This is a genomic window from Amycolatopsis sp. NPDC114503, from assembly GCF_055633655.1.
The window spans coordinates 711607-768022 of sequence record NZ_JBVKDT010000005.1; the positions used below are offsets into that span (position 1 = coordinate 711607).

Consider the following 56416-nt stretch of genomic DNA (forward strand, 5'->3'; position numbering starts at 1 on the left):
GCGCGGACCATCGAGACAAAAGCGGGGGCGCGGGGGGGGTTGGGGGGGAGAGGTTTACCCCCCCCCCGGGCTGCGACACTCCCCTCCCCCCCACGCCGACTTAAGGCGATCCCGCCCGCGACGGCGGAGCCGGCGCCATCAAACACAGTTCTGCCGCGCCATCAAACACAGCCGTCACCAATCAAGCAGCAACCACACCCTGTCAAGCCGCAACCACACCCTGCGGCCCCCGAGCCACCTGACTCACGTGCGCCCCCCGATCAGCGATCCACGACAGCGCCGCGTCAGCTCGTTCGCCCCGCACCCCGAGCCGGAAGCGAGCGATCGGAGTGTCCCCGATCCGAGTGAGGCCACCACCAATGGTGGCGAGTTCCACGTCGAACCGGCTGGCCGCCTCAGGCAGCAACGCGCCCACCGACGCAAACCCGATCAGCACAACGTCGACCGCGCGGTCGTACTTCGCGGCCTGGGTGCGCGAGGTCTCGATCGACGGCAGCACCGCCTGCGCGGTCCAGCTGTCCGGCGTCGAGATCAGGTCGAGCACCGTGCCGCGTTCGACGATCGCGCCGTTGTCGAGGACCGCGACGTCGTCGCAGACCCGGCGGACGACGTCGGCGTCCGGCGTGGTGACGACGACCGTCACGCCCAGTTCGGCGCGCGCCCGGTCGAGCACGGCCAGCACCGCGCCGGCGTCCTCGGCCGAGACCCCGGCGGTCGGGTCGTCGGCGAGCAGCACGGCCGGTCCGGCGGCGAGCGCCTTCGCGACCGCGACCCGGCGGAGCTGGCCTTCGGTGAGCTCTTCCGGCTTCTGCGCGGCGCGCGGGGTGAGGCCGACCAGGTCGAGCAGCGAGCCGACCCGGCTGCGCCGCTGCGGGCCGTCGACGCCGAGCTGTTCCAGCGGGCTGGCGATGTTGCCCGCGATGGTGCGCTCGGCGAGCAGCTCCGGCTTGGTCCCGACGACACCGAGTTGGCGGCGGATCTCCCGCAGCCGCTTGCCGTCGAGCGTCGCGGTGTTGAGGCCGTCGAGCCGCACGACACCGCGGTCGGGGCGCTCCTGCAGCGCGATGCAACGGGCGAGGGTCGACTTGCCGGAACCGGACGGACCCACGATTCCGAACAGCGAGCCGGCTTGCACGTCAACGCTCACGTCGCGCAGCGCGGCGACGCGATTTCCGTGGAAGGGAAAGGACTTGGACACGTTTTCGACAGTGATCACGAAAGGGCTCCAGGCAAAACGAGGCGCAGCGCCGCTTCCGGGCGCGCCAGGCGTCATCGAATTACCGTCCACAGTGGACGGCGCAAGAAACTACAGAGAAAAGATCAGGCGATGACCATGGAGCGTTGACACGCACATACCGAGCGGCGACCTTCGTCGACTACGCGCCGGCGGGTCAGCAGGAGCGGGCGGGTGACCCTCTTCATCGAAAACAGCCTCCATCGGTCCTGGCGGTAGCACCTGCCCTGCGGAGGGTGGTTGCTGCGACTTCGGCGAGCCAGGTCTCTCAGTCGCTCGGGATGGACGCTTTCGAGTAAAGCCGATCCCATTGGCTGAACGCAAGCGCGTTGGTGCAGATCACACGTCTGGTGGTGCCCGCATACCGGAACACCGCGTCCAAGACCCGGAAACCCGGAACCTCGGTCGCCGAACAGTGCTTCGACCTGGGAAACCCTCGCCCCAGTGGCCGGTCGCGAACCAGTTCGTTCCACTGTGGACGATCAAGGATCTTTGTGGAACAACAGTTTTCTCGTTGTCAAGTGACCGGCGCCCGCGGACTGCAACGCCGGATTCGCGAGGTCCGCGACCGAGTCGAGATAGGTCAGTGAAGCGAAGCACCTCGAACCGGCGTCCCTGAACAATCCGGCCCAGGGAGCAATCAGACTCCCCCGAATGCCAAGGCTCTGACGAGCCGACCGTCACAGGTAACCGGCCATCTCGGCCGCAATCGCACGATCACCGAAAGTAGCTGGCTGCCCCGGAATGCCCACGATCAGCGACGACGCAAGGTCATCAGGCCACCCAGCGAAATCAAGGCCCGCATCCGGAATACCCGCCGCGCCGCCGCAGTTGGACGTCACAAGCGAGCGACGTGGGAGGGGGTCAGTTTGCGGCAGCCGCAATCCGCGCGAACGCGTGCACGTCGAGCTGTTCCCCGCGCGTCTTCGGGTCGATCCCCGCTTGGACTAGCAACTCACCGGCCCGCTCGGCGGAACCGGCCCATCCGGCCAGCGCGGCCCGCAAAGTCTTGCGCCGCTGCGAAAACGCCGCGTCGACCACCGCGAACAACCGCGCGCGATCCACTCCGGAAACCGGGTCGGTCCGGGTGAACGACACCAGTGCGGAATCGACGTTCGGCACCGGCCAGAACACCGCTCGCGGCACCGCGGCGACCTTGCGCGCCGGTCCGTACCAAGCGAGCTTCACGCTCGGCACGCCGTAAGTCCGGCTGCCCGGCCCGGCCGCCATCCGATCGGCGACCTCGGTCTGGACCATCACGAGCCCGCTGCGCAGCGACGGCAGTTCGGCCAGCAGATGCAGCACCACCGGCACCGCGACGTTGTAGGGCAGGTTCGCCACGATCGACACCGGCTCAGCCGGCAGATCGGCAGCCCGCACCCGCAGCGCGTCGGCTCCGACGACGGTCAGCCGCTCCGCTGCCTCCGGGGCGCGCTCGGCGACAGTGCGAGGCAGGCGGGCGGCCAGCACCGGATCGATCTCCACGGCGACGACCTGAGCGCCAGCGGCGAGCAGGCCGAGCGTCAGCGACCCGAGACCGGGCCCGACCTCCAGCACGACGTCCCCCGGCCGCACGCCGCCGAGTTCGACGATGCGGCGGACCGTGTTGGGGTCGTGCACGAAGTTCTGCCCGAGCTTCTTCGTGGGCCGGACGTCGAGTTCGTCGGCCAGCCCGCGGATTTCGACAGGCCCCAGCAGTTCCACCACCGGACGAGCCTACCCAGCGCCGCGGGGCGCACGAAAAACAGGCGGCCGGGAGCGCGAAGCTCCCGGCCGCCTGCTGGAAATTCCGATGCCGCTCAGGCCTTGTAGCCGCAGCCCCAGGCGCTGTAGCCGCCGCGAGCGTCGCGCACCTTCTCGGCGGTCGCGATCTGCTGCTCACGGGTGGCCTTGTCGGCCGTCGGGGCGTACTGCGTGCCGCCGTAAGCCGCCCAGGTCTGCTTGTCGAACTGGAGGCCGCCGTAGTAGCCGTTGCCGGTGTTGATGGACCAGTTGCCGCCCGACTCGCACTGCGCGATCCGGTCCCACACGCCGGTGTCGCCGATGGCCGGGGCCGGCGGCTTCTTGGTGCCGACCTTGATGATCTTGGCCTTGGCCTCGACCAGGGTCTTCTCCGAGACCTGCTCGCGCGAGATCTCTTCGCCGTTCTTCTTCGTGACCTTGTAGGTCACCAGCTTCTTGCCCGGCGTGCCCGGGTCCTCGACGCTCTGCTGGCCCTGCAGCTGCGTCGGGTCGTCGACCTTCTGCACCTCGGGGTCGATGGTCTCTTCCTGGTTGACCATCGACACGCCCATGCGGCTGACGTGGACCTCGGCGCCGTTCTTCAGGCTGACGTCGAGGCCGCCGTCGATCGCGTCGTCCGGGCCGAGGTTCAGCTTCAGGTCGGAGGCGAGCTCCTTGGTGGTCACCGCGTTGGTGCTCACCTGGCGGGGCGCGTTGGTGCCGTCGAAAAGCGTGATGTGCTTGAGGGTCTTGACCTGGACGGTCGACCCCTCGAGCGGAAGGTCGCCGGTCTGCGGCATCGACGTCCACGCGCCCTGGGAGAGCATGCTGCCCATGCCGAGCTGGTTCATCGCCTCGCCGAGCGTGGTCGCCCGGACCCAGGAGGGCCGCGACACGCCGTCCACGACGAGGTTCAGCTGACGGCCGCGCTCGAGCTTGATGACGCCGCCGTCGCCGACCGCCGCCTGCGGCGAGGGCGAAAGCGCGTCGTGCTCGCCGACCGACAGGCCCGCGTCCTTGAGGACGTCGCCGACGGTGCCGCCGTAGCTGTGCACGGTCTGCTGGTGGCCGTCGACGTCGACGGTGATGCTCTTGTTCATCGCGAGCGCCGCCGCGCCGCCACCGCCGACGGTGACCAGCAGCGAAAGCACCGCGCCCTTGAGGAAGCGGCGCTTCCAGGTCTTGGTCGCCTCGCGCAGCCCTTCCTCGACCGCGGCCTTCTTGGCCTGCGGGGAGGCGGTGCGGTCTTCCTCGACCTCGTCCGGGAGGACGAGCGGCGGAAGCATCGTGGTTTCCGCGTTGATGAGGCGGATCAGCTCGTCGACGTCGACGTCGATTTCCGACATCAGCATGTCGGCGTCCGGGCCCAGCGCGGCGAGCACGTCCTGCTCGGTCACGCGGAGCTCGTCGGAGAAGTCAAGCTGCCCGTACGCGGTGTCTTCGAGCTCGCGGTCGAGCACGGCCACCGAGGACGCGGAGGAGGAAAAATACGCCGAACCCGCGTCAAGACGCGTGTCATCCTGCCGACTACCAGTCACCGGGTCGTTCCCTTTCCCAAGACATCGCGCGTGTTTCGCGCGTCGCCCTTCGTTCGCGACGCACCCTCAGGCGCGCCTCTCAAGTCCGACACCCCCAGCCAGCGCCATCGTCACGGTCCCAGGTCGTACCAACCCCGGTTCCGCTTCCCCGACGTGCACTGACGTGACTGGTGGGCGTATCAGCCGGCTCCGCTGCGCAGAACCGACCGGCACGATCACGGGACAGTAACGGGTGTTGGCAGGTTGCGCAAACACCCCCCGGAGTGTCGTGACTTGCGTCACTCATCAGGTGGACGAATGCGCGGTCTCGAATGTCGCAATCCGTGCAAGCCGTTGTGACACTGAGGAATCAGACGGGCAGCCGGTATGCGCGTTCGGCAGTGGTCCGGACCGCTTCGGCCACCTCGTGGACCGCCTCGCCGCGCAGTTGGGCGAGGAAGCGGACGGTGTAAGCGGTGCAATACGGCTCGTTCGGCCGCCCACGGTAGGGATGAGGCGTCAGAAACGGCGCGTCCGTCTCGGCGAGGAACTGCCCGCGCGGCACGATGCGCGCGGCCTCGTGCAGCCCGCGCGCGTTCTTAAAGGTGACCGTGCCGGCGAAGGACAGGATGTAGCCCTTGTCGATACAACGGCGCGCGATGTGCTCGTCGCCAGAGAAGCAGTGGAAGACGACCGTCTCGGGCGCGCCTTCCTCGTCGAGGATGCGAAGCACGTCCTCGTGCGCGTCGCGGTCGTGGATCATCAGCGCCTTGCCGAGCCGCTTCGCGAGGTCGATGTGCCAGCGGAAGGCAACCTGCTGCGCATCGTGCGGCGAGTAGTCCCAGTAGTAATCGAGACCGGTCTCGCCGACCGCGACCACCCGGTCCCCCTGCGCCAGACGCTCCACTTCGGACTGTTCGGCAGGCCCGAATTCCTTGGTGCGCGTGGGATGGATGGCCACAGCCGCGAAGACCCGCGAGTCCCAGGTGGACGCTTCGGTGGCCCAACGAGCGGCCGCAAGATCGTCCGCGACCGTGACAACACGCGCGACGCCAGCCCGCTCCGCCCGGTCAACCATCTCCGCGACATCAGCCGCGGTCTTGGCTCCGCATGCGTCGAGATGAGTGTGCGCGTCGACCACCGTCACCGGCAGCCGGTCGGGGATCGGGGGAAGTTCGCGCTTTTCGTCACTCATAACCCCAAAGCTACTGCGCCCCCTCCCCCGGACGCTGTGAGGGGAACCCTGACGGACTCAGATTCCCCCAGGGTTCCCCTCACAGCCCTAAACCGCCACCGGCGCACCCAACCCACCAGCGCACCCACACCACCCCCGCACCCCGATACGAAGCCAAAAACGCGGACGGCGGGTGCTTGTCAAGGCATCTTTCCCGCCTTGACAAGCACCCGCCGTCCGTCATCACAATGGGCTTCGGGGTGCCCCTACTAAACAGGGCGCAATGTCGCCGCCAGGCGACGAGCAGACCTCAGTCAGTCACAATCGGGGCCCACTCCGGCCCGGTCTCGCCGAGCTTCGGGTCCAGCTTCGTGAACAGCGGCGTCGGCTTCTCCAACGGCCGCCCGACCTCGATCGGCTTCGACTCCCACTTCGCCTGCTCGCTCTTGTAGTCGCCGGTGAGGATCGGGTTGATCCGGTCCGGCACGTCGAGGTCCTCGACCTCCTGCAACTCAGGCTGCGCAGCCCAAACCCCGGTCCCGCCCAGCGCCTCGTGCACCTTCTGCGCCGAATGCGGCAAGAACGGCGTCAGCAAGGTATTGGCATCACTGACCACCTGCAACGCCGTGTGCAACACCGCATCCCGCCGATCCGGATCCTCCTTGAGCTTCCAAGGCTCCTGATCCGACAGATACCGGTTAGCCGCCGTGACCACCCGCATCGCCTCAGCCGCGGCCAGCTTGAACCGCGACCGAGCAAGATGCCCGCCCGCCGTATCGAACGCCTGCCGCGACAGCGCCTTCAACTCCTCGTCCGCGGGCGCAGGCGCGGTCGGAGCAGGAATCGCCCCATTGTTCTTGTGCGCCATCGAAATCGACCGGTTGACGAGGTTCCCCCACTCGTTGGCCAGCTCGAAGTTGGTCCGCCGGACGAACTCGTCCCACGTGAAGTCCGTGTCCTGAGTCTCCGGACCGGCCACCGAGATGAAGTACCGCAGCGCGTCCGGCCCGAACTCCCGCAGGAAGTCGTGCACGTAAATGACCGTGCCCCGGGAAGTGGAGAACTTCGACCCGCTCATCGTGAGGAACTCGCTGGACACGATCTCGTCCGGCAGGTGCAGCTTGCCGTACTTGCCGGCCTCGCCGCCGCGATCGCCGTCGCCGTTCTGGCCGAGCAGCAGCGCGGGCCAGATCTGGGCGTGGAAGGTGATGTTGTCCTTGCCCATGAAGTAGTAAGCGCGCGCGTCGGCGTTGGCCCACCACTCCTGCCACGCGTCCGGGGTGCCGTTGCGGCGGGCCCATTCGACGCTCGCCGAGAAGTACCCGATGACCGCGTCGAACCAGACGTAGAACCGCTTGAGCGGCTGGTCGCGCCAGCCGTCCAGCGGGATCTTCACGCCCCAGTCGAGGTCGCGGGTGATCGGCCGCGGCCGCATGTCGTCGATCAGGTTGCGGGTGAAGTTGAGGACGTTCGGCCGCCAGTCGGTCTTGGTGCCGAGCCAGTCGCCGAGGGTTTTGGTGAACGCGGGCAGGTCGAGGAAGTAGTGCTCGGTCTCGACGAACTTCGGCGTCTCGCCGTTGATCCGCGACTTCGGGTTGATCAGCTCGGCGGCGTCGAGCTGATTGCCGCAGTTGTCGCACTGGTCGCCGCGCGCGCCGTCGTAGCCGCAGATCGGGCAGGTGCCCTCGATGTAGCGGTCGGGCAGCGTGCGTCCGGTTGACGGGCTGATCGCGCCGCGGGTGGTCTTCGGGACCACGTAGCCGTTGCGGTTGAGCGCGAGGAAGATTTCCTGCGTCACCGCGGCGTGGTTGCCGGTGGTGGTGCGGGTGAACAGGTCGTAGGAGAGGCCGAGGCCCCGCAGGTCCTCGTCGATCTGGCGGGTGTACTTGTCCGCGGTCTGCTGCGGGGTCATCCCCTCTTTGTCCGCCTGGACGGTGATCGGCGTGCCGTGTTCGTCGGTCCCGGACACCATGAGCACCCGGTTGCCGGCCATTCGCTGGTAGCGGGAGAAGACGTCGGACGGGACGCCGAATCCGGACACGTGGCCGATGTGGCGGGGGCCGTTGGCGTAGGGCCAGGCCACCGCGGTCAACACAGGGGTGCTCATACCTGTTTAGCCTACGGATGCGCTCCAGAGCTTTTCGTGGTGGTCGGAGAAGGGAGAGCCGGTTGTCGGCGACGCGTCTGCTGGTGCTCGGGGTCGTGCGGATGTTCGGCCGCGCGCACGGCTATCAGGTGCGCCGCGAACTGCTGTCGTGGTCGGCGGACCAGTGGGCGAACGTCCAGCCCGGTTCGATCTACCACGCGCTCAAGAAAATGGCCGCCGAGGACCTGCTGGAGAAGATCGACGTCGAACCGGGCGACGGCGGTCCGGACCGGGTCGCCTACCGGCTTTCGCCCGCGGGCGAGCAGGAATTCCAGGTGCTCATCGCGAAAGGGCTGTCCAATCCGGACGCGAGCAACGCGGAGCTGTGCGCGGCGGTGAGCCTGATGCCCGCGCTCCCCCGGAAGTACGTGATCAGCCTGCTCAGGCAGAACCTGATCCACTTCGAGGCGGAAGAACGCCGGTCTCGGCTGAGCCTCGAGGGCGACACCTGGGGCAAGCCTTCGCACGTGTCCGAGCTGTTCCGCCTGTGGGGCGGGATCGCCAGCGCGAGCCGGGAATGGCTCGCCGGATTGATCGAGCGGCTGGAAGCGGGCGAGTACGTGATGGCCGACGACCCCGGCTCGGCGTTCGAGCCGCCCGCTCCCAAGTAATCAAATTTGACTAACCCTGTCTCCCTCGGGCACAGTGTGCGCGTCAGCTAGTCAAGATTGATTAGTTGAGCTCTGGGAGGAGAGGGGTTTCCATGATCACGGCACGCGGACTCGAGCGGCGGTTCCGCCGCAAGGGCCGAGCCGGTGGCGAGGTGCACGCGGTGAAGGGGGTCGATCTCGACGTCGAGGCGGGCGAGCTGGTCGGGTTCCTCGGCCCGAACGGGGCGGGCAAGACCACCACGCTGCGCATGCTCACCACCCTGCTGAAACCGACCGCGGGCACGGCGACCGTCGGCGGGCACGACCTGCTGACCGACGCGGCGGGGGTGCGCCGCAACATCGGGTACGTCGCACAGGGCGGCGGGACCGCGCCCGAATCGCGCGTCGGGGAAGAGCTGGAGCTGCAGGGCAGGCTGTACCGGATGAGCAAGGCCGACGCGATCGCGCGCGGCAAGGTGCTCGCCGACCAGCTCGACCTGAACGGGCTCGAGCACCGGGCCACTAAGACGCTGTCCGGGGGTCAGCGGCGCAGGCTCGACATCGCGATGGGGCTGATCCATTCGCCGGGGCTGGTCTTTCTCGACGAGCCGTCCACCGGGCTCGACCCGCAGAGCCGGGCGAACCTGTGGGAACACATCCGGCGATTGCGCGCCGAACAGGGCGTGACGATCTTCCTGACCACGCATTACCTCGACGAGGCGGACGCGCTGGCCGACCGGCTGATCGTGATCGACGACGGCCGGATCGTCGCCGAAGGCCAGCCGGACGCGCTGAAAGCGCAGGTCTCCGGCGACGGCGTGGCGATCGAGGTGGATCCCGAATCCGCCGCGGCCGCCGCGGACCTGGCCCGGCAGCTGCCCGGCGCGCACGAGTTCGCGGTGTCCGAGGGGTCGATCCGGTTCCGGGTGCCGCGCGGCGACACCGCGATGCCGGAGCTGCTGCGCGCGCTCGACGCCAAGGACATCGCGACGACCGCCATGCAGGTCACGCGGCCGACCCTGGACGACGTATTCCTTACTCTCACCGGCCGGTCGCTGCGCGAAGCCGAGCAGCCCGCGCCGGCGGAACCGGAGGTGTCCGGTGTTGCATGACACCTGGCTGATTTTCCGCCGCGACATGGCGGGCGCCCTGCGAAATCCGGCGTGGCTGCTGATCGGGCTCGCCCAGCCGCTGCTGTACCTGTTCTTCTTCGGCCCACTGCTGGTGAAGTCGCTCGGCGCGCAGGGGATGTCTGAGGTCGACGGCTGGATGGTGCTCACGCCCGCGCTGATCGCGCAGCTGGCGCTGTTCGGCAGTTCGTTCGTGGGCTTCGGGCTGCTTGCCGAATTCCGGTCCGGCGTGGTCGAGCGGCTGCGCGTCACCCCGGTGCACCGGGCCGCGCTGCTGCTCGGGAAGGTGCTGGCGAACGCGTTGCAGGCGGTCGTGCAGGCGATGCTGATCATCCTGCTCGCCTACCTGGTGTTCGACCTGAACGCGCCGTTCGGCGGAGTGTTGCTGAGCCTCGCGATCGTGTTCCTGCTCGCGCTCACGCTGGCGTCGTGCTCCTACGCGCTGGCGCTCACGCTCAAGAGCGAGGAGGCGTTCCCGGCACTGCTCAACGCGGTGCTCATGCCGTTGCTGCTGCTGTCCGGGATCCTCATCCCGATCACGTCCGGGCTGGCTCCGAAGTGGCTGTACACGATCTCGCAGATCAACCCGTTCCGGCACGTGGTCGACGTGGAGCGCAACAGCTTCCGCGGCGACTTCTCGATGGACGCGCTGTTCACCGGCAGCGTGGTCGTGCTGGTCATGGCCGTTGTGGCCGTGTGGTGGGGAACGCGCACCTTCCAACGGGAAAACGCCTGATCAAAGCGTATCGACACGCCGGGAAAGGTCACCCCGCTCCGGAACTCCGGACGTAGGGTGGCCTTTCACCCGTCGTGGGGCTTGTCAGGGGTGCGTGGTGGCGGAACCGGAGAGTGGGCGCGGACTCACGCTCACTCATCGCGAGCAAGTGCTCGATTGGGCGGCGGTGCGCGGCGCCGACGTGCGCTTCGCTTCGGTGACGATCAGCGAGAACGTCAACTGGAGCGATCCCGGCGCGGAGCGGACGCTGGCCGCGGCCCAGCACGCGGGCATTCACACCGGGGCCCGGCATTACGCCCGGCCCGGCGCGGTGCACGACCAGGCCGACCATTTCGTCCGGACGGCGAGCAGGCTCGGGGCGTTCGCGCCCGGTTCGCTCGCCCCCGCGCTCGAGGTGGACGCGCAAAGCGTCGACGACCGGTTCGTGAAGGCGTGGATCAAGCACGTGCGGCACGCCGCGAAGATCCGCCGGGTGCTCGTGTACGCCGGGCACGACTGCTGGGCGCACCGGCTGCACCCGGACCGCTGGGCCGATTCCGAAGTGGTGCTGTGGCTCGTGCGGCACAACGGCATTCCCGGGCGGCCCGGCTGGTTCCATTCGCGGCTCGGGCTGCACCAGCACGCCTTCGCGCCGGACGTTCCCGGGGTCGACGGGCCGGTGGCGCAGGACGCGGTGGTGTACCCCTTCGCGCTGTCCGATGTGCTGCTCTGATCACCTTTTCCGCTGGTCACCGTCGGTTTCCGGCACAATGGCGCGATGCGTTTCCAGCGGCTGCGGACCGACCTGTCACCTTCGCGGGTGCTCGTCGCGCTGTCCGCGTACGCCCGGGCGCACGGCCTGCCCGAACCGGCTGCGGTCTGTGGGGACTGGTTCGAGTCGCGGGCGGTGGTGGCTCCGTTCCTCGCGGTGACTCCGCGGCCGTTCCCTTCGCTCCCGGGCCCTTCGGGTCCTTCGGATCGGGTCGGCGGCGGATGGTTCGGGTTTCTTGCTTACGACCAGGCGGATCCGTCCGGACGCTCGACCGGGGTTCCGGCGTCGGCCTGGGGCTGGGCGGATCACGTGCTGCGCTGGGACGCGGCGGGAGTGTGCTGGTTCGAGTCGCTCGAAGGTGACGCTGACGCGCAGCTTGCGCTGGTGGAGCGGGCGCTGGCTGGGTCCGCGGACTTGTCGTGGTCGGCAAGTGCGTTGCAGCGACCGTCCGGGCACGAGCAGGCGGTGAAAGCGTGCGTGCACGAGATCGAGGCGGGTGAGCTGTTCCAGGCGAACGTCTGCTCGCGGTTCACCGGGACGTTCGAGGGTTCAGCGGCCGCGCTGTTCGCCGAGGGGGTGCGACGGCTGGCTCCGAGGCGGGCGGCTTACGTCGCCGGTGCATGGGGTTCGGTGGTTTCGCTGTCGCCGGAGCTGTTTCTGGCCCGGCACGGCCGCCGCGTGCGGTCGTCGCCGATCAAGGGGACGCTGCCCCGGCGCGGTCCGGCGGACGACGGCAACGCGCTCCGGTTGCGGCAGTCGGCGAAGGACGTCGCGGAGAACGTGATGATCACCGACCTGGTGCGCAACGATCTCGGCCGGGTGTGCGAGGTCGGCAGCGTCGTGGTGCCGGAACTGCTCGCGGTGCATCCGGCGCCGGGGGTGTGGCATCTGGCGTCCACTGTGGAGGGTGTGCTGGCGGACGGGGTGACCGACGCCGGACTGCTGGCCGCGACGTTCCCGCCCGGTTCGGTCACCGGCGCGCCGAAGATCCGGGCGCTGGACCTGATCGCCGAACTGGAACCGGTCGCGCGCGGGGTGTACACCGGCGCGGTCGGGATGGTGTCGCCGCTGGCCGGACTGGAGCTGAACGTGGCGATCCGGACGTTCGAGATCGCCGGGGACCGGATCGCGCTGGGAGTCGGCGGCGGGATCACGGCGGACTCGGACAGCGCCGCGGAATGGCAAGAGTGCCTGCACAAAGCGGCGCCGTTGGAGTCTTTGCTGGCCAGCCCTCGTGAGTGCTAAAGCCGGTTCTCACCGGTTTTAGCACTCACGAGACTTACCGGCGCGGGTCGAGCAGCAACTTGCCCGTCGTGCCACGGGAACGCAGTGCTTCGTGGGCCTTCCGGGCGTCCTCCAGCGCGTACTCGCCGCCCGCGATCGCGCGGAGCTTCCCGTCCAGGACCATCGTGAACAGGTCGGACAGCGCGGTGCCGAAAACGTTGCCCGGCAAGCGGAACACGTGCGGCAGCCACATCCCGGCCACGGTCGTGCTGTGGCCGAGCAGGTTGCGCAATTCGATCGGCTTCGGCGAACGGCGGCCGGCCATGCCGTAGAACACCAGGCGGCCGAACGGGGCCAGCGCGACGATGCTCTGATCGGTCGTCGGACCGCCGACCATGTCGAGAACGACGTCGACCCGCTTGCCGCCGTTGGCTTCCCGGAGGACCTCGGTCATGTTCTCCGCGCGGGAATCGACCGCGACGTCCGCGCCGAGCTCGATCGCCAGCGCGCGCTTTTCCTCGCTGCTCGCGGTCGCGATGACGCGCCCCGCGCCCCAGGCGTTGGCCAGCTGCACCGCGATCGACCCGACGCCGCCCGCCGCGGCGTGCACGACGACGGACTCGCCGGGCTCGAGGTGAGCGTTCTTGCGCAGCATGATCCACGCGGTCGCGCCCTGGACCAGCATCGACAGCGCGTTCAGGTCGTCGACGCCGTCCGGCACCGGGAACGTCATCGCCTCGTCGGCCACGGCGCGCTCGGCGTAACCGCCGCCGTCGTTGAGCAGCGCGACCACGCGCTTGCCGTCCGCCGTGCGCCCGACGACCTCGCCGCCCGGCACGAGCGGCAGCTTGCTCGGGGCGAGGTACGAGTTCTCCGCCTGGTGCGTGTCCGCGTAGTTCAGCCCGACGCGATCGACCTCGATCAGCACCTGCCCCGGTCCGGCCACCGGGTCCGGCAGCTCGACCGGCTTCAGCACCTCGGGACCGCCGAATTCGGTCACCTGCACAGCACGCATCTTCGCGGCTCCTCTCGTCGTGAGACATTTTGCCACATGTCTCATTCATGGGACACTCTCTGCTAACGTCTCACCTATCGACACGCCACTGTCCACCCGCACCTCGCGACCCGACGCCGTCGCGGCCTTCCGCCTCGCCCGCGCCCGGTTCCTCGCCGGAGACCGCGTCGACATGCGCGACCTGGCCGCCGACCTCGGCGTCAGCCGCGCGACCCTGCACCGCTGGGTAGGCAGCCGCGACCACCTGCTGAGCGAAATCCTGTGGGCGGAGACGTCGTCGGTGCTGGATAACGTCAGTTATGCAGGCCGCGGCGGAGACGGCGTCGCGGAGGCAATCGGGGCGTTCGTGCGGACGGTCAACGCGTCCTCGCCCTTTCGCGCTTTCCTTCGCCGAGAGCCGGAGCGCGCGTTGCGGTTGTTGACGACCAAGGCGAGTCTGGTGCAGTCGCGGACCATCGAGAAGGTGTGCGGTTTGCTGTCGGATGAAGTGGCGGCGGGACGGCTGGAGTCACCGTTGCCGGTGGCGGATCTGGCGTATCTGCTCGTGCGGGTCGGTGAGTCGTTCATCTACACCGACGCGATCACCGGGGAGGAGCCGGACGCGGAGAAGGCCTTAATAGCGGCGAAAATGCTGTTGCGCAGTCGCTAAAGTCTTCTGGTGACTGCTGTCCAGGCCATCGCCCGGATCCCCGCCGCTTCGCTCGGCGCGTTGGTGTGCCATCCGAAACTGCCGCTCGTCGCCGGGATCGATCAGGAGCGGCCCGCGGTGCATCTCTACTACGCCGAGCGAGTGCTGCGCGAAATCGGCGCGGTGGGCGCGGATTCCGCGGAGTACGGGAAGTTCGACCACTGGCCTATCGTCGCCTGGCATCCGGAACGGCCGGAACTGGTCGTGTCCCACGGCGGGGAAACGGTGCGCTGGACCCGGTCCGGCACCTCCGTGCTGGACATCGCCGTCTCCGAAGACGTGGCCTACAGCCCGGACGGCCGGTCGCTGTGGACGTCGCCGACCCCACCCGAGCGCTACGACCGTTCGGACGTCATCGATCTCAGCACCGGCGTCGTCGAACCCGCTCCGCTCTGGGACACCGGCATCGCCGCGCATCCGGCGGGCGGGCTGATCGCCACGAACCAGAGCGATCAAGGCGCGTCCTTGGTTCTCTTCTCGCGCCCGGGCGAGAAGCTGCGGTTCGTCGACCGGGCGCTGATTCTGGAGTCCAACTGCTGGGGGCTTCCGGTCTTCAGCTCCGACGGACGGTACCTGGCGATTCATGGCAACACCTACGAACACCAGGTCCTGGTGTTCGAGTTCCCTTCGCTGCGCCGAATCCTGAAGATCCCGCTCAAAAAGTTTTCCATCTCGTCTCAGCTCACCATCGCCTTCGGTGCGCGGCCCGGCGCGCTGTGGATCGGGACGCCGTCCGGCACCTTGCTGGAGGTGGACGTCGCGCGCGACCGAACCACGAAGCACAAACTGCTCCGCTCGGCAGTGACCGCGCTGGCCGCGACGTCGAACGGTGACCTCGTGGTCGCCGGAGACAGCGAACTCGCACTGGTGCCCGTTCCCGGTCCGCGCACTGTCGCGGATCCAGCCGCCGTCGCCGAGTTCCTCGTCGGCACCAAGGAAATTCCTGACGACGTCTTTCCGGAAGACCACGCCGTGCTCACCGACGGCGTCCATACCTGGCGGCCGGAGGAACTGGCCACGATCACCAAAACCGCACCTAGCGACCCGAGGTGGCTGCAGTTCCTAGCCGAAGCCAACGCCCGCAGGAACTGACTCACTTCCGAGCCGCGAGCACCGCCGCGTAAAGCTCCTTCGTAGAAACCCCTGCCGCACTCGCCACCTCGGCCGCGACGGTCTTCAGCCGCTCCCCTGAGGCAACCCGGTCGGCCACCTCCGGCACCAGGTCCGACACCGATGCCTGCCGAGGCGTCGCCCCCTCCAGCACCACCGAGATCTCCCCGCGAACCCCGTCCGCCGCCCACTCGGCCAACTCCGCGAGCGTGCCCCGTTTGACCTCTTCGTACGTCTTCGTCAGCTCCCGGCACACTGCGGCTCGGCGCGTGCCGCCCAACGCCGCAGCGGCGTCCGACAGCAGCGAAGCGATCCGGTGCGGCGATTCGAAGAACACGACAGTCCGACGCTCGCTCACCAACTCCGCGAACCACTTCGACCGCTCACCAGGCTTGCGCGGCGCGAAGCCCTCGAAGCAGAACCGGTCGCAAGGCAGCCCGGACAACGCGAGCGCGGTCGTCACCGCCGAGGGGCCGGGGAGGCAGGTGATCGGCAGATCTTCCTCGACACAAGCGGCCACGAGACGGAACCCGGGATCGGACACGCTCGGCATCCCGGCATCGGTCACGACCAGCACCGTCTCGCCGCCGTGCAGCGCTTCCAGCAGCTTCGGCAGCCGGGCGGTCTCGACGTCCTCGTAGAAGCTGACCACCCGTCCGGAAGGCGACACGCCGAGCGCGGAAGCGAGGCCGCGCAGGCGTCTGGTGTCCTCGGCGGCGATCACGTCCGCCGAGCCCAGCGCCTCGATCAGCCGGGCGGACGCGTCGCCGGGATCGCCCAGCGGGGTGGCGGCGAGCACGAGCCGTCCGGAGGCAGAAGTCATGGCAGTCAGCCTAACCAGACACCATCAGTGGATCAGGCCGTACTATCGGGCCCCGTGACCGCGCTGCTGACCCGTGCCGACGACGAGAGCGTGCGGCCGGACCCGGTCGACGCGCGCCGCCCTCCGACCGACCGCGAAGCCACCCTGCTCGGCCGGGCCATGCCCGCCGACTGGCTGCGCGGCTGGATCGTCACGATCGTGCTGACCGTGATCGGCGGCGTCGTCCGGATGCAGAATCTGGGCTTTCCCACTGACCACAACAGTCCCGTCTTCGACGAGAAGCACTACGTGCCCCAGGCCGCGCAGATGCTGCGCAACGGCGGGTACGAGGACAACGCCGGGTACGAGCTGATCGTGCACCCGCCGCTGGCCAAGGACTTCATCGCGTTCGGCGAGTGGCTCTTCCACTACAACGGCTGGGGCTGGCGGTTCATGTCCGCCGTGGCCGGCACGCTGATCGTGCTGCTCACCGTGCGCATCGCGCGCCGGCTCACCCGCTCGACGCTGCTCGGCGGCATCGCGGGCGTGCTGGTGATCTGCGACGGCGTGCTGCACCTGCAGTCGCGGATGGGGATGCTCGACATCTTCATCGCGTTCTTCGTGCTCGCCGCGTTCGCCTGCGTGCTCTGCGACCGCGACCAGGTGCGGCAGCGGCTGGCCGTCGCGGTGCGCGAAGGCTGGATCGGCGAATCGCAGTGGGGACCGAAGCTCGGCTTCCGCTGGTGGCGGTTCGCGGCCGGGCTGATGATCGGCCTGACCTTCGGCGTCAAATGGTCGGCGCTGTACTATATCGCGGCGTTCGGCCTGCTCACCGTGTTCTTCGATGTCGCGGCCCGGCGCGCGGCGGGCGTTCAGCGGCCGTGGGTCGGCACGATCCGCCGCGACGTCGCGCCCGCACTGTGGGCGATTCTCGTCGTGCCGGTGCTGATGTACCTGGCGGCGTACTGGGCGTGGTTCGCCAGCGAAACCGCGACCGACCGGCACTACACCGAGATCAAGAACCTCGACCCGGGCATGTTCGGCTGGATCCCGCCCGCGCTGCGTTCGCTCGGCAGCTACACCGCCAACGTGCTGCATTTCCACGAGACTCTGGTGACGCCCAAGGACAATCCGCATCCGTGGGAGTCGAAGCCGTGGACGTGGCCGATGGGCCTGCGGCCGATGCTCTACTACTACGACGGCAACGTCACCGGCTGCGGCGAATCGCGCTGCCTCGGCGCGACGATGCTGATCGGCACGCCCGCGATGTGGTGGCTGGCCGTCCCGATGCTCGGCTGGGGCCTGTGGCGCTGGTTCTTCCGCGCGGACTGGCGCTACGCCGCCGTGCTGACCGGCTACTTCGCCGGTTACCTGCCCTGGTTCACCAACATCGACCGGCAGATGTACTTCTTCTACGCCACGCCGATGGCCCCGTTCCTGGTGCTCGGCCTGGTGCTGGCGCTCGGGCAGATCCTCGGCAGCGCCAAACGCGGATTCGAACGCAGGGGCACCGGTCTGCTCGTCGTGTCGCTCTACGTCGGGCTGGTGGTCGCGAACTTCGCCTGGCTGTGGCCGATTCTCAACGGAATCCCGATCACGAACGACCATTGGCAGGCGGAGATGTGGCTGCCTTCGTGGCGCTGAAGTAAGCACCCGGCGGCACCCCGACCGCCCGGCGGAAGGCGGCGACGAACGCGCTGGCCGTCGCGTACCCGACCCGGTGCGCGACGGTCGTCATCGGCAAACCCTGTGCCAGCAACGGCAATGCCGCGCGCAACCGTGCTTGCGTGCGCCAGGTGCCGAACGTCATCCGGCAGTCGCGGGCAAACGCGCGGGCCAGCGTCCGTTCGCTCGCACCGACGTCCCGGCCCAGCTCGGCCAGGCTGCGCGAGTCGGCGGGGTCGGTGAGCACCGCGTCAGCGACGTCTTGCGCTCGGGGATCGGCGGGCGCGGGCACGACGATCGGTGCCACGTCCATCGGCTCCAGCAGATCGAACGCGACCGCCTCGGCGCGACGGCGGGCGTCGTCGCTGATGCCATCCGCGGACAGGTGCTCCAGCAGCTCCCGCAGCAACGGCCGGACGATGACGATTCGCGGAGCGGGCCAGTCGACCGGGCACTGCTCCGGATCGGCGTAGATGCCGCGCAGTTCGGCGTCCCCGACCGCGCCCGTGCGATGCCAGACGCCGACCGGGATCCAGAGCGCGCGCGTGGACGGCAGGACCCATTGCGCGTCGCCGACCATCACCGCGGCGACCCCGCGCGCGGCCCAGACGAGCTGGTGCGCCGGATGGTCGTGCCAGGGGAACCAGGCTCCGGCCGCGATCGGAAGGTCGCCGAGCAGCATCGCGCCGGTTTGACCGTACTGCGACATGAAGTGACAGCCTATCGTCTTCCGGTCAGCGCGGCTCGTCCCTAGCGTCGAGGCCATGCCGATGAACCTGATGCACCGCAAGCTCTGCAGCTCGGAAAGGTGGGCCGCCGCGGTGGCCGGGGTGCTGCCGGACTGGCTCGCCCGCTTCGAACTCGGCGACGACGTGCTGGAAATCGGACCGGGTTTCGGGGCGACCACGCGGGTGCTGGTCGACGCTTTGCCGCGGCTGACCGCGCTCGAAATCGACCCGGCGTCGACCCGGTTGTTGCGGCAGAAATACGGCGACCGGGTCGAGGTCGTCGAGGGCAGCGGCGCGGAAATGCCGTTCGAGGACGGCCGGTTCTCCGGGGTCGTGTGCTTCACGATGCTGCACCACGTGCCGACGACCGCGCTGCAGGACCGGATCTTCGCGGAGGCGTTCCGGGTGCTGCGGCCCGGCGGCGCCTACTGCGGCGTGGACAGCCAGCTCAGCTTCGGCTTCCGGCTGCTGCATCTCGGGGACACGATGAACGTCCTCGACGCGGACACCCTGCCCGCCCGGCTGACAGCGGCCGGGTTCGAGCAGGTGCGCGTGGAGTGCGAGCCGAAGAAGCGGCTGGAGTTTTCCGCAGTGAAGCCGTCGTGAGCGCTAATGCCGGTTCTAACCGGTATTAGCACTCACGAGGCTCAGCGGGGTGAGCGGCGCGGAACGATCTGCGTAACCGGCCCGTCCAGCGCCTTGCCCTGGCGGCTCAGCCAGCCGTCGACCTCGCGTCGCACCGAGTTCAGCGTCGGACGACGGCGCGGTTCCGGATCCAGCGACGCCGCCAGTATCCGCGCGTGCACCGAACGCTGCGGCATGTGCGTGACCGGATCGGCCCGCGCCGCGGCCATCAGCGCGGCCATCGGCGTCTCGCGGGTGCCGCGCGGCGGCTGGCCGGTCAGCGCGTAGCTGACCGTGGCGGCGAGCTGCCACGCGTCTGAGGCCGGGCTCGCCGGGGAGCCCATCGCCTGTTCCGGCGCGACGAAGTCGGGCGTGCCGATCATCATCCCGGTGGCGGTCATCTTGGAATCGCCCTGGCTGCGGGCGATGCCGAAGTCGATGAGGTGCGCGATGCCCGCCGGGTCGAGGATGACGTTGGACGGCTTCACGTCGCGGTGCAGCACGCCCCGCTCGTGCGCCGCGACCAGCGCGCCCGCCATCGTCGACCACAGCCGTCCGGCGGCGACGTCGTCGATCGGGCCCTGTCCGTCGACCACCTCGGCGAGCGGGCGGCCCTGCAGGTACTCCATGACGAGCGCGAGCCCGTCCGGTTCCTCGGCCAGGTCGTACACGCGGACGCAGTTGGGGTGGTTCACCACGGCCAGCGCTCGCGCCTCGCGCTGCATCCGCTCCTCGGTGTCGTGGTCGGGCGCGTGCGCGATCTTCAGCGCGACAGTGCGGTTGAGCTGCGTGTCGACGGCTTCCCAGACCGTGCCGAACCCGCCGGTCCCGAGCTGGCGGACGCGCCGGTACCGGCTGCTGCCCGCGTTGCGCGAGCCAGGAGGCGGCGGAATCATGCCGGGCGCGGCGGCCAGCGCCCCGGCCGGCGGCGGCTCCGGAGCGGACGCCAGCGCGGTGGCCGGGTACGGCTTGTTCTGCGGCGGCGGAGGCGGCGGCAGCTGCTCCCGGCGGGGTGGCGGCTGCGCGGCGGGCGGTTCGTCGCGGCGCGGCTCCGGCCGGTTGATCACCGACCACGGCGGCGGGCCGACCAGCGCGACCGGGATCAGTCCCAGGATGCTGAACGGCAGGAACCCGAGCCAGAAGTGCACCGCGGTGTTGGCCGACATGCCCGCCGACGCGATCGCCATGACCACGAAGGGAATCCAGAAAAACCGCGACGGCCACTTCGGCCCGCGACGGAACGCGGTGCGCGCCTGCAGCATCACGAACAGCAGCGAACCGACCGGCAGCACCGTGAAGGCGAGCAGGTACAGCACGTAGGAAAGCTTGAGGCCGCGCGGGTAGAAGAGCGTCTCGAAGACGTTCGACCCGCCGCCCAGGTAGGTCTTCTGCGGGCCGATGAACGAGCAGTAGTTCGTGCTCAGCTTGGCCATTTCGGAGGCCGACAGACCGCTCGCGCCGCCCGCGTTGGCCGCGCGGAAGGTTTCCGAGATGCCCGACGCCATCAGCCACGGCAGCACCAGCACGCTGACGACGCCGATGAGCCCGAACACGGTGAGCGTGGTCGCGTCGTACCGGTTGCCGGTCCCCTTGCGGACGATCGCCACGATCAGCGCCCCCGCCGCCGGGAAGAGCGCGACGAGCGCACCCGCTGTGGTCGTCGCCCACACCCAGTCGCCGGGGCAGAACCCCGGGCCGAACAAGGTGTGCGCGAACGAGAGCAGCGCGCTCGCGATTCCGCTCACCGGCTGGTTCCCCTCACTGTCAGTGTTGCCCTCGTGCCGCTGCGCGGCCGTTCCCCACGGTCCAGCTTAGGACGCACACGGCCTCCGCGGGGTTGCCGGGTCGCGCCCGGATCGTGATCCACCGCATCCATCCCGGCGGACCGCGCTGACCTGCGACCCGCCGCGGGAAAGGCCATCATGAGGGCAGATTCGGCCGTCTGAAGTCAAAGGAGACCTCGTGGGCGCGTACACCGAGACGTATCGACGCAGTCTGGACGACCCGGAACAGTTCTGGCTCGAAGCCGCCCGGGCGATCGACTGGACGCAGCGGCCCACCCGCGCGCTCGATTCGTCCGCCGCGCCGTTCTACCGCTGGTATCCCGACGGGGAGCTGAACACCTCCTACAACGCCCTCGACCGACACGCCGACGGCGGTCGCGGCGCGCAGGACGCGCTGATCTGGGATTCGCCGGTCAGCGGGCGCAAACGCCGCTACACCTACGCCGAGCTGCGGGACGAGGTCGCGACCTTCGCCGGCGCGCTCGCGTCGCTCGGCGTCGCCCGCGGCGATCGCGTGATCCTTTATCTGCCGATGATCCCGCAGGCGGTCATCGCGATGCTCGCCTGCGCGCGGATCGGCGCGGTGCACTCCGTGGTGTTCGGCGGGTTCGCGCCGAAGGAACTGGCCGCGCGGATCGAGGACGCCAAGCCGAAGCTGATCCTGGCCGCGTCGTGCGGGATCGAGCCGACGCGGGTCGTCGAGTACAAGCCGATCATCGACGCCGCCCTCGAGACCACCGAGCACCAGCCGGACCACGTCGTGGTGTTCCAGCGCGAGCAGGCGCGCGCAAAGCTGTCCGGCACCGATCTCGACTGGACTGAGCTTGTCGCCGACGCCGACCCGGTGGATCCGGTTCCGGTGAAGGCGACCGATCCGCTGTACATCCTCTACACCTCCGGCACCACCGGGCGGCCGAAGGGCGTCGTCCGCGACGCGGGCGGGCACGCGGTCGCGCTGGCGTGGTCGATGGGCGCGCTGTACGACATTCACGCCGGGGATGTGTGGTGGACGGCCTCCGACGTCGGCTGGGTCGTCGGGCACTCGTACATCGTCTACGCGCCGCTGCTGGTCGGCGCTACAACCGTGCTGTACGAGGGAAAACCCGTCGGAACGCCGGACGCTGGCGCGTTCTGGCGGGTCATCTCCGAACACGGCGTGCAGGCGCTGTTCACCGCGCCGACGGCGTTGCGCGCGGTGAAAAAGGTGGACCCGGACGCGGACGAACTCAAGAAGTACGACCTGTCCCGCTTCCGCACGCTGTTCATGGCGGGCGAGCGGCTCGATCCGGAGACCTACCACTGGGCCCACGACATCCTCGGCACGCCGGTCGTCGACCACTGGTGGCAGACCGAAACCGGCTGGCCGATCGCGGCCAACCCGCGCGGTCTCGAGCCGATGCCGGTCAAACCCGGGTCGGCGACGAAACCCGTTCCCGGCTGGGACGTGCGGATCCTCGACCAGGCGGGCGAGGAACTGCCGGCCGGCCGCGAAGGCGCGATCACGCTGAAACTGCCGCTGCCGCCAGGTTCGCTGCCGACGCTGTGGGGCGACGACGAGCGCTACCGCGAGGCGTACCTGTCGCGCTATCCCGGCTACTACCTGACCGGTGACTCGGGCTACCTCGACGAGGACGGCTACCTCTTCGTCATGGGCCGCACCGACGACGTGATCAACGTGGCCGGGCACCGGCTGTCGACCGGTTCGATGGAGGCCGTGCTGGCGTCGCATCCGGCGGTCGCGGAGTGTGCGGTGATCGGGGTCGCGGACCAGCTGAAGGGGCAGGTGCCGCGCGGTTTCGTGGTGCTGAAGTCCGGGGTGGAGGTGCCCGAGGACCAGCTGCGGGACGAGCTGGTCGCGCTGGTCCGTCGCGATATCGGGCCGGTGGCGGCGTTCCGGGACGTCTCGGTGGTCAACGCGCTGCCGAAGACGCGCTCGGGGAAGATCCTGCGCAAGACGATGCGCGGGATCGCCGACGGTCGCGACGAGGCGGTTCCGTCGACCATCGAGGACCCGTCGGTGCTCGACGCCTTGCGGGCGATCCTGCGGCCCTGAGCATCCCGGCGAACGGGACATCCAGCGTCAGCAGACCCTTTCGGGCGTTGTCAGCGTCCCCGGTAGTGGTCTATACCTCTTGGAGTCCGCCTTCTCCGCGACGCGACCGGAGGTATGCCGTGAGGAAGACCCTGTCCAGGGCCGTGCTTGGGGTGACCGTGCTCGGGCTCGCCGCGGTGGGAGTGCCCGGGCCGGCCGCGGCGAGTCCCGCGCCCAGCGAACGGCAGGTCACCGACCTCGTGCCGATGCCGGTGCACGCCGTGGCGAAGGCGGACGCCACCTTCCGGCTCACGCCGCTGACGGTGATCCGGGCCGGGCACGGCACCGGCGACGTCGCCTCGTACCTGCGCGGGCTGCTGCGGCCCGCGACCGGCTTCCCGCTACCGGTCGTCCCGGTGAGCCCGGGACTGTCATCGATCTCGCTCGACCTCGGCCACGCCGACCCGCGCGTCGGCGACGAGGGATACCAGCTCGACGTCACGAAGAACGGCGTCCAGCTGCGCGCCAACACCTCCGCCGGGCTGTTCACCGGCGTCCAGTCGCTTCGGCAGCTGCTGCCGTCCGCGATCGAGGCGAAATCGGTGCAGCACCGGACGTGGACGATCGCCGGCGGCAGCGTGCTCGACTACCCGCGCTTCGCCCACCGCGGCGCGATGCTCGACGTCGCGCGGCACTTCTTCACGCCTGCGCAGGTGAAGAAGTACATCGACCAGATCGTCCAGTACAAGATCAACACACTGCACCTGCATCTCAGCGACGACCAGGGCTGGCGCATCGAAATCAAGAGCTGGCCCCGCCTGGCGACTGAAGGCGGCAAGACCGCGGCCTATGGCGATCCGGGCGGTTATTACACGCAGGAGCAGTACAGCGACATCGTCGCGTACGCCGCGAGCCGCCACATCACGGTCGTGCCGGAAATCGACATGCCCGGGCACACGAACGCCGCACAGTCGGTGTATGCGGAACTCAACTGCGACGGCAAGGCAGTCCCGCCGCGCACCGACATCGAGGTCGGCTACAGCTCGCTGTGCATCAATTCGCCCACCACGTATCGATTCGTGGAGGACGTGATCCGCGAACTCGCCGCGATCACGCCCGGCAAGTACATCGGCATCGGCGGCGACGAAGCGCATTCGACGTCAGCCGCGGACTACAAAGCCTTCTACGAGAAGGTAACCCCGATGGTCGCCAAGTACGGCAAGCTGATCACCGGCTGGCACGAAATGGCGAAGACGCCGCTGCCGACGTCCGCCGTGCCGCAGTACTGGGATCAGGGCGGCCCGAACGCGGACGTGGCCGCCGCGGCGGCGCGCGGGAACAAGTTCATCATGTCGCCCGCCAACCACGCCTATCTCGACATGAAGTACACGGAATCGACCAAACTCGGCCAGGATTGGGCCGGTCTGGTCGAAGTCCGCGACGCCTACGAATGGGACCCGGCGACACTCGTCCCCGGCGTCGGGGAGAAATCCGTCGCCGGGGTCGAAGCTCCATTGTGGACGGAGACCATCCGGACCAACGACGACATCGAGTACATGGCCTTCCCGCGCCTGCCCGGCGTCGCGGAAATCGGCTGGTCGCCAAAGCAGTCCCGGACCTGGGACGGCTACCGGGGCCGCATCGCCAAGCAAGCGCCGCGCTGGGAAGCCCAGGGAATCGACTTCTACCGCTCACCCCAGGTCGACTGGAAGTGATTCCCTAGCCCGGTCCACTTTGGACTGGATGCCCTTGCGATAACCCTCGGGCAACGCGTCGGCCGACAGCACCCGCTCGGCCAGCTCCAGCATCTGCCCAGGTTCGGGCAGCCGTGCGTAATTCGCCGACGCGACCTGGAACGTCTCCGCGACGGTCGGACCCTCGGACCGCTCCACCAGGTCGAGCGGTCCGGCCGTCGGGACGGTGCCTGGCCGCAGCACGCGCAGGTACCACCCGCAGCGACGGGCGTCGATCATCGCGGGCACGACGTCCTTGCGGCCGGTCCGCATCGCGAGCTTGAAGCACGGATGCCGCGGCTGCGCGATCTGCACGAGCGCGTCGCCCCAGGCCCAGACGTCGCCGATGCGCGCGTCGCTCTCCAGCGCGCCGTGCACGGAGAGATTCTCGCCGAAGTCGCCGTGCGCGACGTCGTACCCCTCGTCGGTCCACACCGGATAGTGCTCGACCGGATAGACGTAGACGGCTTTGTCCGGGCCGCCGTGCACCGAGAGGTCGGCCTGGCGGTCACCGGCCAGGTTCAGCTCGGACAGCGCCAGTTCCGGCGTGCCGACGCGGGTTTTCCGGATGGCGCTCAGGACTGGTTGGTCCCGCTGGTGGCCGAGCACGGTCGGCTCGCCTACGTAGACGTCTTTCAGCGACAGCATGGAGTGAACCTAGCAAGTGCGCTGGGCTATTTGGACGGGTCGGGGAAGCCAGGGGTCTGGCTTCGCACGTAGACCGTCTCCTCGGCGCCGGGTTTCACGAACACCCAGAACGTCGCGTGATACGGCGTCTCGAAGTGGGTATAGAGGTAAGCCTTGGCGTTGGGGTCATAGGTCCAGCCGAACTGCCGCATCTCGTTCGCGTTGAACGGCGACAGCGGGTCCTGGGGATCGTCTCTCGGCCACTTGAGACTCGGCTCCGCCGGGTCCGCGCCGTACTGCTCCAGGAAATCGTCCACACAGGACTTCGGCGCGACGAAGGTGAAGGCGAGCCGTTCGGTGAGCCTGGGCTGGACGTCGAACCGGAAACCCTTGACCGCACAGGACGGCAGCGTCACCTGGAACCGGGCCGAGGCCTCTTCCCAGCTGACGCCGTCCTCGCTGCCCGGATACGCCCGCGGATCCGGCGGGCCGCCGCATCCGGCCACCGTGACTGCGGCACAAAGCGCAGCGACCACCGCAAGAATCCGCGACACCATGGAGCAAACCTAGCGGTGCCGCACCCAAGGCTTCCAAAGATTTTCGGCCCGGTCGAACCACAGCACCCGGTGAGCGGGAAACGCTCACCGGGTGCCGCGCTCAACCGTTCAGCTCCGCAGACTCCTCGTCGCTGAGCAGCCGCGACCGGATCAGGAACCGCACCCCCTCCGGCGCCTCCAGCGAGAACCCGCTGCCCCGCCCAGGCACCACGTCGATGGTCAGATGCGTATGCCGCCAGTACTCGAACTGCGGCCCGGACATCCACACCGGCACCGCGTCGATGCCGTCCACCGCCAGGTCGCCCAGGTGCACGTCGTGCGCGCCGACCCGGAATTCGCCCGCCGGGTAACACATCGGGGCGCTGCCGTCGCAGCATCCGCCGGACTGGTGGAACATCACCGGCCCGTGGACTGGCACCAGCCGCCGCAGCAGGTCGGCGGCGGCCGGGGTCAGGGCGACCCGTTCCCCCATCAGAAGAAGCCCAGCGCCTGGTCGGAGTAGGAGACCAGGAGGTTCTTCGTCTGCTGGTAGTGGTCCAGCATCATCTTGTGGTTCTCGCGGCCGATGCCGGACGCCTTGTAGCCGCCGAAGGCCGCGTGTGCCGGGTAGGCGTGGTAGTTATTCACCCACACGCGGCCGGCCTGGATGTCGCGGCCCGCGCGGTAAGCGGTGTTCCCGTCGCGCGACCAGACGCCGGCGCCTAGGCCGTACAGCGTGTCGTTGGCGATCTTGAGCGCGTCGTCGTAGTCGTCGAACTTCGCCACGGACACCACCGGGCCGAAGATCTCTTCCTGGAAGATGCGCATCTTGTTGTCGCCCTCGAACACTGTCGGCTGCACGTAGTAGCCGCCCGACAGGTCGCCGCCGAGGTCGGACTGCTCGCCGCCGGTGAGCACCTTCGCGCCCTCTTGCTTGCCGATGTCGATGTAGGACAGGATTTTCTCGAGCTGGTCGTTCGAGGCCTGCGCGCCGATCATCGTCTCGGTGTCGAGCGGATTGCCCTGCTTGATCTTCTTCACGCGCTCGACCGCGTCGCCGAGGAACCGGTCGTAGATGCCGGACTGGATCAGCGCGCGCGACGGGCAGGTGCAGACTTCGCCCTGGTTCAGCGCGAAGAGCGCGAAGCCTTCCTGGGCCTTGTCGTAGAACGCGTCGTTGGCCGCGGCGACGTCGTCGAAGAAGATGTTCGGACTCTTGCCGCCCAGTTCGACGGTCACCGGGATGATGTTTTCGCTGGCGTACTGCAGGATCAGCCGCCCGGTCGTCGTCTCGCCGGTGAACGCGACCTTGCGCACGCGGTTGCTCGACGCGAGCGGTTTGCCCGCTTCGACGCCGAACCCGTTCACGATGTTCAGCACGCCCGGCGGGATCAGGTCGCCGATGATCGACAGCAGCAGGTGGATCGACGCCGGGGTCTGCTCGGCGGGCTTGAGCACGATCGCGTTGCCCGCGGCCAGCGCCGGGGCGAGCTTCCAGACCGCCATCAGCAGCGGGAAGTTCCACGGGATGATCTGGCCGACGACGCCGAGCGGCTCGTGGAAGTGGTAGGCGACGGTGTTGTCGTCGATCTGCGAGATGCCGCCCTCCTGGGCGCGCAGCGCGCCGGCGAAGTAGCGGAAGTGGTCGATCGCGAGCGGGATGTCGGCGGCGAGGGTTTCGCGGACCGGCTTGCCGTTCTCCCAGGCCTCGGCGACCGCGATCTTCTCGAGGTTCTGCTCCATCCGGTCGGCGATCTTGAGCAGGATGTTCGCGCGTTCCTCGGTCGAGGTGCGGCCCCACGCGGGTGCGGCGCCCTCGGCCGCGTCGAGCGCCCGGTCGATGTCGGCCGCCGTGCCGCGGGCGATCTCGGTGAAGGTCTTCCCGGTCACCGGCGTCGGGTTCTCGAAGTACTGCCCGCCCGCCGGGGCGACGTACTCGCCGCCGATGTAGTGGTCGTAGCGGGTCTCGTAGTCGACGACGGCGCCGTCGGTGTTCGGTGCGGCGTATACGGCCATCTTGCCCTGCCTCGTTGCTGGTCGGTGACGGTCGGCGGCGACCGTAGGCCGGGCAACGTTGCGCCAACGTTGCAGCCTTGTGACCAGGGTCTCTACTCTCGTTCACGTGGCGGAGCTGCCCGAACCCGACCTGCTGCGCGATCCGGAGTCGTACGCGCGGCTTCTCCGGCATGTCCGCGAAGCGGTGCTCTCCGGGGCCACCGCGCCGCGCTCGCCACGCTCAGTGGTGTCGGCTTCGTGGGAACGCTCGCTGGCCGCGCACGTCGACCCGGACGCCGGCGAGGCCCCGCTGATCTTCGAGGCGGACGAACTCACCGACCTGCGCGCGGAGCATCCGCTGGCCCCGGTGCTGCCGCTGCTGCGCGAGATGCTGGTGAGCATCGCCGACGACGCCGAGCACATGATGATCGTGACCGACGCGAACGGGCTGATCCTGTGGCGCGAGGGCGCGACCGGCGTGCTGCTGCGCGCGGATCAGGTCGCGCTCACCGAGGGCACGAGGTGGAGCGAAGAGGCGATCGGCACGAACGCGATGGGCACGACGCTCGCGACCGGGAAGCCGGTGCAGATCTACTCCGCCGAACACCTCGTACGCCGCTATCACGCCTGGACCTGCGCCGCGGCCCCCGTGCGCGACCCGGACACCGGCGCGCTGCTCGGCTCGATCGACGTCAGCGGTCCGCTCCGCACCGTGCATCCGGCGATGTTGTCGCTGGTCACGGCCACGGCGCAGCTTGCCGAGGGACGGCTGCGGGCGGATTTAGCGGTCCGCGACGAGAAGGTGCGGCGGGCGAACATGCCGCATCTGGCGTCGTTGCACGGCCAGCCCGGCGCGCTCCTTTCCGCGGGCGGGCGGGTGCTGGCGGCCGAATCGTGCACGCTTCCGTCCACTGTGGAGGTACGGAAGGGCGGCGGCACGGTCACCCTGCCGGACGGCCGGATCGCCACCGTCGACCCGCTCGACGAGGGCTATCTCCTGCGGATCGCCACCTCCGGCTCCGCGACCCGGCGGAGGTTGTCCCTCGAATACCTCACCGACGGCCCCGGATCGACCACTGTGGAGGGTCGAGACATCCCGTTCACCTTGCGGCACGCCGAATTACTGACCTTGCTCGCGCTACAGCCGCGCGGGTTGTCGGCGGAGAAGCTGGCGTTGCAACTGTACGGCGAGGCCGGCAATCCGGTGACCGTGCGCGCCGAGATCCACCGGTTGCGCACCCAGCTCGGCACTGGGGTGTTGCAGACGCGCCCGTACCGTCTCGCGGCCACAGTGGACGCGGACTTCCTGCGCACCAAGGCCGCCCTGCGCGCCGGAGACGCCGCGGCGGCGGTGCGGTCGTTCCAGGGTCCGCTGCTCGCGGAGTCGGAATCGCCCGCGATCCTGGAGGAACGCGAGTCGATCAGCGCGCAGGTCCGGCAGCTGGCGTTGAACAGCGGGGACGCGGACACATTGTGGGCGTTCTGGGAAACCTCCTGCGGTGCGGACGATCTGGCGATTCTGGACGCGTTGTCCGCGGTGCTGGAGCCCTCGGATCCGCGGTTGGCGGCGGTGCGGACTCACCGCGCCCGGCTGGGCTGATCCTTACCGCGCGGCAGCGGTTTCCCGGATCGCCTCGTCCACCGGGGCCGAGTAGTTCAGCTCCAAATACAGCTCCCGCAACAGCAGCCCGTCCATGTGCTGTACCGTCAGGCCTGGTTGCTTTCCGGTGAGCCCGTTGAGAAATCCGCCGAGTTTGAACGCACCGCGCACCGGCCAGGACGGCATCGACCGCACCCGGCGCGGCCGTCCCGCCGCTGCGGCCAGCCGGGCGAACATGTCCGTCCACGGCAGATTCTCCTCTGCCACCGGGACATCCGCGGCCGACGCCGCCTCCAGCGCATCCGCCGTCGCGATCCCAACCCCACGCGCGCTCGTCGCCGCAGTCCCGCCGGGAGGCGCGAGGAGCGGCGAGTTGGAGCGAACCCACTTCACGATCGGCACCGACCACTGCGGCACCCGATCCTCCGCGACCCCAAAGACAAACGGCACTTCGATCACCGCCACCGGCAACTCCGGCCCCGCCGTTTCGCGCGCGACACGGGCCTGCTCCAGCCGACTTGCCACGTACGGATGCTTCGCGGCCAACCCCCACTCCGGGCGTACGCGGTCGAAGTACGTGTAATACGACCCGAGCACCGCAGCCCGCGTACAGCCCGCTTCGCGCGCCGCGCGCAACAACGCGGCGACGGGTGCGACGTTGCCCGCGCGCAACCGAGGCTCAACCGGCCCGCGACCGACCGCACGGTCGTCCATGCCGCCAGCGAAGACAACACCGTCATGTCCGTCGAGTGCTTCGCGCAGTTCGTCGTGTGAAGCCTTCGAGACGTCGAGCGTCCGGTCGACGCCCTCGCGTGCCGTACGCGCGACTGCGGTCGTCTCGTGCCCGCGATTCCGCAGCTCATCGAGGACGTGCTGCCCCAGCAGGCCGCTGCCGCCCACCACCAAGATCTTCATGGTCTATTTCCGTTCGGGCTTGTCGTCAGCCGCACTGCATCACGCAGCGGGCCGCGTCGAACCGGCCTGCCCGCAGATCGTCGGGCCGGATGAGCCAGTACACCATTCCGACGTCTCCCCACATCATGTCGGTTTCTTCGTCACTGTCGAACTGAGCGAGCAGCACCCAGCGGGCTGCTTCTTCGGTGAGCCGCGGATCATCCCATCCGCCCTCCAGCACTTCCGCCGCGATGTCGTTCTCCACAGCGTCCTGGACCGGTGCGGCGAAGCCACCGATCTGATGTCGCGGCGCGTCCCCGTTGACCTCCCAGGTGAGATATCCGAACACGCCGGCACCCATCTGTTCAGGGCTGAGGGACGGCCCGACAGCTTCAGTCAGGGACGCTCCGCTCGCGGTCGTGGTCTGGTCCAGCAGGATGTGCCCTCTTTCCGGGGCGGTGGCCGCGACCTCCGCGAAAACGTCACGGCGCGGATAGGGATCGAGGCCGGACGGAGGCGTTCGTTCGGCGACCGGGGTGCCAGCGGGCACGAAGAACACTCGATAGCCGTCGGGATTATCGCGCAGCGCGTGTCTGAAGTTGTCGGGTGAGTAGCGTCCGTCGAAGCAGAAGAACAGCAGCGTGCCCGTCTCCGGCAGCGGGATCGTCACGAACTCGCGCGGCAGCGTCGCGCAGTCCACCGCGGCGACGAACGTGAGCGGCCCTACCTCCTCCCACGTCGGCCATTCCACCTCCTCCGGCAGCGCCGGGTTTCCGCCGAGCTGCCCCACGCACGGCCCCGTGCCCTTGGCGGCAAGCCGGATCCCGGGTTGGAACAGCTCGATCCATTTCGCCGCCACCTCGGCGGGCAGACGGTCTTGAGCGAGGGCGCTGAGTCGATCTCTCCATGCAGTCACTCCGTCATAGTGGCGCAAGGCACCGACAAAAATTGATCATCGCTATGACTGGCGGCCGGATTCAGGTTTGGCGACGGCCGCGGTGGCAGCGCGCTCGATCTCGTCGCACCGGGCTTCCCAGAAGGTCGCGTCGCGCTCCTGGGCGGCGTAGTCGGCTGCCGTGCCGGTCGAGCCGTCCAGTTGTTCGCGCAGGATGTCGGCGTGCCCGGCATGCCGGCTGGTCTCGGTGAGCAAGTGGACCAGGACGTTGAACAGCGTCACCTGAGGCCGCGGCCACCAGGGCACGTGACCGGGCGAATCCATAGCCAGAGCCGCGATTGTCGCGTCGGAGTGCGCCCAGACGCGCCGGTAGCGGCCGACGATCTCCTCGCGCGTCTCGTGCTCGGTGGCCCACACGTCCGCGCCGCGTTGCGCGAGGTCGTCCCATCGGGGCAGAGGTTCCGGGAACGGCCGGTCGAAAACCTCGCCGAGATACCGGGATTCCCAGAGCGACAAGTGTTTGACCAAGCCGAGAAGGTTAGTTCCGGTCCGGGTCAGGGGACGGCGGATCTCGTACTCGCCCAGCCCCTCGAGCTTCCAGAGCAGCACCTCGCGCATCTCTCGCAGCTCGCCGTGCAACTGCTCTTTCGCGACATCACCGTTCATGAGGCGAGCCTGCCACGCACGGAGGACAGCTGTCCTTCCCGCCGGGCTGTGTCAAGCGCGGCGCTCCGCGGTCAGCAGGTCGAGAAGACCGGGGAGCCGGCGGTTGATTTCCGCCCGGCGCAACCGGATTCCCTTCCGGTTCCCGTAATTGATCTCGTGGATGAGCCCGGCCTCGCGCAAAACCCGGAAGTGGTGCGTCTGCGTTTGCTTGGACACCGGGAGATCGAACGAGTTGCAGGTGCGCTCGCGGTCGCTCCCGTCCGCCGCCAGCTCCGCGATCACGGTGCGGCGATGCTCGTCGGCGAGCGCGCGGAACACCGCGCCCAGGTCGGCATTCCCGGCATCGTCCTCGGCCGGACCTGACGCGGTCATCGCCTCACCTCTTTCAGGTACGTCTTGCATCGTACCTCACGGCCGTGCTTGACTAAAGGTACGACGATCGTCGTACCTGAGAGTTTCCCGTCCCGGAAAGGTTGCGCCATGACGCGTTCCCGCGTCCTGATCCACGGTGCCGGTATCGCCGGCCCCGCTCTCGCCTATTGGCTGGCCCGGCACGGGTATCGGCCGACAGTCGTCGAGCAGGCCAAAGAGCTGAGATCCGGCGGCAGTGCCGTCGTCGTCAAGGAACCGGCGCTGACGGTCGCCAGGAGCATGGGCATCCTCGCGCAGTTGCGCGAAGTCGCCACCAGTTCGAGTGCCCTCTCGCTCCTCGATCCGGACGGGCGGCAACTCCTCCGCGTCCCGACAACTTCCCCGCAGGCGGTCGAAGTAACCCGATCAGACCTGTCGGCAGTGCTCCACCGGGCAGCGCGCGACGACGCGGAATTCCTCTTCGACGACACGATCACCAGCCTGCGACAAGACCGATCAGGGGTCGAGGTCACCTTCCGCCGGTCACCGCCGCGCCGTTTCGACCTGCTCGTCGGCGCGGATGGCATCCATTCCCCGGTGCGCCGCCTGGTCTTCGGACCGGCGGAGCAGTTCACGACCGGCATGGGCATGTACAGCGCGACGGTGCCGATAGAGCCCAGCGCCCTCGACGACCCGAAAGCAGCGGTAATGCTGACCGCACCCGGCCGGATGCTCACCCTCCACCCGTCCCGGGGAAAGCCACTCGCGATGTTCACCTTCCGCGGCGGACCGGTGCCCGGCTACGACCGCCACGACACCGCGCTCCACAAGCGCATGGTGGCCGAGGCGTACGCGGGAATCGGCTGGCGAAGCCCCGAACTGGTCGAGGCGTACCAGAACCACCCCGCGCCTTTCTTCGATCCGCTCGCCAACGTGCGGATGGAAAAGTGGTCGCACGGCCGCGTGACATTGCTCGGCGACGCGGCATCCGCGGTAGCCCTGCTCGGCGACGGGTCAAGCATGGCAATAGCCGGCGCCCACACGCTGGCCGAAGCACTCGCAGCACATCCCGGCGACCATGCGCGAGCTTTTCAGGCCTACGAGGCGAAACACCGGCGACAGGTGGATCCGCGGCACCGGCGCGTCAACCTCGTCGGCACGCTGCTCGTTCCGCGAACTCGGCATGGGCTGGCGCTGCGCAATACGGTCGGCCGAGCTGTGGGGCTCGCCACTCGCACGCGAAACACCTTGCCTGCCAAGCAGAACAGCCGGGCCTGAGCGGCAGCCGGTCGCCTCCAGCGGCCAGGACAACCCCACCCGCAACCTTCCCGGGTAGACACCGTCTACATACTTTGATAGACAGTGTCTACAAGATGAACCAGAGGTTACGGAGAGCGGAATGGGTTTCCACACGTTCGTCGCCGTCGGCGACAGCTGCGCGGAGGGGCTGGACGATCCCTGCCCGGATCACAGCCAGTACCGCGGCTGGGCGGATTACGTCGCCGGGCGGCTCGCGCGCGACGAAACCTCGTTCCGGTACGCCAATCTGGCCGTTCGCGGACGGCGGCTCGATCAGATCACCGCGGAGCAGCTGCCTGCCGCCGAGCGGCACGAGCCGGATCTGATCGCGTTGTTCGGCGGCGGCAATGACGTGATGAGCCGCGGCTGGGACGCCCGCACGGTCGCGCGTCGCGTGGACACCGCGATCCGGCAGTGCACGCAGATCGCGCCGAACGTCGTCACCTTCACCCTGAGCGACATCGCGCATCGGATGCCGCTGGGCGGACGGATGCGGCCGCGGATCACCGCGCTCAACGACGCCATCCGCGAGGCTTCGGTCAGCTACGGCGCGAAACTCGTCGACCTGTGGCCGGACCAGGCCGCACACGACTCGCGCTACTTCGGACCGGATCGGCTGCATCTGTCGCAGGCCGGGCATCTCCGCGTCGCCGGCCACGTGCTCGACCGGCTCGGCGTGGCGCACGACGGCAGCTGGCTGCGGCCGTTGCCCGGCGTTCCGGCCCAGGGCAGCGCGATCGCCGACCTGCGCTGGCTGTGGCAGGAGGTGCTGCCGGTGGGGATCACGCGGCTGCGCAACCGGCTCATCGGCCGGTCTCCTGGCGACGGGTTCCTGCCGAAGCGTCCGGAGCTGCTGCCCGTGGCCTTCTCCGAAGCTCAGGTATGAGCGCGCGCCAGCGGTTGATCAGCACCGCAGCGGACTTGCTTGTCGGCTCCGGCGTCGAGGCCGTCACGTTGCGCGGTATCGCGAAGGCGGCTGGCGTGTCGCACGGCGCGCCGCTTCGCCACTTCTCGGGGCGCGCGGAGCTGCTGTCGGCCGTAGCGACGCTTGGCTTCACACAGTTGCTCCAGCGGGGAGCACAGTTGCCCGACGGCACCCCGCGCGAACGCGTCACGGCCGCCTGTCACGCGTACGTCGACTTCGCGGTTACGAACCCGGCCATGTTCGAGCTGATGTTCCGTCGCGACCTCATTGACCCTGAAGAGCCCGGGCTGGTCGCAGCCAGCAGTGCCGTCTTCGACACCTTCGCGGAACTAGTGCGCCTCGACCGCGCCGAAGCGGACGACGACCGACTGCGTCCGGGTACGGATCCTCGGCTTGTCGCAGCGTCGCTGTGGGGCGCGTTGCACGGTCTCGCGCAGCTGTGGCTGTGGGGCGGACTGGCTGGAGCGAGCTTCGCGCCTTCGCCGGAATCGGCGTTGGCGGTGACGCTGGACGCGTATCTGGGGTGAAGCTCAGCGGAGAGCCCGGAATCCTCCCCACCCCTGGCTCTCCGCCGAGCAGCGGGAATGGATGACCATTCGGAACCGACCGTAACCGCTCGATCCGGCCCCGGGATCCACCTCTCGCCGCATCCGCCGGTAAACCCTGGCGGTAGGCGGCCTGCCGCGACCGCGGTAGGGAACTGGGAAACCGCCGGTCAGGAAGGTAGCTTCGGGCGCGTGATGCGGATCTTGCGGGCGCGGCCGCTCCTCACGGATTCGCTGCTGGCCGCCGCGGTCGGACTATTCCTTTTCGCCGGGGCGGCGGTCCACCACGGTTCTCTCGGCGACCGTCCGGGGCTGCCCGGGTTGCTGCTCGCGGTGGCGGGCGCGGCTCCGCTGGCGGTCCGGCGGCGCTACCCGATCGGCGTGCTGATCGCGGTCACCGTGCTCGTCGGCGCGTTCGCGCTGGCCGGGTATCGCGCGACGCTCGGCCGTCCCGACGTGCTGATCGCCGCGTACACGGTGTGGGCGCGCTATCCGGTGCGGCAAGCCTGGCCGCCGTCACTGTTCGCGGTGGCCGGTTTCGAGGTGACGATGCTCGTCGGCGACAGCTCGAACCCGATCGGCGACACGGTGATCGCCGTGCTCCAAGCGTCCGCCACTGTCCTTATTGGACACTCCGTCTATCTTCGCGGCCTCGCCCTGCACGCGACCGCGGAACGTGCCGACCGCGCCGAGCTGGCGGTCGTGGAAGAGCGGCTGCGCATCGCGCGCGAGCTGCACGACGTCGTCTCCCACCATCTGTCGGTGATCTCCGTGCAGGCCAACCTCGCGCGGTACGTCTTCGAATCCGCGCCGGACACCGCGCGCGGCGCGCTCGACACGATCACCGGCACAACCACCGAGGCGCTGGACGAACTCCGCCGCCTGCTCAGCGTCCTGCGACCGCCGCATCACGAACCGGGCGAATACCGTCCGCAGCCCGGTCTCGACGAGCTTCCCGCGCTGGTCAGCCGGGTCCGCGAGGCCGGGCTCACGGTGCGGCTGCGGGTCACCGGAACGCCCCGGACACTGCCGTCCGGCCAGCAACTGTGCGCGTACCGGGTCGCGCAGGAAGCTTTGACGAACGTGCTGAAACACGCGCCGGATTCGTTCGCCTCGCTGGACGTCGAATACCTGGCCGGCGCGCTGCGGCTGAGCGTGGCCGACTCCGGCGGCGGACCGCACGCCGACGGCAATCCCGCCGGTCACGGCCTCGTCGGCATGCGCGAGCGGGCGCGTATGTACGGTGGCGAAATCGAAATCGGGCCTCGCGAACCGGCGGGGTTCGAGGTTGTGCTGACCCTCCCGTACCCGGGCCGGACCGCCGGAGAACCGAAGTGACCAGTGTGCTCGTGGTGGACGACCAAGACCTCGTCCGCGCCGGCCTCGTCGCGCTGCTCAACGCCGCGCCGGGCGTCGAAGTCGTCGGCGAGGCACGCGACGGATTGGAGGCCGTGCACGAGGCGGCGCGGTTGCGGCCCGAGGTGATCCTGATGGACATCCGGCTGCCCGGCCTCGACGGCGTGTCGGCCACCTCTCGCATCCTCGCCGGGCCGGAGAACCCGCGAGTGCTGATCCTGACCGTCTTCGACCTCGACGAGTACGTTTACCGCGCGCTGCGGGCCGGTGCGGCCGGGTTCCTGCTCAAGGACAGTCCGCCGGAGACGCTGATTTCCGGCATCCAGGCGGTGGCGCGCGGGGACATGCTGTTCGGCCCGACGATCACGCGGCGGCTGGTCGAGGCGTACACGAGCGGGCCGCCCGCGGAACCCGCTCCGGAGCTGAGCGGGCTGACCGAGCGCGAACGCGAGGTGCTCCGGCTGGTCGGCACCGGGATGCCGAACGGGGAGATCGCGGCTCAGCTGCTGGTCAGCGAGGCCACGGTGAAGACGCACCTCAACCGGCTGATGCCCAAACTCGGGATCTCCAGCCGGGCACAGGCCGTCGTGGTCGCCTACGAAACCGGTTTGGTCCGGCCGGGGCGGTAGCCGAATTCGTTGCGCAGCACGCGTTCCGCGGCGTGCTGGCCGGCCATCCCGTGCACTCCCGGACCGGGCGGCGTCGCGGCCGAGCACAGGTACACGCCGCGCAACGGGGTCCGATACGGATCCCAGCGCGGGACCGGCCGCCCCAGCACCTGGCGCATCGTGACCGCGGCGGCCGCGATGTCGCCGCCGACGTAGTTGGGGTTGTAGTCCTCGAATTCGCTCGCCGGGATCGCGCGCGAGGCGAGGATCGTGTCGCGGAAACCCGGGGCGAAGCGTTCGATGCGGCGGATGATCGCGGCGGTCGGGTCGAGCGGATCTCCTTGCGGGACATGAGCGTAGGCCCAGATCGGCTGTTTGCCGGGAAGACCGCGGGACGGGTCGGCGGCCATCGGCTGGGAGAGGAGGACGAACGGATCCCTTGCCCGTTTCCCGGCGGCTACCGCGTTTTCGGCCGCATGCACCTCGGCTCTCGTCCCTCCGATGTGGACAGTCCCGGCTTGGGCGAGTTCCTTCTCGCGCCAGGGGATTGCTTCGGAGACCAGGAAGTCGACCTTCGCCGCTGCAGGCCCGTAACGGACTTTCTCGAGCGCCCGGCGGTACTGCTTCGGCAGGTGCGGCCCTGCTAGGTCTAGTACGCCTTTAGGCGCTATGTCCAGCAGTACGGCGCGCGCATGCGCTAACTCGCGTACGTCGGTGACGCGCGCATTGGTGCGTATGCGACCACCGTGTGCCTCGATGTCGGCGACAAGGGCGTCGGTGATGCGTTGCGAACCACCGCGGGGAATCGGCCAGCCAGTGGTGTGCGCGAGGTGGCTCAGCAGTACCGCGATGCCGCCGCCGATGAGTGAGGGCAGCTTGCCAAGCGCGTGCGCTTCTACCCCTGCTATCAGCGCTGCTGCTTCCTTGCCCTTGAAGGGATTCACTGTCGCCGCGAGAGCGCGCGTCGCGATGTACGCCGCCGTACGCGGATGTGGCGGGTGGCGAAGGTCGCCGAGGAGCACTTCGGTGATCTCAGCGCTGTTCTCGATCAACGGCGTCATGAAGCGCCGCCACCGTTCCCCGTCGATCCCTAGCCGCGCACAGGTGCGGTCGAGATCCGCGTACGCGATCGCTGTGGTCTTCTCGTCGATCGGCTGCGCGTACGGGATTTCGGGATGGCAGAGGTCGAGATCGAACTGCCTCAGAAACGGCGAGGCCGCCGCCATCGGATGGACCGCCGAGCAGATGTCATGGACAACGTCGGAGTCGAACAGGTGCTTCGACCGCGCCCCGCCGCCCGGCTCGCCCGCCGCCTCGTACACCTCGACCGACAACCCGGCCCGCGCGAGCACGACGGCCGCGGCGAGGCCGTTCGGCCCCGAGCCGACGACCGCGACGTCCAGCGTGACAGGCGGAGACACGTCCCGAGCCTACGACTGCGACGAACCCGGCGCCCAGTGTCACTCCCGAACATCTGATCGAATATTGTCGTACCCCACGCCTACCGTGCACCCCATGCCGGTCCGCACGGGCCGCGCCTGCTGGAGAGGGGGGTCATGCCCGACCACGACACGTTGCTGGAGCGCGTTCGGAAGCTGCTGGCCAAGGCCGAGGACCCGGCCGTCACGCCCGCCGAAGCCGAGCTGTACAACACCAAAGCGGCGCAACTGATCGCGCGGCACGGGATCGACAACGCGATGCTGGCCGCGTCCGGCCAAAGCGGCGACGACATCACCGTGCTGAAGCTGCCGATCGCCAATCCGTACAGCCGCGACAAGGCCAGCCTGCTCACCAGCATCGCCTACCCGTTGCGCTGCCGGACCCTGCTGCACCGAGTCGGCCAAGGCGTCGAAGAGGTCACCGTGTTCGGCTTCCGCACCGATCTCGCGCGGGTCGAGTTGCTGTTCACCAGTCTGTTGCTGCAGGCGAGCACGCAGCTCACCCGGGTGCGTCCCGAGGAGCGAGTGTTCCGCGAATCGCTGGCGGCTTACCGGCGGACGTGGCTGCACGGCTTCGCGCGCGCGGTGCACGAGCGGCTGAGTGCGGCGGAGGAGAACGCCGTGCGGACGTACTCCGATGTCGCTGGCGGAAAGTCGGCGGAGCTGGTGGTGCGGGACCGGACGGCGTTGGTGCAGCAGGCTTTCGACCGCGAGTACGGAGACCTGCGCTCGGCTGCTCCGCGGCGGCTGTCGGGGTCGGGGTATCGGGAGGGGCATCGGGCCGGAACCCGGGCGAACCTCGACCCGGCCGCGTTGGGGAGGCGGAGGTCGGCGCTTCCGGTGCGGTGAGGTGATACAAGCTGCCGCCCGCTGGAGGACCTCGTGATTCGCATCGAAGACCTCGCCACCCGGCCTGAGCTGCGCATCCCCGCGCTCCAGCTGGGATTCGTCGGCGGAGAGTTCCTCAGCCAAGGCCTCACCGCCGCGCTGGCCAGCTCGAAACGAATCGCCGCGCACTGGCCCGAATTCTTCCTGATTCTCCTCGACAACGAGGTCCCCGTCGCGCGCGCGGCAGCGATACCCGTCGCCTTCCCGGCCGCGGAGCGACCCGAACTGCCCGATCACGGCTGGGACGGTGCCCTCGTCTGGGCCGCCGAAGACCACCTCGACGGCCGCGAGCCGACCACGCTCGTCGCGCTGGAGGTGTACGTCGCGGAATCCGCGCGCGGGCAAGGGATTGCCGCGCAAGCGCTCGCCGAGCTGAAGAACCGGGCGCGCCGGGCCGGGCTTTCCCGGCTGGCCGTGCCGGTGCGGCCGACCGGCAAGCCGCCCCTAGAGTCCATTGTGGACTACCTAGGCCGGGGCACCGATCCCTGGCTGCGCAGCCACGAGCGGCTCGGCGCGGAATTCCGGAAGATCGCGCCGTTCGCGATGACCGTCACCGGCACGCTCGCACAGTGGAAGCTGTGGACGGGCGTCCGCCTCGGCGACGGACACACCGTCGTTCCGGGCGGAATCGCACCCGTGCTCGCGTCGACGGAGCAGGATCTAGGCGTGTACGTCGAGCCGAACGTCTGGTACGAACACCCGCTCTGACCTACCGCTCCCAGCCAGGCAGCCAAACCCCGTCCCCCGGCTCCTGCCCCGTCACCAGATAATCCCGCAGCTTCAGCACATCCGGATGCGCCGGCTCCCGCCGCCACAGGAGCGACATCGGGTACACCGGCGTCGGGTCGACCACCAGGATTCGGCGGAGGTCGTACTCGTCCGGCCAGAAGTACCTCGAACCTGCGCCCACGAACGTCGACAGCTCCGGGGACGTCGCCAGTTCGTCCAGCATCGTTTCGTTGCCGAAGACCGGACCGGACACGTCGATGGTCAGGTCGAACGCCTCGGACAGCTCCGCGTAGTACGCGCCCCACTCCGTGCTCGCCGACAGCCCCGGCATCCAGATCCGATGGCCGACCAGCTTCCCGATCGGCACTGACGGCAGGTCCGCGAACGGATGCCGCGGGCCGACCAGCAGTTCGTGTGCGTCGTAGTCCACGACTCCGCTCGTCACGCCGCCCGGAAGGTCGCGCTTCGGCACCCCGCGGAACGCCGCGTCGACCGAACCGGCGGCGACCGCTGCGACGGCGGCGTCGAAGCTCAGCTCGGCACCAGTGGTCACGACCTCCAGCGCTACCTCGGGGAACGCCCGGTGGAAGCCCAGCGCCAGATGCGCCGACTTCGTCCGTCGGTTCAGCACGTCCACCCGCAACGGACGCTTCTCCGGACGCACCGCGGCGAGCGCGCGCTTCTCCGCGTCGAGCAGCACCCGTGCGTGCGGCAAGAACGCCTCGCCGTCGCTGCTCAACCGGGCCCCGCGCGCGGTTCGGGTGAACAACTGCACCCCCAGCTCGCGCTCCAGCGCACCGACGCGTTTGGACACGGCTTGCTGCGTGATCCCCAGCTCCGCGGCCGCTTCCTGGAACTGCCCTCCGTCCACGACGGCGACGAAGGTCCGCACGAATTCCAGCTCCACGGGCCAATCCTAAGCGCTCGCGTCGCGCGCCGCGGAGATCTGCCCCAACCCCGCTACTTGTCTGAGGAGTTGTGCTACGCTCCGCCTCGATGTTCACGCGCTTCCTTCTCCTTCGCCGCCACGGCGGGGCCTGACCGGACCGGCCCCCCGCCGTGGGGCAAGCACGCGCGCCGGTCGGCTTCCGACCACCTGAAGGACCGCAGATGAACACCGTTTGGAACCGGCAGCGACCCTCCCGCATGCCGTCGCACCGCTACCGCGACGTCTACCAGCGCGTCGAGGTCCCCAACACCGACCGCGCCTGGCCCGGCAACCGGATCACGCACGCCCCGCTCTGGGTTCCGGTCGACCTGCGCGACGGCAACCAGGCGCTGGCCGAGCCGATGGACCCGGCGCGCAAACGCCGATTCTTCGAGCTGATGCTCACCATGGGGTACAAGGAAATCGAGGTCGGCTACCCGTCCGCCTCGCAGACCGACTACGACTTCGTCCGGCTGCTCGCGGACACCGATCTGGCCCCGGACGACGTCACCATCGTCGTGTTCACCCCGGCCCGGCGCGATCTGGTCGAGCGCACGGTGGAGTCCATTCGCGGCATCCGCAACGACGTCGTGATCCACCTGTACACCGCCACCGCGCCGACCTGGCGCACGGTGGTCCTCGGCCACGATCAGGCGTCGCTGAAAGAACTGATCCTCGACGGCGCCCGCGACGTTCTGCGCGCGGCCGGCGACCTGCCGAACGTCCGCTTCGAGTTCTCCCCCGAGGTCTTCAACCTCACCGAACCCGACTACGTGCTGGAGGTCTGCGACGCGGTCACCGAGACGTGGCAGGCGAGCCCGGGCCGTCCGGTGATCCTGAACCTGCCGGCGACCGTCGAGATCGCGACGCCCAATGTGTACGCCGACCAGATCGAGTACATGCACCGCAACCTCGCCCGCCGCGATTCGCTGATCCTGTCCGTGCACCCGCACAACGACCGCGGCACCGGCGTCGCGTGCGCCGAACTGGCCGTGCTGGCCGGGGCCGAACGCGTCGAGGGCTGCATTTTCGGCAACGGCGAGCGCACCGGCAATGTCGATCTGGCGACGCTGGCCCTCAACCTGCACGCGCAGGGCGTCGACCCGATGATCGATTTCTCGGACATCGACGAGATCCGCCGCACCGTCGAATACTGCAACCGGATCGAGGTTCACGCACGGCATCCGTACGTCGGCGACCTCGTGCACACCGCGTTCAGCGGCACCCATCAAGACGCGATCAAGAAGGGCTTCGCCGAACACCACGCACGCGCCGCGGAAACCGGCGTGCCCGCCCGTGATCTGGACTGGCGCGTCCCGTACCTGCCGATCGACCCAGCCGACCTCGGCCGCGACTACGCCGCCGTGATCCGCGTCAACTCGCAGTCCGGCAAGGGCGGAATCGCCTATCTGCTGGAAAGCGAATACGGCATCACGCTGCCTCGCCGGCTGCAGATCGACTTCGCGCGCCGCGTCCAGGACCACACCGACGACTCCGGCCACGAGGTGTCCGCGACCGAACTGTGGCAACTCTTCACGACGGCTTACCTCCAGCCGAACCCGGCAATCACGTTGTCCCGCTTCGAAAACTCAGCCGACGAACACACCAGCATCACCCTGCGCGTCGACGGAACCGAGCACACCACCACGCACACCGGAACCGGGCCCGTCGAAGCGCTCACCGCAGCGCTCGGCGCACACGGGCGGAAGGTCGACATCGTGGCGCTGCACCAGACGAGTATCGGCTCCGGCAATGACAGCGAAGCGTTGACACTGCTGGAATATCGCACTGACAGCGGTACACAATGGACAGCCGGGCGAGACCGTTCCGTACTCGCGGCCAGCTTGACCGCAGTGGTGAATGCCGCCTAGGTCGGGGAAATCCGGGCTTCGCACAGCCACGCGGCCGTATCCCGCCGGGTCTCAGCGGTTCGTGAACTGACTGGATTCCGGTGCAGATGCGGTCGCGTGGCGTTGTCCGGCCGGTCGCGGGCGGAGCGGCCACCAGAGTGCCTTGCCGAAGAGCGCGGCGAGGGCTGGGACCAGCACCAGCGAAAGGACGAGCGCGGAGAGCATGATGCCGAGGGCCATCGCGAAGGCGACCTGTTCGTTGCCGGGGCTGGTGGCGAGCGTGGCGAAGGAACCGGCGAGCACCATCCCCGCGGTCGCGATGGCCGGTGCGGTGTGCCGGACCGCGCGGGCCACCGCGTCGCGCACCGGGCCCGGTCGCCGCGTCTCCTCCCGGATCCGGTCGGTGATGAGGATGTTGTAGTCGGTGCCCAGTGCCACGACGAACAGGAACAGCACCAGCGGAAGCGTGAAGTTGACGCCGGGATCGCCTGCGACGTGCTGGAACAGCAGCGTGGCGGCACCGAGGGTGGCGGCGAACCCGAGCCCCACCGACAGCATCAGGATCACCGGCGCGAGCAGGCTGCGCAGGAGCAGCAGCAGAATCAGCGCGATGAGCGCGGCCGCGACCGGGAACACGATCTTCAGGTCGTGGTCGACGGCGGTGGCGATGTCGGCGAAGATCGCCGCCGTCCCGCCCACGTGCGCCGTCGTCCCGCCGGGCGTGTTCTGGACGACGGCCGCCCGGACCGGTCCCGCGGCGAGATCACGGGCCTGCTGACTCTGCGAACCGGCGGCCAGGTAGAGGTCGATCCGGGCCGCACGGCGATCCTCGTTCAAGACCGTCGGCGCGACCTGCCCCACCCCGTTGACCCGCGAAAGCCCTTGGGCAAGGCCGTCGAGCCGTTCGACGGTCAGGGTCGAGCCGTCCTTGGCGGTGACGAAAACGCTCGTCGGATCGGACACTCCAGCCGGCAGCGCGCGGGAGATCTCGGCCGCGGTGGCCGCTGCGGGAGTGGAGTCGCCGGAGCCGCCCCGTCCGTAGTCCATCCGGATTCCCGTCAATCCCACGGCCAGCGCGCCGAGCAGCGCGACGGAGGCGGCCGCCATCATCAGCGGACGTCGCGTGACCAGCGCGGCCAGCCGAGCGGCGCGGCCTTCTGCGGGCTGGCGGCTCAACGTGGCGGAGGGCCAGAACATCTTGCGCCCGGCGACCGCGAGCAGCGCGGGCATCAGGGTGAGGCTGCCGAGCAGCATCACCAGTACCGCGACCGCGATCGCCGGCCCCAGCGAGCGGAATTGCCCGAAGGTCGCCGCGCCCAGCGTCGCGAACGCGGCCACGATGGTCAGCGCCGCCGAGGCGATCGCGGTGCCCACGCGGGCGGAGACCTGCGCGGCTGCCTCGCGGGCGGGCTGCTCGGGCCGGTCGCGCAGGTGCTCGCGGAACCGGAACAGCAGGAACAGCAGGTAGTCGATGCCGATGCCGAGCAGGACAACGGAGATCAAGTCCGGGGTCCCCGCGTCGAGCTTGTGCCCGGCGAGCAGCGCGGCGCCTGCCACAGCTCCCGCCGCCGCACCGCCGATCAGGGCGACCGCCAGGAGCGGCAGCAAGGCCGCCAGCACGCTGCGGAACACCAGCACGTTGAGCAGGATGATGAAGACCATGACCAGCGCGCTGCCCACCTTCGCGGCGAACGCGTGCGCATCGGTCGTGTCGACGCGCTCGGCGAGACTCCCGGTGAAACCGGTCCGCATCCCCGCCTCGGCGAACTCGGTCCGGGCGGCGTCCCGGAAGGTCCGGTAGACCCCCTGGACCCCCTTGTCCGAGGGATTTCCCGTCAGCTGCACGGAAAGCAGCGCGAAACTCCGGTCGGGCGCCGTCATGGCCGGGACGATCCGGGGCGTCTGCGAACGGTCGGGGACGAGGAACCGCGGCAGGTCGTCCTCGTGGGGCATGAGCACTTGGCGCCGAGCCAGTTTCGCCGCCTCGGTCTCGATCCGCTCCTGGTCCGCGGCCCCGAGCGCCTTGCCGTCGGCGCGGGCGACCAGCACCGTCACCGTGGTGGCGTCCGGGTTCGCCCCGAACTTCTCCTCGGCGATCCGCTGCGCGGCGGCCGAGTCGTAGCCGCTGGGAAGGAAGTCCGCCGACTGGTGCTGGGTGACTCGGGCGAGCACATTCGGGGTCAGTGCGATCAGCGCGGCGCCGAGCAGCACCCAGGCGGCGATCACCCGCCACGGTCGTCGGGTGGAGTATCCGGTCAGGGCGCGGATCACGAGGTCCTCCGGCAGAAGTGCTTGTCCGCCGGGGATTCCCGGCCGGTTTTCAGTCCAGCACTCCGCGGGGCCGGAAAGCGTCGTCGCGGCGGATGATCCGGGACGGGGTCCGCAGTCCCTTCCCAGCCCCGGGACTAGGACCCTGGTCCTAGTCCCGGACCGCCGCGGGCGCCGTGCGACCCTGTCCCGGGGCCGGGAGGCCGGACGCGGGGAGAACAGACATGTCCAGGAACCGGCCAGCGGTGCCGTCGCATCCGCGCGGCGCCGAGCCGCCGTGGACCCGCAACGACGCGCTCGTGGCCGGCGGCGCCTGCGTGATGAACCTGCTCAGCTACGTGTTCTTCAGCGCCCCCGACGGCCGATACGACGTGCGTGCCACCGGATTCCTTCTCGTCGCACTGGCAGCGGTACCGCTGCTCGCCCGGCGCACTCATCCGGTCACGGTGCTCGCCGCGGTGCTGGCTCTCGACGTGACGGCCACTTTGGTCGTTCCGCTGCCGAGCCATTTCGGCGCGGTGCTGATAGTCGCTCTGTACTCGGTCGCCCGGGCGCGCACTGGCTGGGCGACCGCGGCCGCGGCGGTCGCGACGGTGTCGTTGACGCTGCTGAGTCAGAGCGACGGCCGGATTCCGCCGTGGCGAGACGTCGTCACCCCGCTCCTCACCGCGCTGCTCGTCGTCGGCACCGCGCTGGTGATCAACCGCTGGCAACGAGAGGTGGCAGCCAACCGCCAGCTCCTCGCCGACCGCGCGGTGGCCGACGAACGCCGCCGCATCGCCAGGGAACTGCACGACATCGTGGCGCACCACATCACCACGATGCAGCTGATGGCGGGCGGGGCACGGGCCAACCTCGCCGAACCAGAGGTCGTCCGGGAGGCGCTGACTGCGCTGGAGTCCTCCGGGCGGCTCGCGCTGAGCGAGATGCGCCAGCTCCTCGACGTGCTGCGGGCCGACGACGAACCACAGGACTCGCCCTCGCTGCCCCAGCCCGGCGTCGACGGGCTCGACCGTCTCGTGGCCGAGTCCGGTCTCGCCGGACTGCCCGCCGAGTTGAGTGTCCACGGATCGCCGCGTCCGTTGCCGCCGACGGTCGGCCTCACGGTGTTCAGGATTGTCCAGGAAGCTCTCACCAACGCCCGCAAGCACGCGGGGCAGGCCCGCGCGTCCGTGGAGCTGACCTACCGTCGAGACAGCGTCACCGTCGAGGTGCGAGACGACGGCGGAGGAACCTCGGCGCAGGACACCGCATCGGGTTCAGGCGGCTTCGGCTTGATCGGCATGCGCGAGCGCGTCGCCCTGCACCACGGGACCCTCGCCGCCGGCCCGCGAGCCGACGGCGGATTCGCCGTGGTGGCCGACCTGCCGCTGACCACGGACCAGGCCGCCGACGCGGCCGTCCAGCACGAAGGGACCACGCGATGACCGGGCCGGTGATCAGGGTGCTGATCGCGGATGACCAGCCGCTCGTCCGCCGGGGCCTGTCGCTGATCCTCTCCCCCGACCCCTCCTTCGAGGTGGTGGGCGAGGCCGAGGACGGCGCGCGGGCCGTCGCCCTCGCCCGGCAGACGCGCCCGGACGTCGTGGTGATGGACGTCCGGATGCCGGTCCTCGACGGGATCAGCGCCACGAGGGAACTCGCCGCCGCCGTGCCCGGCTGCCGGGTACTGGCGCTGAGCACCTTCGACCTCGACGAATACGTCGTCGGTGCCCTGCGCGCCGGGGCCTGCGGATTTCTGCCCAAGGACAGCTCCCCGGAAGAGCTGGCCGCGGCGATCCGCACTGTCCACGCCGGCGACGCGGCGGTCGCGCCGCGCCTGCTCACCCGCCTGATCGCCGCCTACGTACGACCGCGTTCCGCCGCTCCGCAAACCCCCGCCGGCGTCGACGACCTCACTCCCCGCGAGGTCGAGGTGTGGCGGCTGATGGCCACCGGCCTCGGCAACGGCGAGATTTCCCACGCGCTGGAAATCAGCCTTTCCACGGTGAAGAACCACATCACCGGCCTCTTCGACAAGCTCGCCGTCCGCGACCGCGCGCAAGCGGTCATCGCGGCTTACGAATCAGGGCTCGTCACCGCCCGCACGGCGACCACGGACCCGCGCCCAACGTGATCGTGCGGGCCTCGGCGATCACGGAATCAGCCGCCCCCACGGAGAAACACCATGCCGGGCTTGACGCAGGCTTAGCCGGATTCCCCGCTGAGGGATTCCTGATAGCGGTCCGCATAGGTGGGCGAGTCCTTGATCAGATCGTCGCAGAACGCCGCGACGTCGTCGCCGATGAGTTCCAGCACGCCCTTTCCCGCCGCCGCGCCTTCCGTGAAGAACTCGACGATTCCCGAAAGCAGCGACCCGTCCGTCAACCCGACCGGCCCGACCTTGAAGAAGTACCGCTGGATCTCGTGGTAGACGATCTGGTAATCCGGCGGAAGCGCCTTGACCCTGGCCAGGTGCGCCCGCCACTGCTTCTTGCCCTCGATGATGTCTCGGATACTCACGTCACCCTCCCAGCCTGCTCAATTTTCGCGCGACATTCCGGTTCAGCTGCGCACGCCACCGATCACGGAAGGTCCGCGCCCCCTCGCCGCCCGCCAGCGCCGCGCAGAATCCGGGGATGTCGTCGCCCAGCACATCGCGGATGTCCTGCCCGTCGGCCGAGGTCTCTTCGAGCAGCCCCAGCGCGCTGTCGGCGATCGGCGTCAGATTGCGGCCGGTGAAGTCCGAGTACAACGAAAGATTCGCCTTGATCGTCCCCCACGCCGCCTGGTAGTCAGCAGGCAATTCCCCGGCCCGGGCCTCGAACGATTTCCATTCCTTGGTGAGATCGCTGCCGGTGATGGTTTCCCAGAAGTTCATTTCCCGCCCTCCTCGAGCAGCGCGCCCCCGCGCACTGGTACTCGGTGTCACTGAGTACCACTACAAAGTATCACTGAGTACCGGCGCGGGCAAGCCGCCGCCCGAGTCAGCCGCCCCCGCGGAGAAACGCCAGCACCGCCAGTACCCGGCGGTTCCCGTCGTCCGTCGGCGGGAGGTCGAGTTTCGCCAGGATGCTCCCGACGTGCTTGCCCACCGCCGCATCCGACACCACCAGCCGCCGGGCGATCGCGGCGTTGGAATGTCCCTCGGCGATCAGCGACAGCACCTCCCGCTCCCGCGCCGACAATCGGGCTAGCGGATCGGCCCGCCGGCGCAGCAACTGCCGCACCACCTGCGGATCCACCGCCGTCCCGCCGTCGACGACCTGGCGCAGCGTCGCGATGAATTCCTCGACGTCGACCACCCGGTCCTTGAGCAGGTAGCCGACCCCGCGCCCCTCAGCGGAGTCGAGCAGCTCGGCCGCGTGGTGGTGTTCGACGTACTGGCTCAGCACCACGACGGCCAGCTCCGGCCGAGTGCGCCGTAACTCGACCGCAGCACGCAGGCCCTCGTCCGAATGTCCGGGCGGCATCCGGATGTCGGTGAGCACCAAGTCCGGATCGTGCTCCCGCACCGCGGCATGCAGGCCGTCGGCATCGCCGACCGCGGCGACGACCTCGAAGCCGAACCGCTCCAGCAACCCGCACAGTCCCTCGCGCAGCAGCACCTCGTCTTCGGCGAGGACGACCCGCATCGGCTCTCCCATCAGCACGGCAGCTCCGCTCGCACGACGGTCGGCCCGCCGACCGGACTACGTACCCACATCCGGCCGCCCAGCACGGCGACGCGGTCGCTCAATCCAGTGATCCCGGTCCCTCGCGTCGGATCAGCACCTCCAGCCCCGTTGTCCCATACCTCAATGGTAAGGAGCCGACCGACAATTTTGGCGGTCACCGAGGCGCAGCTGGCCGCGGAATGCTTGGCGACATTGGTCAACGACTCGGCCACCACGAAGTACGCGGTGGATTCCACCGACTCCGGCAACCGCGAAGGCACCGCGACATCAACGGTCACCGGCACCGCGCAGCCGTCGGCGAGTTCCTCCAACGCGGCGGGCAAACCGAGCTCGGCGAGCGCCCGCGGGTGGATCCCATTGATCAGCTCACGCAGCTCGATCATCAGTTTCTTGGCCTGATCATGCGCGTCCGACACTGCCTTTGCTGCCGCCGAATCCGGTGGCAGATCGACCTTCGCGAGCCCCAGTTGCAAGCTCAGCCCGACCAGTCGCTGCTGCGCCCCGTCGTGCAGATCGCGTTCGATGCGCTTGCGTTCCGCGTCGAACGCCGACAGCAGCCGAGTGCGTGATTGCGACACCTCGGTCAACTCGCCGCGGAGCTTCTCCGCCGCGCCGTCAGTGAGCAGCGAACGGGCCAGCATCGCGTGCAGGCCAGCGGATCCGGACAGCAGGTAGCCAGACAGCACGAGCAGCACCACCCCGGCCAGCGCGAACGGAACCGCCCCTCCCGGAGTGGAAACCTCGGTGAAGCCAAGGGAAATCGTGTCGTTCACGTTGACGAGGAGCGGACTGGCCACCAAAATCACCGCGAACAACGCGACCATGCCAGCCACCGCGTACAACGCGGGAATCGCGGTGCACAACAGAACCGCGTAGCCGAGTTCGCGCCACGACGCCGGTTCGGTGTAACGCGCCCGCATTCGGGGCCACCAGCCCGGTTCACTGGTCGGTCCACAGGGGACAGTCACCGGATTCAGGTCGACCATGCGCAGCCGCTGCCGTTCGACCCCGGCCACCACCGCCGCCCACGCCGGACCCGCACCCAGGAACAGGAGCATGCCGAACACCGAGAACACCGCAACCAGCGCCAGGTCGGAGGTCTGGCCGTGCACGATCCGGTTGACCAGCACCGCGAGCGGCAGCAGGCAGAACCCGAACGGGAGCCCGAACAGCAGTGTCATCGGACCGGTGCTGAGCCCGTACAGCAACGCCCGCCACGGCCAGGAGGAAATCAGGAACGTCCGCCGCGCCAAGGCATCGAGCACGGTGCGCGGTTTCGCGGTCGGAGAAACGGTAGCCACGTGATCCAGATTAGCCAGTGGGCTGTCCGGGCTCGATCGGTTTGCCCGTAGTCTCGGAGGTAGGGCTAGGCATACCCCGGCGGGGCGAGCAGGCGGCGCAACGGCGTACGCGCCGAGTCCGCCCACGCCGTATCGCCGAACAGCACGCGGTCCCAGCGTTGACTTCAAGTTAGGTTGAAGTTCTACCTTCGGCGTCGTGACCGAAACGACTGACGCCGGAGTGCGGCGCCCACCAAAGTCCTTGTTGGCGACGCTGCTCGGCGTCAGCACCATGACCATCATGGCCAGCGCCACGATCACGCCCGCACTGCCAGGCATGCAACAGCACTTCGCCGCCGAACCCCACGCGGAGCTTCTCGTCCGGCTCGTACTCACGCTGCCCGGGCTGGCGATCATGGTCTCCGCGCCCTTGCTGGCCAAGCTGAGCGGCCGGACCGGACGCGTGCCGGTGCTGCTCGCCTGTCTGGCCCTCTACACCGTCGGCGGCGGATCCGGCCTGCTGCTGGATTCCCTCCCCGCGTTGCTCGTCGGACGCGCCGTGCTCGGGATCGGGATCGCCGGGATCATGACCACGTCGACCGCGTTGATCGCTGACCACCATCACGACAGCGAACACGGCCGGGTGCTCGGATTGCAAGGCGCGGCAATGGGTTTCGGCGGCGTCGTCGCGCTGCTGCTCGGCGGCTTGCTGGCCGCGGTGGACTGGCGAGGGCCGTTCGCTATTTACCTGCTGGCGATTCCGATGCTGACCCTCGTGCTGCGGTTCGTGCCGGAGGCACCCGTCCAGCCAGCCGATCCGACGGACACCACCACGGCCGCGTCGCCGTGGCAACCACGACTGCTCGGGTTGTACGCGCTGATTTTCATCGGTGTCGTGGTTTTCTACACCGTTCCGACGCAGGCCCCGTTCTGGCTGGCCGAAGTCGGCGGCGCGGGACCGGCCGTCGCGGGAGCTTTGATCGCTGCGGTCAATCTGGTGATGACCTTGGTGGGCTTGAACTTCCGTCGCCTGCGCGCTCGGTGGTCCTTCCCGGTGCTGGCCATCACGATGTTCGCCGCGTTCGCCGTGGGTCTGGTCGTGCTCGGCACCGCCGGTGCATTGTGGACCGCCGCCCTGGGCATGGTCGTAGTCGGGCTGGGAATCGGGCTGCAGAACCCGACCGTCAACGGATGGCTGGTCTCGACGGCCGCGCCCGGCGTGCGGACGAGGTCGCTGGGATTGCTGACGTCCGCACTGTTCCTCGGCCAATTCTCGTCGCCGCTGATCGCACAGCCGGTGATCGACGCCGTCGGAATGGGAACGACGTTTGTCCTTTCCGGAGCCTTAGCCGCGGTCGTCGGCGTTGTCGTGGCGGCTATCCACTGGCGGCGAGTTCCGAAACATAGCCAGCGACTTGAGCGTGCGTAGCAAACCAAACCCCGTCGTGCGAAGCGATGTGCTCCAGCAGTTCGGTGAGAACCGCGATCCGGGAACGATGTCCGATGATGTGCGGATGCATGGTGAGCTGGAAGAGTCCGCCCTCGGCGAAAGCCAGATCGAACTCGTCCCGCCAGATCGACAACGCTCCCCGCGGCGGGGTGTACGGGCGCTGCGCTCCGAAGCGATTCATCGTGAAATACGGTGCGTCGTCGCGGATCCATTCCACCGGAAGCTCGACGACGCCGGTCGGTTCGCCGTCGGCGAGGATCTCGTAGCAGTCGTCGTCCGCCATCAGCGACGAGTCGTACGCCAGGCCCAGTTCGCGGATGATCGGGAGAGTGCTTTCGGAAAAGTCCCAAGACGGGGTGCGGATGCCGACCGGACGCGTGCCGGTGAGCCGCTCCAAGGTGTCCGCGGCCCGGAAGGTGAGTTCACGCTCGGCTGAAGGAGGCAGCTGAGCGTTGCTTTCGTGGATCCAGCCGTGCAACGCGACCTCGTGTCCGGCGTCTACATAGGACTGTGCCTCGCCGTCGTGCAGCAACGCCGACACCGCGGGCATGAAGAACGTCGAAGGAGCCTCGAACCGCTCAAGCAGCTTCAACACCCGCGGCACGCCGACCCGCGAGCCGTACTCCCCCTGCGACAGCTTGCCCGGCAGCACCTGACCGTCGCGCAGCGCGAGCGTCTCGTGGTCGGAGTCGAACGACAACGCCACCGCCACCCTCGCCCCGCCCGGCCACGATTCCGGCCGCAACGGCCGTCCGGCACGCACGCGATCGACGTGGTCCCGCCAGGTTTGCTCGCTCCACTGCCACGGTTCGGTCATGCTTCCGCCCCCTTGCGACGCGAGTCGTCATCGTATCGCTGTGCCACAATGAGGCACATGCACGACGAAGAGGCCGACAAGCCGGGTGTCCGGTCGATGAACAGTGTCCTCAGCACGCTGCGGGTCTTCGAGGAGGTCGCCCAGCGACAGCCGGTCGGCGTCTCCGAACTGGCGCGTTGCACGGAGATCCCGAAGAGCACCGTCCAGCGCGGCCTGATCACGCTTCAGCAGGCCGGATGGCTGAAGGTCGTGGACGAGGAACGCGCGCGCTGGGGTGTCGCGCCGAGGGTGCTCGCGCTCGGGTTGCGCGACTGCGGGAAGCCGGACCTCAAGGAGGTCGCCGGCCCGACCGTCAAGCGGCTCGCGGCCGGGACGAACGAGACCGTCATGCTGGCCGAGCGCGACGGCGACAGTCTCGTCATCGTCGCCAGCCAGGACACCGATCAGATCGTGCGGGTGGTGCTGGACGTCGGCACCCGGGTGCCGTTGCTGGCCACCTCCGGCGGCACGGCGATCCTGGCGCTGCTGGACGAATCCGAGGTCGAGGAGCTTTTCACCCACGAACTTCCCAAGTTCGCCGCGCCCCCGGATTTCGCCGCGCTCCGTCGGGACATCGCCCAGACCGCGAAGCGTGGGTACGCGCTCAACGGGTCCTCGTCGTGGTACCGCCCGCAGGTGTCGTCGATCGGCGCGGCGATTACGAACCAGGCCGGACAGCCAGTCGCGGCCATCACGCTCGCCGTTCCCGAAATGCGGTACACCCGCGCGCAGGAGAAGACCTTCGCGCCGCTGGTCGTGGCCGCGGCGGCCGAGATCAGCCGCCTGCTCGCCGCCGGCTGACCAGCATGTGTGCCGCAATGCGGAATGAGGCGTACCGTGTAGTGGCATGAGCGAGTTCAGCGCGTCCAGCGCGGAGTTCCCGGAGACAACCCCGTTGCGCCTACGCGACGTCACCTTCCGCAACCGTGTCTGGATGTCCCCGATGGCGCAGTACGCGGCCGGTCCGGACGGTCTGCCGACCGAATGGCATCTGGCGCATTACGGCTCCCGCGCGATCGGGGGCGTCGGGCTGGTCATGGTCGAGGCCACCGCGATCAGCCCGGACAACCGGTGCACGGTGGCCGACCTCGGGCTCTGGAACGAGGAACAGGCACTCGCGCACCGGAAGCTGACGTCGTTCGTCTCCAGTCACGGCGCGGTGCCCGCGGTGCAGCTGAACGCCGTTGGCCGCAAGGGATCGCACCAGGTCCCGTGGATCGGCGACGGACAGAACGGACCGGTGCCGGTCGCCGACGGCGGCTGGGAGCTGATCGCGCCGTCGGCGATCCCGTTCGGCGATCTCGCGATGCCCCGCGCGGCCACCGAGGCCGACCTGGATCAGGTCGTCGAGGACTTCGCGCACGCGACCCGGATGGCCGAACTGGCCGGTTACCAGGCCGTCGAAATCCATGCCGGGCACGGCTATCTGCTGCACCAGTTCCTGTCCCCGCTGTCCAATCAGCGCACCGACGAATACGGCGGAAGTTCGCGGAACCGGATGCGGTTGCCGCTGCGCGTGGCCCGCGCCGTGCGGGAGGTGTTCCCCGAGGATAAGCCGGTGTTCGTCCGCATCACCGCCACCGACTGGGTCGAGGACAGCGTCACGCTCGACGACGCCGCCGAGTTCGCCAAGGAGCTGGCAGCCATCGGGATCGACCTCCTCGACGTCACCTCCGGCGTGCTCGTACGCGATCGGGGCGCCCGGCCGCCGGACCGCGAGGGCGTGAACGTCGATTTCGCCGCGGCGCTCAAGGAATCGTCCGGGCTGGCGGTCGCGCCGGTCGGCCAGATCACTGAGCTGAGCGCCGCGGGCCGGATCATCCGCGAGGGCAAGGCCGACGCGGTCCTGATGGGACGCTCACTGCTGCGCGATCCGTATCTCGCCTTGCGAAACCAGTCCACGCAGGCCTGGCCCGTCCGCTACCACCGCGCTTTCTGAGGGACTACGTCATGAATCACGAAACCACCCGCCCGGACGGCACAAGAATCCATTACACCGCAACCGGTTCCGCTGACGGTCCCGCGCTGACGCTGATCCACGGCTGGGGCTGCGACCGCGGGGACTTCGACGCGATCGTCAAACACCTCCCGCCCGAGATCCGCGTGCTGGCCGTCGATCTCGCCGAGCACGGCGAATCACGGTCGTCTCGCAACACTTGGACCATCGAGGAATTCGCTCGTGATGTAGCCGCCGTGCTGGCCGCCGAGTCGGTCGAATCCACTGTCGTAGCCGGGCATTCGCTTGGCGGCGCGGTCGCGGTCGAGACCGCCCGGCTGCTTCCGGACACGGTCACCCGGGTGATCGCTCTCGATGCGTTGCATTACTTGGGCCTGTTCCCCGCGCAGAGCGAGGAAGACGTCCAAGCCTTGCTTCAGCCGTTCCGGGAGGACTTCGCCGATGCGATGCGAGGGATGGTCGAGGCCGGTTCGCCCGAAGGCACCGATCCGTCCTTAGTGGACTTGTACACCAAGAAGATGGGCTCGGTACGCCAACCCGCCGGCCTGCGCTCTCTCGAAGGCCTGGCGCGCTGGGACATGGACGCGGCGCTGCGCGAAGTCGCCCAGCCGGTCGTGCTGTTCGCCGTGCGCTCGATCATTGCCCAGGAGGCGATCGAACGCTACGGCGACCGGATCCGGATCGAGCTGGTCGACCTCGGCAGCCACCACTTCCACGTCGAAGCCCCGGTCGAGACCGCCCAGCTCCTGGCAGGCGAGCTCTAGGCCCTTCGTCCGCCATCGACCGACAGCGTGGTCCCGGTGATGTACGACGCGGCATCCGAGCAAAGCCAGACCACGGCTGCGGCGGCTTCCTCCGGCGTGGCCAGCCTGCCGAGCGGAGTGATCGCCTCCTGCCGGGCGATCAGGTCGGGGTCGCCAGCCCATTTGTCGAACCCCGGCGTCCGCGTCGGCCCCGGGCACACCGCGTTGACGCGGATGCCTTCCGCCGCGTAGTCCACCGCCGCGACCTTGGTCAGGCCGACGATTCCGTGCTTGGCCGCGACGTAAGCCGGAGCGTTCGGAATCGCGTACAGCCCGCCGTTGGAGGCGACGTTCACGATCGCGCCGCCCTTCAGGTGCGGCAGTTCGTACTTCATGCAGAGGAAGGTCCCGGACAGGTTCACCTGCACCACGCGCTCGAACTCGGCGAGCGTCAGCTGGTCGACGCGTTTGTGGGACGACAACCCGGCGTTGTTCACCGCGAAATCGAGCCCGCCGTACGCCTCGACCGTCTGCTTGATCGCGGCCTGCACCGAGGGCTCGTCGCCGATGTCGACCCGGACGGCCAACGCCTCGCCGCCGTCCTTCTTGATCAGCTCGACGGTCTCCGCCGCGGCGGCCTCGTCGATGTCCAGCACGGCCACCGCCGCCCCGCCTTGGGCGAACTCGATCGCCGCCGCCCGGCCGATCCCGCTGCCCGCACCCGTGACGAGCCCGCTTCGCCGGTTCACGAGAGCGACTCGTGGTTCGCCCAGGCCACGCGGTACGAATGCCGCGCCTGCCACCGGTCGATCACCTCGTGCAGTTCGGGCGCGGTGAAGCTCTTGGCCAGCGCGTCGAGGTCGACGAGGGTGACCTGGACGATCGCCGTCGCGATGAGCGCCGGGATGGCGTCCTCGCCAGGGATCGGCAGGTGCCGCCGGGTCTCGACCGTCTCGGCGAAGCCCGTCGCCAGCATGGCTTGTTTGATATCGCTGAGGTACTGATCCAGCTCGGGGTCAGGGACCGGCTGGTCGAACGAAACAATCATCGTGTGCGTGATCATGCTTCAAGTTTTGCCCGAGTTTCGGCCGGACGTCCAAGACCGATTCGCTATTTGGCAATAACCTGGAGGCATGGCTGAGCTAGAGACGCGCGAACTCGAGTACTTCCTGGCCGTCGCCAGCGAGCTGCACTTCGGCCGCGCCGCCGTGCGGCTGTCGATCGCCCAGCCAGCGTTGTCGAAGGCGATCCAGCGCATCGAAACCCGGCTCGGCGTGCAACTGTTCGCCCGCTCCAGCCGCCACGTCGAGCTGACCGCGGCCGGCGAGGCGCTCCAGGAACACGGACGGCACGCGCTCAACGCGGTCAGCGCCGCCGCCCGCAACGCCCGCCGCGCCGGGGAGAGTCACCTGCGCCTGGTGCTCAAACCGGGCGGCGACGCCGGGCTGCTGTCCGGAATCCTCGCCGAGTACTCCCACCATCCCGACGCCCACCAGGTCGACATCCTGTTCAGCGGCCCCGCCGACCGCACCGATTTCCTCCTCAGCGGACGCGCGGACGTCGGCCTCCTGTTCATCCCGTTCGACGACCTGACCGGGCTCGCCTACGAAACCCTGCACTCCGAGGACCGCGTCGCCATCGTCCCGAGCACGCACCGGCTGGCCCAGCAG

At 69.0% G+C, this 56416-nt stretch carries 54 protein-coding genes and 1 riboswitch (1 of these 55 cut by a window edge); of the genes, 27 read left to right on the forward strand and 27 right to left on the reverse strand.

Annotated elements, in window-relative coordinates; all coding sequences use genetic code 11:
* Positions 1-202: 202 nt before the first annotated feature.
* The 5 genes from ACZ7OI_RS25110 to metG all read right to left on the reverse strand — a co-directional run bounded on the left by ACZ7OI_RS25110 (position 203) and on the right by metG (position 7754).
* Positions 203-1216, reverse strand: coding sequence for a methionine ABC transporter ATP-binding protein (locus tag ACZ7OI_RS25110; RefSeq protein WP_470266600.1), 1014 nt, complete (start codon positions 1214-1216; stop codon positions 203-205).
* Positions 1217-1431: 215 nt separating this feature from the next.
* A riboswitch (SAM riboswitch) is annotated at positions 1432-1522 on the reverse strand.
* 576 nt (positions 1523-2098) lie between these two features.
* On the reverse strand, positions 2099-2941 hold the full coding sequence (gene rsmA, locus ACZ7OI_RS25115) for a 16S rRNA (adenine(1518)-N(6)/adenine(1519)-N(6))-dimethyltransferase RsmA (RefSeq protein WP_470266601.1): 843 nt from the start codon (positions 2939-2941) through the stop codon (positions 2099-2101).
* A gap of 92 nt (positions 2942-3033) precedes the next feature.
* Entirely contained in the window at positions 3034-4416 is a 1383-nt protein-coding gene (locus tag ACZ7OI_RS25120) for a transglycosylase family protein (protein WP_470266683.1), read from the reverse strand.
* A gap of 427 nt (positions 4417-4843) precedes the next feature.
* Complete coding sequence (locus ACZ7OI_RS25125; protein ID WP_470266602.1) at positions 4844-5668, reverse strand: TatD family hydrolase; 825 nt, start codon at positions 5666-5668, stop codon at positions 4844-4846.
* 289 nt (positions 5669-5957) lie between these two features.
* Positions 5958-7754 (reverse strand): methionine--tRNA ligase, encoded by a 1797-nt coding sequence (gene metG / locus ACZ7OI_RS25130; protein ID WP_470266603.1) that lies wholly within the window; start codon positions 7752-7754, stop codon positions 5958-5960.
* A 62-nt stretch (positions 7755-7816) separates the two neighbouring features.
* Between metG and ACZ7OI_RS25135 the strand changes: the two genes are divergently transcribed.
* From ACZ7OI_RS25135 to ACZ7OI_RS25155, 5 genes are all read left to right on the forward strand, one after another.
* The gene (locus ACZ7OI_RS25135; protein ID WP_470266604.1) at positions 7817-8404 is read left to right on the forward strand and encodes a PadR family transcriptional regulator; all 588 of its coding nucleotides are present in this window, start codon (positions 7817-7819) and stop codon (positions 8402-8404) included.
* Between the two features lie 92 nt (positions 8405-8496).
* The gene (locus tag ACZ7OI_RS25140) at positions 8497-9495 is read left to right on the forward strand and encodes an ATP-binding cassette domain-containing protein (RefSeq protein ID WP_470266605.1); all 999 of its coding nucleotides are present in this window, start codon (positions 8497-8499) and stop codon (positions 9493-9495) included.
* Positions 9485-10249, forward strand: coding sequence for an ABC transporter permease (locus tag ACZ7OI_RS25145; RefSeq protein ID WP_470266606.1), 765 nt, complete (start codon positions 9485-9487; stop codon positions 10247-10249). Before ACZ7OI_RS25140 ends, ACZ7OI_RS25145 begins: the two co-directional genes overlap by 11 nt.
* Before the next feature lie 97 nt (positions 10250-10346).
* The gene (locus tag ACZ7OI_RS25150) at positions 10347-10961 is read left to right on the forward strand and encodes a glycoside hydrolase family 25 protein (protein WP_470266607.1); all 615 of its coding nucleotides are present in this window, start codon (positions 10347-10349) and stop codon (positions 10959-10961) included.
* A gap of 45 nt (positions 10962-11006) precedes the next feature.
* Positions 11007-12245, forward strand: coding sequence for an aminodeoxychorismate synthase component I (locus tag ACZ7OI_RS25155; RefSeq protein ID WP_470266608.1), 1239 nt, complete (start codon positions 11007-11009; stop codon positions 12243-12245).
* A 34-nt stretch (positions 12246-12279) separates the two neighbouring features.
* Here ACZ7OI_RS25155 and ACZ7OI_RS25160 read toward each other — a convergent pair whose 3' ends face one another.
* Positions 12280-13239, reverse strand: coding sequence for a quinone oxidoreductase family protein (locus ACZ7OI_RS25160; protein ID WP_470266609.1), 960 nt, complete (start codon positions 13237-13239; stop codon positions 12280-12282).
* Positions 13240-13411: 172 nt separating this feature from the next.
* Here ACZ7OI_RS25160 and ACZ7OI_RS25165 point away from each other — a divergent pair, with 172 nt between their 5' ends.
* Together ACZ7OI_RS25165 and ACZ7OI_RS25170 are read left to right on the forward strand one after the other, a co-directional pair.
* A complete protein-coding gene (locus tag ACZ7OI_RS25165) occupies positions 13412-13888 on the forward strand; it encodes a QsdR family transcriptional regulator (protein ID WP_470236078.1) in 477 nt (158 codons plus the stop codon).
* Positions 13889-13897: 9 nt separating this feature from the next.
* Entirely contained in the window at positions 13898-15019 is a 1122-nt protein-coding gene (locus tag ACZ7OI_RS25170) for a TolB-like translocation protein (protein ID WP_470266610.1), read from the forward strand.
* 1 nt (position 15020) lies between these two features.
* Here ACZ7OI_RS25170 and rsmI read toward each other — a convergent pair whose 3' ends face one another.
* Positions 15021-15860 (reverse strand): 16S rRNA (cytidine(1402)-2'-O)-methyltransferase, encoded by an 840-nt coding sequence (gene rsmI / locus ACZ7OI_RS25175; RefSeq protein ID WP_470266611.1) that lies wholly within the window; start codon positions 15858-15860, stop codon positions 15021-15023.
* A 54-nt stretch (positions 15861-15914) separates the two neighbouring features.
* On the opposite strand from rsmI, the gene ACZ7OI_RS25180 reads away from it, so the two are divergent.
* On the forward strand, positions 15915-17483 hold the full coding sequence (locus ACZ7OI_RS25180) for a dolichyl-phosphate-mannose--protein mannosyltransferase (protein ID WP_470266612.1): 1569 nt from the start codon (positions 15915-15917) through the stop codon (positions 17481-17483).
* On the opposite strand, the gene ACZ7OI_RS25185 is transcribed toward ACZ7OI_RS25180, so the two are convergent.
* A complete protein-coding gene (locus tag ACZ7OI_RS25185; RefSeq protein WP_470266613.1) occupies positions 17434-18213 on the reverse strand; it encodes an AraC family transcriptional regulator in 780 nt (259 codons plus the stop codon). The two genes, ACZ7OI_RS25180 and ACZ7OI_RS25185, sit on opposite strands and share 50 nt — an antisense overlap.
* Positions 18214-18268: 55 nt before the next feature.
* Here ACZ7OI_RS25185 and ACZ7OI_RS25190 point away from each other — a divergent pair, with 55 nt between their 5' ends.
* Complete coding sequence (locus tag ACZ7OI_RS25190) at positions 18269-18838, forward strand: class I SAM-dependent methyltransferase (RefSeq protein ID WP_470266614.1); 570 nt, start codon at positions 18269-18271, stop codon at positions 18836-18838.
* Between the two features lie 41 nt (positions 18839-18879).
* Here ACZ7OI_RS25190 and ACZ7OI_RS25195 read toward each other — a convergent pair whose 3' ends face one another.
* The gene (locus ACZ7OI_RS25195) at positions 18880-20601 is read right to left on the reverse strand and encodes a serine/threonine-protein kinase (protein WP_470266615.1); all 1722 of its coding nucleotides are present in this window, start codon (positions 20599-20601) and stop codon (positions 18880-18882) included.
* Between the two features lie 217 nt (positions 20602-20818).
* Between ACZ7OI_RS25195 and ACZ7OI_RS25200 the strand changes: the two genes are divergently transcribed.
* Both ACZ7OI_RS25200 and ACZ7OI_RS25205 read left to right on the forward strand, forming a co-directional pair.
* Entirely contained in the window at positions 20819-22693 is a 1875-nt protein-coding gene (locus tag ACZ7OI_RS25200; RefSeq protein WP_470266616.1) for a propionyl-CoA synthetase, read from the forward strand.
* A 119-nt stretch (positions 22694-22812) separates the two neighbouring features.
* The gene (locus ACZ7OI_RS25205; protein ID WP_470266617.1) at positions 22813-24387 is read left to right on the forward strand and encodes a beta-N-acetylhexosaminidase; all 1575 of its coding nucleotides are present in this window, start codon (positions 22813-22815) and stop codon (positions 24385-24387) included.
* On the opposite strand, the gene ACZ7OI_RS25210 is transcribed toward ACZ7OI_RS25205, so the two are convergent.
* From ACZ7OI_RS25210 to adh, 4 genes are all read right to left on the reverse strand, one after another.
* Complete coding sequence (locus ACZ7OI_RS25210; RefSeq protein ID WP_470266618.1) at positions 24364-25053, reverse strand: MOSC domain-containing protein; 690 nt, start codon at positions 25051-25053, stop codon at positions 24364-24366. The genes ACZ7OI_RS25205 and ACZ7OI_RS25210 overlap by 24 nt on opposite strands.
* Before the next feature lie 26 nt (positions 25054-25079).
* The gene (locus tag ACZ7OI_RS25215) at positions 25080-25589 is read right to left on the reverse strand and encodes a hypothetical protein (protein ID WP_470266619.1); all 510 of its coding nucleotides are present in this window, start codon (positions 25587-25589) and stop codon (positions 25080-25082) included.
* Positions 25590-25689: 100 nt separating this feature from the next.
* The gene (locus ACZ7OI_RS25220; RefSeq protein WP_470266620.1) at positions 25690-26061 is read right to left on the reverse strand and encodes a DUF779 domain-containing protein; all 372 of its coding nucleotides are present in this window, start codon (positions 26059-26061) and stop codon (positions 25690-25692) included.
* Positions 26061-27584 carry an aldehyde dehydrogenase gene (gene adh / locus ACZ7OI_RS25225; RefSeq protein ID WP_470236090.1) on the reverse strand — a complete coding sequence of 508 codons (1524 nt, stop codon included), beginning with the start codon at positions 27582-27584 and terminating at the stop codon, positions 26061-26063. The genes ACZ7OI_RS25220 and adh overlap by 1 nt, the downstream gene beginning before the upstream one ends.
* A gap of 106 nt (positions 27585-27690) precedes the next feature.
* Here adh and ACZ7OI_RS25230 point away from each other — a divergent pair, with 106 nt between their 5' ends.
* Entirely contained in the window at positions 27691-29163 is a 1473-nt protein-coding gene (locus ACZ7OI_RS25230; RefSeq protein ID WP_470266621.1) for a helix-turn-helix domain-containing protein, read from the forward strand.
* A gap of 3 nt (positions 29164-29166) precedes the next feature.
* Here ACZ7OI_RS25230 and ACZ7OI_RS25235 read toward each other — a convergent pair whose 3' ends face one another.
* The 4 genes from ACZ7OI_RS25235 to ACZ7OI_RS25250 are packed head-to-tail and all read right to left on the reverse strand — an operon-like array spanning position 29167 to position 31990.
* On the reverse strand, positions 29167-30078 hold the full coding sequence (locus tag ACZ7OI_RS25235) for an NAD-dependent epimerase/dehydratase family protein (RefSeq protein ID WP_470266622.1): 912 nt from the start codon (positions 30076-30078) through the stop codon (positions 29167-29169).
* Positions 30079-30103: 25 nt separating this feature from the next.
* On the reverse strand, positions 30104-30973 hold the full coding sequence (locus tag ACZ7OI_RS25240) for a YwqG family protein (protein WP_470266623.1): 870 nt from the start codon (positions 30971-30973) through the stop codon (positions 30104-30106).
* A 42-nt stretch (positions 30974-31015) separates the two neighbouring features.
* Positions 31016-31618: a DinB family protein gene (locus tag ACZ7OI_RS25245; RefSeq protein WP_470266624.1), complete on the reverse strand. Its 603-nt coding sequence runs from the start codon at positions 31616-31618 to the stop codon at positions 31016-31018.
* Positions 31619-31669: 51 nt separating this feature from the next.
* The gene (locus ACZ7OI_RS25250) at positions 31670-31990 is read right to left on the reverse strand and encodes an ArsR/SmtB family transcription factor (RefSeq protein ID WP_470266625.1); all 321 of its coding nucleotides are present in this window, start codon (positions 31988-31990) and stop codon (positions 31670-31672) included.
* Positions 31991-32098: 108 nt separating this feature from the next.
* On the opposite strand from ACZ7OI_RS25250, the gene ACZ7OI_RS25255 reads away from it, so the two are divergent.
* The 5 genes from ACZ7OI_RS25255 (at position 32099) to ACZ7OI_RS25275 (ending at position 36723) form a co-directional block, all read left to right on the forward strand.
* Positions 32099-33247, forward strand: coding sequence for an FAD-dependent monooxygenase (locus tag ACZ7OI_RS25255; RefSeq protein ID WP_470266626.1), 1149 nt, complete (start codon positions 32099-32101; stop codon positions 33245-33247).
* A gap of 121 nt (positions 33248-33368) precedes the next feature.
* On the forward strand, positions 33369-34154 hold the full coding sequence (locus ACZ7OI_RS25260; RefSeq protein WP_470266627.1) for an SGNH/GDSL hydrolase family protein: 786 nt from the start codon (positions 33369-33371) through the stop codon (positions 34152-34154).
* The gene (locus ACZ7OI_RS25265; RefSeq protein ID WP_470266628.1) at positions 34151-34720 is read left to right on the forward strand and encodes a TetR/AcrR family transcriptional regulator; all 570 of its coding nucleotides are present in this window, start codon (positions 34151-34153) and stop codon (positions 34718-34720) included. The genes ACZ7OI_RS25260 and ACZ7OI_RS25265 overlap by 4 nt, the downstream gene beginning before the upstream one ends.
* 213 nt (positions 34721-34933) lie before the next feature.
* On the forward strand, positions 34934-36076 hold the full coding sequence (locus tag ACZ7OI_RS25270) for a sensor histidine kinase (protein ID WP_470266684.1): 1143 nt from the start codon (positions 34934-34936) through the stop codon (positions 36074-36076).
* Positions 36073-36723, forward strand: a complete 651-nt coding sequence (locus ACZ7OI_RS25275) for a response regulator (protein WP_470266629.1) — start codon at positions 36073-36075, stop codon at positions 36721-36723. The genes ACZ7OI_RS25270 and ACZ7OI_RS25275 overlap by 4 nt, the downstream gene beginning before the upstream one ends.
* On the opposite strand, the gene ACZ7OI_RS25280 is transcribed toward ACZ7OI_RS25275, so the two are convergent.
* Positions 36690-38123 carry a phytoene desaturase family protein gene (locus ACZ7OI_RS25280; RefSeq protein ID WP_470266630.1) on the reverse strand — a complete coding sequence of 478 codons (1434 nt, stop codon included), beginning with the start codon at positions 38121-38123 and terminating at the stop codon, positions 36690-36692. The genes ACZ7OI_RS25275 and ACZ7OI_RS25280 overlap by 34 nt on opposite strands.
* A gap of 135 nt (positions 38124-38258) precedes the next feature.
* Between ACZ7OI_RS25280 and ACZ7OI_RS25285 the strand changes: the two genes are divergently transcribed.
* Both ACZ7OI_RS25285 and ACZ7OI_RS25290 read left to right on the forward strand, forming a co-directional pair.
* Positions 38259-38990 (forward strand): DUF2786 domain-containing protein, encoded by a 732-nt coding sequence (locus ACZ7OI_RS25285; RefSeq protein WP_470266631.1) that lies wholly within the window; start codon positions 38259-38261, stop codon positions 38988-38990.
* Positions 38991-39026: 36 nt separating this feature from the next.
* Positions 39027-39737: a GNAT family N-acetyltransferase gene (locus tag ACZ7OI_RS25290; RefSeq protein ID WP_470266685.1), complete on the forward strand. Its 711-nt coding sequence runs from the start codon at positions 39027-39029 to the stop codon at positions 39735-39737.
* Between the two features lies 1 nt (position 39738).
* Here the strand turns inward: ACZ7OI_RS25290 and ACZ7OI_RS25295 are convergent, their stop codons facing one another.
* Positions 39739-40665: a LysR family transcriptional regulator gene (locus tag ACZ7OI_RS25295; RefSeq protein WP_470266632.1), complete on the reverse strand. Its 927-nt coding sequence runs from the start codon at positions 40663-40665 to the stop codon at positions 39739-39741.
* A 203-nt stretch (positions 40666-40868) separates the two neighbouring features.
* On the opposite strand from ACZ7OI_RS25295, the gene ACZ7OI_RS25300 reads away from it, so the two are divergent.
* On the forward strand, positions 40869-42557 hold the full coding sequence (locus ACZ7OI_RS25300; protein ID WP_470266633.1) for a 2-isopropylmalate synthase: 1689 nt from the start codon (positions 40869-40871) through the stop codon (positions 42555-42557).
* 51 nt (positions 42558-42608) lie between these two features.
* On the opposite strand, the gene ACZ7OI_RS25305 is transcribed toward ACZ7OI_RS25300, so the two are convergent.
* Complete coding sequence (locus tag ACZ7OI_RS25305; protein ID WP_470266634.1) at positions 42609-44807, reverse strand: MMPL family transporter; 2199 nt, start codon at positions 44805-44807, stop codon at positions 42609-42611.
* A gap of 221 nt (positions 44808-45028) precedes the next feature.
* Here ACZ7OI_RS25305 and ACZ7OI_RS25310 point away from each other — a divergent pair, with 221 nt between their 5' ends.
* Together ACZ7OI_RS25310 and ACZ7OI_RS25315 are read left to right on the forward strand one after the other, a co-directional pair.
* A complete protein-coding gene (locus tag ACZ7OI_RS25310) occupies positions 45029-46231 on the forward strand; it encodes a sensor histidine kinase (protein WP_470266635.1) in 1203 nt (400 codons plus the stop codon).
* Positions 46228-46920, forward strand: coding sequence for a response regulator transcription factor (locus tag ACZ7OI_RS25315; protein WP_470266636.1), 693 nt, complete (start codon positions 46228-46230; stop codon positions 46918-46920). Before ACZ7OI_RS25310 ends, ACZ7OI_RS25315 begins: the two co-directional genes overlap by 4 nt.
* Before the next feature lie 71 nt (positions 46921-46991).
* On the opposite strand, the gene ACZ7OI_RS25320 is transcribed toward ACZ7OI_RS25315, so the two are convergent.
* From ACZ7OI_RS25320 to ACZ7OI_RS25335, 4 genes are all read right to left on the reverse strand, one after another.
* Positions 46992-47306: a DUF1048 domain-containing protein gene (locus ACZ7OI_RS25320; RefSeq protein ID WP_470266637.1), complete on the reverse strand. Its 315-nt coding sequence runs from the start codon at positions 47304-47306 to the stop codon at positions 46992-46994.
* A 1-nt stretch (position 47307) separates the two neighbouring features.
* Positions 47308-47664, reverse strand: a complete 357-nt coding sequence (locus tag ACZ7OI_RS25325) for a DUF1048 domain-containing protein (RefSeq protein WP_470266638.1) — start codon at positions 47662-47664, stop codon at positions 47308-47310.
* Positions 47665-47770: 106 nt separating this feature from the next.
* Positions 47771-48418, reverse strand: coding sequence for a response regulator (locus ACZ7OI_RS25330; RefSeq protein ID WP_470266686.1), 648 nt, complete (start codon positions 48416-48418; stop codon positions 47771-47773).
* A gap of 11 nt (positions 48419-48429) precedes the next feature.
* Entirely contained in the window at positions 48430-49761 is a 1332-nt protein-coding gene (locus tag ACZ7OI_RS25335; protein ID WP_470266639.1) for a sensor histidine kinase, read from the reverse strand.
* 196 nt (positions 49762-49957) lie between these two features.
* Here ACZ7OI_RS25335 and ACZ7OI_RS25340 point away from each other — a divergent pair, with 196 nt between their 5' ends.
* The gene (locus ACZ7OI_RS25340) at positions 49958-51169 is read left to right on the forward strand and encodes an MFS transporter (RefSeq protein ID WP_470266640.1); all 1212 of its coding nucleotides are present in this window, start codon (positions 49958-49960) and stop codon (positions 51167-51169) included.
* On the opposite strand, the gene ACZ7OI_RS25345 is transcribed toward ACZ7OI_RS25340, so the two are convergent.
* The gene (locus ACZ7OI_RS25345; RefSeq protein ID WP_470266641.1) at positions 51117-52007 is read right to left on the reverse strand and encodes a polysaccharide deacetylase family protein; all 891 of its coding nucleotides are present in this window, start codon (positions 52005-52007) and stop codon (positions 51117-51119) included. The two genes, ACZ7OI_RS25340 and ACZ7OI_RS25345, sit on opposite strands and share 53 nt — an antisense overlap.
* Positions 52008-52064: 57 nt before the next feature.
* Between ACZ7OI_RS25345 and ACZ7OI_RS25350 the strand changes: the two genes are divergently transcribed.
* The 3 genes from ACZ7OI_RS25350 to ACZ7OI_RS25360 are packed head-to-tail and all read left to right on the forward strand — an operon-like array spanning position 52065 to position 54767.
* A complete protein-coding gene (locus ACZ7OI_RS25350; protein WP_470266642.1) occupies positions 52065-52847 on the forward strand; it encodes an IclR family transcriptional regulator in 783 nt (260 codons plus the stop codon).
* A 46-nt stretch (positions 52848-52893) separates the two neighbouring features.
* On the forward strand, positions 52894-53985 hold the full coding sequence (locus ACZ7OI_RS25355) for an NADH:flavin oxidoreductase/NADH oxidase (protein WP_470266643.1): 1092 nt from the start codon (positions 52894-52896) through the stop codon (positions 53983-53985).
* 11 nt (positions 53986-53996) lie between these two features.
* Positions 53997-54767: an alpha/beta fold hydrolase gene (locus ACZ7OI_RS25360; protein WP_470266644.1), complete on the forward strand. Its 771-nt coding sequence runs from the start codon at positions 53997-53999 to the stop codon at positions 54765-54767.
* On the opposite strand, the gene ACZ7OI_RS25365 is transcribed toward ACZ7OI_RS25360, so the two are convergent.
* Both ACZ7OI_RS25365 and ACZ7OI_RS25370 read right to left on the reverse strand, forming a co-directional pair.
* Positions 54764-55495, reverse strand: coding sequence for an SDR family NAD(P)-dependent oxidoreductase (locus ACZ7OI_RS25365; RefSeq protein WP_470266645.1), 732 nt, complete (start codon positions 55493-55495; stop codon positions 54764-54766). The two genes, ACZ7OI_RS25360 and ACZ7OI_RS25365, sit on opposite strands and share 4 nt — an antisense overlap.
* A complete protein-coding gene (locus ACZ7OI_RS25370; protein WP_470266646.1) occupies positions 55492-55809 on the reverse strand; it encodes a hypothetical protein in 318 nt (105 codons plus the stop codon). Before ACZ7OI_RS25370 ends, ACZ7OI_RS25365 begins: the two co-directional genes overlap by 4 nt.
* A gap of 70 nt (positions 55810-55879) precedes the next feature.
* On the opposite strand from ACZ7OI_RS25370, the gene ACZ7OI_RS25375 reads away from it, so the two are divergent.
* On the forward strand, positions 55880-56416 hold the 5' portion of the coding sequence (locus ACZ7OI_RS25375) for a LysR family transcriptional regulator (protein WP_470266647.1). Its footprint extends 303 nt past the window's final position; the window shows 537 of its 840 coding nt (coding positions 1-537); its start codon is at positions 55880-55882; its stop codon lies beyond the right edge, outside the window.

Coding starts and splice junctions, on each gene's coding strand:
- metG (WP_470266603.1), bottom strand. CDS start 7,754: ATGAGCACCCCTGTGTTGACCGCGGTGGCCTGGCCCTACGCCAACGGC.
- ACZ7OI_RS25285 (WP_470266631.1), top strand. CDS start 38,259: ATGCCCGACCACGACACGTTGCTGGAGCGCGTTCGGAAGCTGCTGGCC.
- ACZ7OI_RS25140 (WP_470266605.1), top strand. CDS start 8,497: ATGATCACGGCACGCGGACTCGAGCGGCGGTTCCGCCGCAAGGGCCGA.
- ACZ7OI_RS25160 (WP_470266609.1), bottom strand. CDS start 13,239: ATGCGTGCTGTGCAGGTGACCGAATTCGGCGGTCCCGAGGTGCTGAAG.
- ACZ7OI_RS25235 (WP_470266622.1), bottom strand. CDS start 30,078: ATGAAGATCTTGGTGGTGGGCGGCAGCGGCCTGCTGGGGCAGCACGTC.
- ACZ7OI_RS25315 (WP_470266636.1), top strand. CDS start 46,228: ATGACCGGGCCGGTGATCAGGGTGCTGATCGCGGATGACCAGCCGCTC.
- ACZ7OI_RS25370 (WP_470266646.1), bottom strand. CDS start 55,809: ATGATCACGCACACGATGATTGTTTCGTTCGACCAGCCGGTCCCTGAC.
- ACZ7OI_RS25270 (WP_470266684.1), top strand. CDS start 34,934: ATGCGGATCTTGCGGGCGCGGCCGCTCCTCACGGATTCGCTGCTGGCC.
- ACZ7OI_RS25345 (WP_470266641.1), bottom strand. CDS start 52,007: ATGACCGAACCGTGGCAGTGGAGCGAGCAAACCTGGCGGGACCACGTC.
- ACZ7OI_RS25190 (WP_470266614.1), top strand. CDS start 18,269: ATGCCGATGAACCTGATGCACCGCAAGCTCTGCAGCTCGGAAAGGTGG.
- ACZ7OI_RS25325 (WP_470266638.1), bottom strand. CDS start 47,664: ATGAACTTCTGGGAAACCATCACCGGCAGCGATCTCACCAAGGAATGG.
- ACZ7OI_RS25210 (WP_470266618.1), bottom strand. CDS start 25,053: ATGCTGTCGCTGAAAGACGTCTACGTAGGCGAGCCGACCGTGCTCGGC.
- ACZ7OI_RS25215 (WP_470266619.1), bottom strand. CDS start 25,589: ATGGTGTCGCGGATTCTTGCGGTGGTCGCTGCGCTTTGTGCCGCAGTC.
- ACZ7OI_RS25330 (WP_470266686.1), bottom strand. CDS start 48,418: ATGCGGGTCGTCCTCGCCGAAGACGAGGTGCTGCTGCGCGAGGGACTG.
- ACZ7OI_RS25300 (WP_470266633.1), top strand. CDS start 40,869: ATGAACACCGTTTGGAACCGGCAGCGACCCTCCCGCATGCCGTCGCAC.
- ACZ7OI_RS25220 (WP_470266620.1), bottom strand. CDS start 26,061: ATGGGGGAACGGGTCGCCCTGACCCCGGCCGCCGCCGACCTGCTGCGG.
- ACZ7OI_RS25260 (WP_470266627.1), top strand. CDS start 33,369: ATGGGTTTCCACACGTTCGTCGCCGTCGGCGACAGCTGCGCGGAGGGG.
- ACZ7OI_RS25125 (WP_470266602.1), bottom strand. CDS start 5,668: ATGAGTGACGAAAAGCGCGAACTTCCCCCGATCCCCGACCGGCTGCCG.
- ACZ7OI_RS25310 (WP_470266635.1), top strand. CDS start 45,029: ATGTCCAGGAACCGGCCAGCGGTGCCGTCGCATCCGCGCGGCGCCGAG.
- ACZ7OI_RS25250 (WP_470266625.1), bottom strand. CDS start 31,990: ATGACCGCGTCAGGTCCGGCCGAGGACGATGCCGGGAATGCCGACCTG.
- ACZ7OI_RS25245 (WP_470266624.1), bottom strand. CDS start 31,618: ATGAACGGTGATGTCGCGAAAGAGCAGTTGCACGGCGAGCTGCGAGAG.
- ACZ7OI_RS25155 (WP_470266608.1), top strand. CDS start 11,007: ATGCGTTTCCAGCGGCTGCGGACCGACCTGTCACCTTCGCGGGTGCTC.
- ACZ7OI_RS25165 (WP_470236078.1), top strand. CDS start 13,412: ATGCGCGACCTGGCCGCCGACCTCGGCGTCAGCCGCGCGACCCTGCAC.
- ACZ7OI_RS25360 (WP_470266644.1), top strand. CDS start 53,997: ATGAATCACGAAACCACCCGCCCGGACGGCACAAGAATCCATTACACC.
- ACZ7OI_RS25355 (WP_470266643.1), top strand. CDS start 52,894: ATGAGCGAGTTCAGCGCGTCCAGCGCGGAGTTCCCGGAGACAACCCCG.
- ACZ7OI_RS25350 (WP_470266642.1), top strand. CDS start 52,065: ATGCACGACGAAGAGGCCGACAAGCCGGGTGTCCGGTCGATGAACAGT.
- ACZ7OI_RS25185 (WP_470266613.1), bottom strand. CDS start 18,213: ATGTCGCAGTACGGTCAAACCGGCGCGATGCTGCTCGGCGACCTTCCG.
- ACZ7OI_RS25255 (WP_470266626.1), top strand. CDS start 32,099: ATGACGCGTTCCCGCGTCCTGATCCACGGTGCCGGTATCGCCGGCCCC.
- rsmI (WP_470266611.1), bottom strand. CDS start 15,860: ATGACTTCTGCCTCCGGACGGCTCGTGCTCGCCGCCACCCCGCTGGGC.
- adh (WP_470236090.1), bottom strand. CDS start 27,584: ATGGCCGTATACGCCGCACCGAACACCGACGGCGCCGTCGTCGACTAC.
- ACZ7OI_RS25265 (WP_470266628.1), top strand. CDS start 34,151: ATGAGCGCGCGCCAGCGGTTGATCAGCACCGCAGCGGACTTGCTTGTC.